The 57,671-nt window shown below is 42.1% G+C and carries 31 protein-coding genes and 1 tRNA gene (1 of these 32 running past the window's edge); 8 read left to right on the top strand and 24 right to left on the bottom strand.

Annotated features, from left to right (window positions below; genetic code table 11):
- Positions 1-645, top strand: partial view of a deoxyguanosinetriphosphate triphosphohydrolase gene (locus ACQ93I_RS12030; protein ID WP_431698773.1) — the end only. Its footprint begins 696 nt before the window's first position; the window shows 645 of its 1,341 coding nt (coding positions 697-1,341); its start codon lies beyond the left edge, outside the window; the stop codon is at positions 643-645.
- 53 nt (positions 646-698) lie between these two features.
- Positions 699-3,536 carry a T9SS type A sorting domain-containing protein gene (locus ACQ93I_RS12025; protein WP_431698757.1) on the top strand — a complete coding sequence of 946 codons (2,838 nt, stop codon included), beginning with the start codon at positions 699-701 and terminating at the stop codon, positions 3,534-3,536.
- Here the strand turns inward: ACQ93I_RS12025 and ACQ93I_RS12020 are convergent.
- Both ACQ93I_RS12020 and ACQ93I_RS12015 read right to left on the bottom strand, forming a co-directional pair.
- A complete protein-coding gene (locus ACQ93I_RS12020) occupies positions 3,533-4,501 on the bottom strand; it encodes a DUF3078 domain-containing protein (RefSeq protein ID WP_431698756.1) in 969 nt (322 codons plus the stop codon). The genes ACQ93I_RS12025 and ACQ93I_RS12020 overlap by 4 nt on opposite strands.
- On the bottom strand, positions 4,501-6,288 hold the full coding sequence (locus ACQ93I_RS12015) for a 1-deoxy-D-xylulose-5-phosphate synthase (protein ID WP_431698755.1): 1,788 nt from the start codon (positions 6,286-6,288) through the stop codon (positions 4,501-4,503). Before ACQ93I_RS12015 ends, ACQ93I_RS12020 begins: the two co-directional genes overlap by 1 nt.
- A 38-nt stretch (positions 6,289-6,326) precedes the next feature.
- Here ACQ93I_RS12015 and ACQ93I_RS12010 point away from each other — a divergent pair, with 38 nt between their 5' ends.
- Complete coding sequence (locus ACQ93I_RS12010) at positions 6,327-6,776, top strand: nucleoside deaminase (protein WP_431698754.1); 450 nt, start codon at positions 6,327-6,329, stop codon at positions 6,774-6,776.
- A gap of 437 nt (positions 6,777-7,213) precedes the next feature.
- On the opposite strand, the gene ACQ93I_RS12005 is transcribed toward ACQ93I_RS12010, so the two are convergent.
- The 7 genes from ACQ93I_RS12005 to ACQ93I_RS11975 form a co-directional block, all read right to left on the bottom strand.
- Complete coding sequence (locus ACQ93I_RS12005) at positions 7,214-8,083, bottom strand: glycoside hydrolase family 16 protein (protein ID WP_431698753.1); 870 nt, start codon at positions 8,081-8,083, stop codon at positions 7,214-7,216.
- Positions 8,084-8,142: 59 nt separating this feature from the next.
- Positions 8,143-10,416 (bottom strand): beta-glucosidase BglX, encoded by a 2,274-nt coding sequence (gene bglX / locus ACQ93I_RS12000; protein ID WP_431698752.1) that lies wholly within the window; start codon positions 10,414-10,416, stop codon positions 8,143-8,145.
- A 67-nt stretch (positions 10,417-10,483) separates the two neighbouring features.
- On the bottom strand, positions 10,484-12,148 hold the full coding sequence (locus ACQ93I_RS11995; protein ID WP_431698751.1) for a glycoside hydrolase family 16 protein: 1,665 nt from the start codon (positions 12,146-12,148) through the stop codon (positions 10,484-10,486).
- A gap of 11 nt (positions 12,149-12,159) precedes the next feature.
- A complete protein-coding gene (locus ACQ93I_RS11990) occupies positions 12,160-14,253 on the bottom strand; it encodes a hypothetical protein (protein ID WP_431698750.1) in 2,094 nt (697 codons plus the stop codon).
- Positions 14,254-14,277: 24 nt separating this feature from the next.
- The gene (locus ACQ93I_RS11985; protein WP_431698749.1) at positions 14,278-15,813 is read right to left on the bottom strand and encodes a RagB/SusD family nutrient uptake outer membrane protein; all 1,536 of its coding nucleotides are present in this window, start codon (positions 15,811-15,813) and stop codon (positions 14,278-14,280) included.
- Between the two features lie 27 nt (positions 15,814-15,840).
- A complete protein-coding gene (locus tag ACQ93I_RS11980; RefSeq protein ID WP_431698748.1) occupies positions 15,841-18,948 on the bottom strand; it encodes a SusC/RagA family TonB-linked outer membrane protein in 3,108 nt (1,035 codons plus the stop codon).
- Between the two features lie 382 nt (positions 18,949-19,330).
- Positions 19,331-22,117: a triple tyrosine motif-containing protein gene (locus ACQ93I_RS11975; protein WP_431698747.1), complete on the bottom strand. Its 2,787-nt coding sequence runs from the start codon at positions 22,115-22,117 to the stop codon at positions 19,331-19,333.
- A gap of 405 nt (positions 22,118-22,522) precedes the next feature.
- Here ACQ93I_RS11975 and ACQ93I_RS11970 point away from each other — a divergent pair, with 405 nt between their 5' ends.
- The gene (locus tag ACQ93I_RS11970) at positions 22,523-26,074 is read left to right on the top strand and encodes a ShlB/FhaC/HecB family hemolysin secretion/activation protein (protein WP_431698746.1); all 3,552 of its coding nucleotides are present in this window, start codon (positions 22,523-22,525) and stop codon (positions 26,072-26,074) included.
- A 98-nt stretch (positions 26,075-26,172) separates the two neighbouring features.
- On the top strand, positions 26,173-26,949 hold the full coding sequence (locus ACQ93I_RS11965; protein WP_431698745.1) for an SDR family NAD(P)-dependent oxidoreductase: 777 nt from the start codon (positions 26,173-26,175) through the stop codon (positions 26,947-26,949).
- A gap of 183 nt (positions 26,950-27,132) precedes the next feature.
- On the opposite strand, the gene ACQ93I_RS11960 is transcribed toward ACQ93I_RS11965, so the two are convergent.
- The 15 genes from ACQ93I_RS11960 to ACQ93I_RS11890 all read right to left on the bottom strand — a co-directional run bounded on the left by ACQ93I_RS11960 (position 27,133) and on the right by ACQ93I_RS11890 (position 55,473).
- Entirely contained in the window at positions 27,133-27,699 is a 567-nt protein-coding gene (locus ACQ93I_RS11960; protein WP_431698744.1) for a YSC84-related protein, read from the bottom strand.
- A gap of 161 nt (positions 27,700-27,860) precedes the next feature.
- Positions 27,861-29,162, bottom strand: a complete 1,302-nt coding sequence (locus tag ACQ93I_RS11955; RefSeq protein WP_431698743.1) for a serine hydrolase domain-containing protein — start codon at positions 29,160-29,162, stop codon at positions 27,861-27,863.
- Between the two features lie 85 nt (positions 29,163-29,247).
- Positions 29,248-30,693 (bottom strand): cellulase family glycosylhydrolase, encoded by a 1,446-nt coding sequence (locus ACQ93I_RS11950; protein WP_431698742.1) that lies wholly within the window; start codon positions 30,691-30,693, stop codon positions 29,248-29,250.
- 18 nt (positions 30,694-30,711) lie between these two features.
- Positions 30,712-32,223, bottom strand: coding sequence for an alpha-L-fucosidase (locus ACQ93I_RS11945; RefSeq protein ID WP_431698741.1), 1,512 nt, complete (start codon positions 32,221-32,223; stop codon positions 30,712-30,714).
- A 92-nt stretch (positions 32,224-32,315) separates the two neighbouring features.
- A complete protein-coding gene (locus ACQ93I_RS11940; RefSeq protein WP_431698740.1) occupies positions 32,316-34,568 on the bottom strand; it encodes a glycoside hydrolase family 3 C-terminal domain-containing protein in 2,253 nt (750 codons plus the stop codon).
- 7 nt (positions 34,569-34,575) lie between these two features.
- Positions 34,576-36,744: a glycoside hydrolase family 3 C-terminal domain-containing protein gene (locus ACQ93I_RS11935; RefSeq protein ID WP_431698739.1), complete on the bottom strand. Its 2,169-nt coding sequence runs from the start codon at positions 36,742-36,744 to the stop codon at positions 34,576-34,578.
- Positions 36,745-36,785: 41 nt separating this feature from the next.
- The gene (locus ACQ93I_RS11930) at positions 36,786-38,789 is read right to left on the bottom strand and encodes a glycoside hydrolase family 97 protein (RefSeq protein ID WP_431698738.1); all 2,004 of its coding nucleotides are present in this window, start codon (positions 38,787-38,789) and stop codon (positions 36,786-36,788) included.
- 223 nt (positions 38,790-39,012) lie between these two features.
- Complete coding sequence (locus tag ACQ93I_RS11925; protein ID WP_431698737.1) at positions 39,013-41,412, bottom strand: alpha-xylosidase; 2,400 nt, start codon at positions 41,410-41,412, stop codon at positions 39,013-39,015.
- A gap of 33 nt (positions 41,413-41,445) precedes the next feature.
- Positions 41,446-43,914: a beta-galactosidase GalB gene (gene galB / locus ACQ93I_RS11920; RefSeq protein WP_431698736.1), complete on the bottom strand. Its 2,469-nt coding sequence runs from the start codon at positions 43,912-43,914 to the stop codon at positions 41,446-41,448.
- A 208-nt stretch (positions 43,915-44,122) separates the two neighbouring features.
- On the bottom strand, positions 44,123-45,556 hold the full coding sequence (locus ACQ93I_RS11915) for a hypothetical protein (RefSeq protein ID WP_431698735.1): 1,434 nt from the start codon (positions 45,554-45,556) through the stop codon (positions 44,123-44,125).
- 17 nt (positions 45,557-45,573) lie between these two features.
- On the bottom strand, positions 45,574-47,160 hold the full coding sequence (locus ACQ93I_RS11910) for a RagB/SusD family nutrient uptake outer membrane protein (RefSeq protein WP_431698734.1): 1,587 nt from the start codon (positions 47,158-47,160) through the stop codon (positions 45,574-45,576).
- 11 nt (positions 47,161-47,171) lie between these two features.
- Positions 47,172-50,288: a SusC/RagA family TonB-linked outer membrane protein gene (locus tag ACQ93I_RS11905; RefSeq protein WP_431698733.1), complete on the bottom strand. Its 3,117-nt coding sequence runs from the start codon at positions 50,286-50,288 to the stop codon at positions 47,172-47,174.
- Positions 50,251-50,490 carry a hypothetical protein gene (locus ACQ93I_RS11900; protein WP_431698732.1) on the bottom strand — a complete coding sequence of 80 codons (240 nt, stop codon included), beginning with the start codon at positions 50,488-50,490 and terminating at the stop codon, positions 50,251-50,253. The genes ACQ93I_RS11905 and ACQ93I_RS11900 overlap by 38 nt, the downstream gene beginning before the upstream one ends.
- A 426-nt stretch (positions 50,491-50,916) precedes the next feature.
- Positions 50,917-54,993, bottom strand: coding sequence for a hybrid sensor histidine kinase/response regulator transcription factor (locus ACQ93I_RS11895; protein ID WP_431698731.1), 4,077 nt, complete (start codon positions 54,991-54,993; stop codon positions 50,917-50,919).
- Between the two features lie 408 nt (positions 54,994-55,401).
- Positions 55,402-55,473: transfer RNA gene (locus ACQ93I_RS11890), tRNA-Arg, on the bottom strand.
- Positions 55,474-55,594: 121 nt separating this feature from the next.
- On the opposite strand from ACQ93I_RS11890, the gene ACQ93I_RS11885 reads away from it, so the two are divergent.
- The 3 genes from ACQ93I_RS11885 to ACQ93I_RS11875 form a co-directional block, all read left to right on the top strand.
- The gene (locus ACQ93I_RS11885) at positions 55,595-56,581 is read left to right on the top strand and encodes a DUF1028 domain-containing protein (protein WP_431698730.1); all 987 of its coding nucleotides are present in this window, start codon (positions 55,595-55,597) and stop codon (positions 56,579-56,581) included.
- A 7-nt stretch (positions 56,582-56,588) separates the two neighbouring features.
- Complete coding sequence (locus ACQ93I_RS11880) at positions 56,589-56,957, top strand: hypothetical protein (RefSeq protein WP_431698729.1); 369 nt, start codon at positions 56,589-56,591, stop codon at positions 56,955-56,957.
- A gap of 195 nt (positions 56,958-57,152) precedes the next feature.
- Positions 57,153-57,671, top strand: a 519-nt coding sequence (locus ACQ93I_RS11875; protein ID WP_431698728.1) for an HD domain-containing protein, incomplete at its 3' end; no start/stop codon positions are given.

Here is a 57,671-nt window from a genome sequence, read left to right as displayed (position 1 = left end):
AGCGGCAAAAACCTGAGCTACTGCAGGCACCCACTCGCTTTTCTTGTTGAAGCTGCCGATGATATTTGCTACACGATCATTGATTTTGAAGACGGCATCAACCTGGGGCTTATTCAGGAGGAATATGCGCTGGAATATCTTATTAATCTGGTGAAAGATTCGATCATCACCAAAAAATACCACAACCTACAAACCCGTGCCGACAGGCTGAGTTATCTCAGGGCTCTGGCCATAAATACGCTACTCACCGAGGCTGTTGAAATCTTTATGGCCAACGAAGATGCCATTCTAAAAGGGGAATTTCACGAAGCTCTTTTTGACAGGAGTAAATACGAAGCCCAGATTAGCGATATTATCAAAATAAGTATTGATAAAATTTACCAGAGTGAAGAAGTTATAAGCAAGGAAATTGCCGGTTACCAAATGCTTTCTCACCTTCTGGACACCTACACCACGGCCTTATTGCCCGAAAACGGGAAGCAGACAAATTATAACAAACTGGTGCTGAAATTAATCCCCGAAGCACATCATTTTGAAGATTTTGAGGTGTATGATAAGCTCATCAAAATTTGCAGTTATATTTCTTCGCTCACAGACAGTAAAATTGTGTCGTTGTTCAAAAAATTCAAAGGTCTTAAAATTTAATTTTTTGTACTTTGCAGAATAGCTTTCTTCGGAAGTCATTTACCTATCCCTTTATGAATAAACGATTACTTTTTGTACTTCCGGTCGTTCTGTTTGCTGCCGTTTTTGGACTTTACCTGAGTTGTGAGAACAATGCACCTTCTGAAATTTCAGAATTAAGACAAAGACATGAGCATTTTCTGAAGCAGAATAAACCCGCTAAAGACAAGGGATTTTCACGCCTCGAAAAAATAAAAAAAGGCCTGCCTCCAAAGAAATATTATGAGGAAATGGAATATCTCACCATGAATCCTGCTTTGGGATACCCTGAGCCTCATAAAGTAAGAGACCTGCACGAGCAACTTCAAAAACAGCGGCAAAGCAAGAGTTACATCAAGGCCCCCGGAGATAGTGAGCAGCACCCATGGGTCTCTCGTGGCCCCAACAATGTTGGAGGCCGTACAAGAGTATTATTATTTGACCCGAATGACGCCTCGGGCAACCGTGTGTTTGCCGGTGCAATAAGTGGCGGCCTGTGGGTCAATGACAATATCACCCGCGAATCTTCTCCCTGGGAACAGGTAGAAGGTTTGCCCGCTAATTTGAATATATCTTGCCTTACGGTCGATCCGCGGAATTCTAATATCTGGTATGCAGGTACAGGAGAACAATATACCGGCGGAGACGTAGTGGGAACGGGCGTTTATAAAACCACAGATGGTGGCCAGACGTGGAATAAAGTACTGGATGTCGAAGATTTTTCAGAATCGGGAACGGGCACAAACATTCGCGCAATTGGTGGCGTGTACTACATCAATGACATAGAAGCCTGGGATAATGGCAGCAGCACCGAGGTCTTTATAGGGGTCTCAACTCACTTATATGCCAACGCTCAAAATCCGCAGAATTTACTCGGCTTTTTTGAAAGAGGCCTGTACCAAAGCAAAGACGATGGCGCTTCCTGGAACAAGGTACTTGAAGAGGAATCTTTTAATGACTTTGAAACAGATGCCGCAGGGAATGCATGGGTTTCCACCACCTATTCGCCGGGAGTGGAGAATTCTTTTGGCGGAAAGATCTTCAGGCGTGAAAAAGGTGCAAATACGAGCTGGTCTCTGGTGACCACCATTCCCAATGTTTATCGCACCGAGATAGAAGCTTCAGCCTTAAACCCTGATAAATTTTATATTCTTGCTGAAGACCAGTTTGAAGAAGCCTCGCTTTGGGTTACGACGAACGCTTTTCAGAATATTACACGGCTGAATGAACCCAATGATGCCGATCTTGATATTCCTCCTGATGATTTTGCTAGGGGCCAGGCTTTTTATAATCTTATGATAGAATCTGATCCTACCAACGATGAAATCATCTATGTTGGCGGAATAGACCTCTTCAGGTCAACTACCGGTGGTAATTCATGGGAACAGATCTCTAAATGGTCAGATAATGATAATCTTGATGAATTACCTGTTTCCGAAGTCCATGCAGACCATCATGTGATGAGGTTTAAGCCCGGTAATACCAATCAGGCGATCTTTGGGCATGACGGTGGGGTTTCGTTTGCCAGCGATCTTTCAGCAGCAAGCATTTCGAAAGTATTCATCACCCCCGAGACCGACTATATCACCACGCAATTCTATTCTGTTGCCGTGGCGCCATCTTCTTTTGCAACGGGCGACTACTTTTTGGGAGGCACCCAGGATAACGGAACCCTGCTGATTGAAAGAGGAAACCCCACTTCTATAGGAATATTGGGTGGCGATGGCGCTCATTCCTTTTTTGACCAGGTAGACACCGAATACCTCATAGCCAATTTGGTGTACAACGACCTTATTATTCTTTACAATTACGACAAAAATGGTTTTGCGCTTATTGCAAATAATGAGAACAGGGACGGATTTTTCATAAACCCGCAAGCCCTTGATTCCAATTTGGATATCCTGTTCTCAAACGGACCTGAAGGCGTACTCTACAGGTATGATAACCTCACTCAACTTCCGCTTTTAGGTGATGATGGCATTCAGCAAAATTCACCCATCGCGCCAAAAGTTTCTCTCAAAAATGCCCTTTTAGACAGTTCTATAAGTGCCCTCACCGTTTCCCCTTTTTCAACCCAAAGCAGCACGGTACTTTTGGGGCTTACCAATTCCAAACTCCTTAAAGTTGAAAATGCGCATGGCACTCCTGAAAATGCTACGTGGAAGGAGATCACCGGTCCAGAATTTTTAGGAAGCATTTCGGATGTGGAATATGGAGAAACCCAGGACGAAATCTATGTTACCTTTTATAATTATGGGGTAAAGAGCATATGGTATACCTCTAACGCCAATGCCACTAATCCTACCTGGACAAGTAAAGAAGGTAATCTCCCTGACCTACCCGTACTCTCTATTCTTCACAACCCACTTAACGAAGACGAGGTAATTGTGGGAACGGAACTCGGAGTTTGGGCTACCGAAAATTTCACCAGCAGCCAGCCTGTATGGGTACAATCTTACAACGGAATGAGTGATGTAAAAGTCACCGACTTAGATCTCAAAAAAGGCAATAATGTAGTGTATGCTGCTTCTTACGGGCGCGGCATCTTCTCTGGTCAATTTAAAACAGCTAAAGAAGAAGCAGAAGAACGCGGGGAAATGGTAGTTGAAGAGAACGTGATTATGGTCTATCCAACTATTTCTGTCGGAAATTATCAGATTGTATCGGGAGAGGATATAGAAGACATACAAATCTTTGTTTACAACATACAGGGAAAACTGATACAGGTTGTGAAGACCCCGCTTGAAGCAAATGAACCCATTGATGTGAATATTGTCACTGAAGCTTCGGGAGTTTATCTATTCAAGATCACGGGTGCCGGGAAAACAAAAGTTCAGAAGGTAATTAAAGTAAAGGATCTGGATCAATCTTAAAAAGAATACACTATTCCCACGCCCAAAAGCTGCTTGAATTGAACTTTAGGTCCGCCGGTTTCCAACGTACCATCTCCATCAAGATCCTGCTTAAACTTTACGTCATCGTCATATTTTAGATGAGAGCCCACATTGGCCTTCACGTAATCATTCACCTGCAGGTCAAGATTGAGTTCCCAGTCAACATCAATATTTCCAAATTGGTTGAGATAATCGGAATATAAGCGCAGACTGTTATTGAGGTCTATATTGTCAAAGATCTTCTTCGAAAATGCACTGCTCACCAGGAACCCCAGCTGCGTTCTCACCTTCTCACCTTCATCAATGATATTTCCCTCTTCGTCCCTAACAGCCGGCGAAACTCCAAACATACCTTCGTTTGCAAGCCGTTGATCTAATACAAAAGTTGACTTTTGGGTCACCGGAGAGATATAAACCGTAAGGTCTTCTTTTGGGGAAGAATATTCACTTCCTACCCCCACAAAGGCATAACCCGGGGCCATAAATTTGGAAATAGGGGCCTCAGTATTGGGATATCTATACCCGAAAGAGAGCTGCGTGTTAAATGTAAATTTAGCCGAATAATACCAGTTAGAAACAGAGTCCCGCCGATACCCGAAGTTAGAGTTGATCTCGAGGTTATCTTCTGTCTTTCGCAGCTCCCTTCCTTCCTGCGCATTAAACCCATACTTTACTGCCAGAGTAGAATTCCAGTTTAAAAGTTCTTTCTGGTATTTTCTTCCGAAGAGACCGTGGAGTAAGGCAGAAAAAGAATTGTTACCCCCCGAATTCCAGTTAATAAAGGCTACTTCATTCAGGTTGACCCCCACTTTGTTGGTCTTTTTCCAGTAATTGATCTTTTCATTTACCACCGTGGTTGTATCAACAGCTGTGGTATCTCTTTCGGTACCATAGCCAAGGGCGGCAAATAATAAAAACGTGAGGCAAATGAGGGACTTCTGCATTATTTTAATTTTCTAAGCATTGAGTTAAGACATGCCTTAATACTTTCAACGTCAATTTTTGATTTTTCTTGTAATTCTTCCACTTTTCCGTGGTCTGTAAATTTATCGGGCAACCCAAGGGTGGTAATTGGGAGGTGATAATTGTGCTGTTGAGCAAACTCCATCACCGCCGATCCTGCTCCGCCGTTTCTCACTCCGTCTTCTATAGTCACCAGCATTTTATAATTCGACAAAACCTCATGCAGCAGCCCTTCATCCAAAGGTTTGATAAACCGCATGTCGTAGTGGCCAATTGCTTCAGGTTGTTTCAGTTCTTCCAGCGCCTTTTCGGCATTCTTCCCGATAGTGCCAAAAGTAAGCACCGCAATAGCACTTCCCCCCTTCAGTTTTCTACCTTTTCCAAAGTTAATCTCCTCAAACGGCAACTTCCAGTCTTCAACAAAACCTCTGCCTCTGGGATAACGTATGGCCAGAGGATGTTTTAGTTTTCCAGTTTGGGCAGTGTACAACATGTTTCGCAGGTCCACTTCATCAAGAGGCGCAAAGATGATCATATTAGGAATGCAGCGCAAATAAGCAATATCAAAACTTCCATGATGAGTAGCACCATCTTCCCCCACGAGTCCGGCCCTGTCGAGACAAAAGATCACCGGCAAATCCTGAAGTGCCACATCATGAATCACCTGATCGTACGCCCGCTGAAGAAAAGTGGAGTAGATAGCACAAAAAACCACAAAGCCCTGTGTTGCCATCCCGGCGGCAAGAGTCACGGCATGTTGCTCGGCAATACCCACGTCAAAAGCGCGCTCCGGGAAAGACTGCATCATGTACTTAAGCGAACTGCCTGTTGGCATGGCAGGTGTGATCCCAATGATCTTCTCGTTCTTTTCGGCCAGTTCAACCAGGCTCAGCCCAAAAACATCCTGAAACTTTAAAGGTAAATTCTCTGTGTCATAGGGAAGCAACTCCCCTGTTTCGGGAAGAAATTTACCCGGGGCGTGATATTTCACCTGGTCTTCCTCGGCTTTTTTAAGCCCTTTTCCTTTGGTGGTGATCACATGAAGAAACTTGGGCCCTTTTATCTTCTTAAGCGCTTCGAGAGTTTCTAAAAGACTCTCAAGATCATGGCCATCTACCGGTCCAAAATATTTAAAGTTCAGCGCCTCTACCATATTATCCTGCTTCGGTTTGTAACCTACCCGCGCTTTTGTAAGATAATTCTTTAAAGCCCCTACACTGGGGTCTATTCCAATTGCGTTATCATTAAGAATGATCAGGAGATTGGCGTTAGTGACCCCGGCATGATTCAATCCTTCAAAAGCCATCCCGCTGGCGATAGAGGCATCTCCTATTACGGCAATATGTTGTTTTTCACTTTCTCCCTTCAAAGCCGAAGCCAGCGCCATGCCCAATGCAGCCGAAATTGAGGTAGATGAATGCCCTACCCCAAAAGTGTCATATTCGCTCTCGTTCCTTTTGGGAAAGCCACTGATTCCGTCTAGCTGCCGGTTTGTATGAAAATTCTCTCTTCGACCAGTAATGATCTTGTGCCCATAAGCCTGGTGCCCCACATCCCATACCAGGAGGTCTTTTGGAGTATCAAAAATGTAATGTAACGCGATAGTAAGCTCTACCACTCCAAGACTGGCACCCAAATGACCTTCTTTGGAAGCAACGATCTCAATAATGAATTTCCGCAATTCTGCGGCCAGCTTCGGAAGTTTTTCAGGAGCAATTTTCCGAAGATCTACAGGAGAATTAACAGTATCGAGAATAGTTTTTGCCATAAAAAACAAAGGTACATTTTGAAATTGTATTTTTGAATATGCAATTAGTTTTTGACGACGTTTATTTTATGCGGAAGGCCCTCGAAGAGGCACAGCAGGCTTACGAAAAAGGGGAGATCCCGGTAGGTGTTGTGATTGTGGCTCAACAAAGGATCATTGCCCGCGGACACAATCTTACCGAACTGCTGAATGATGTCACAGCCCATGCCGAAATGCAGGCCATCACCTCAGCTGCGAACTTCCTTGGCGGAAAGTACCTGCTGGATTGTACCATGTACGTGACTTTGGAGCCATGCCAAATGTGTGCCGGTGCCCTTTACTGGAGCCAGATCTCCAATTTGGTTTTTGCTGCCTCAGATCCTGAAAGGGGCTACAGAAGAATGGGAGGAAGACTTCACCCAAAAACGAAAGTCAAAAATGGCATTTTAGAAGAGGAAGCTTCGCAACTCCTGAAGCGGTTTTTTATCGAAAGAAGGAATTTGAATTAGAGACAAGAAGCAAGAAATAGTTTATTTAAAATTGTGGTGTTCTGGAGCCTTTACCTGTGGCGTACTACCTTTTATATACCGCTCCTCTGGAGCTCATTGCAAAACAAAACTTATTCCTATAAATATTTCACTCCTCCGGAGCTCTAAAAATTAACTCTCTTAGCTCCCTCCAGGAGTTAATTCCATTAAATACTTTTTATAAATAATTATAATTCACCTCTTTTGAGCCTCAGGGAGGCGCAATATTTATAGATAAGCAGTATACAATCCTAATGAGCTCCAGAGGAGCGACATATGAGGAGCCTCAACTGAAGAGGAAAGAACCAGGAGACACGACTGTAGAAGGTAATCCTTTCAGGGTTTGTAACCTGAAAGAACTAAAAAATCCTCTTCAAAAATGACATTTTTGAAGAGGATTTCCGGCTAATTCAACCTGCTTACTTCGTAATCAAAACCCAGTCGACCAGCACTTCTGCTTCTCCGGATTTTATTAGATCTACAGTTGAGGCGGGAAGGCCGTTATACGGCTCTTCCACTCCGTTGGTTTTATAAGGATATGCACCACCCAGAGCTAAATTCAGAATAAGGTATTTTGGGTTGTCGAAAGCCCATTTTCCGTAATGTTCTACCATGGGTTTTGTCACCCTGTAGATCAACCTGCCATCCACCCTAAAATCAAAACCTTCAGGCGTCCAGTCTACAGAATAAACATGCCAATCGGTTACATCTTCTCCTTCAGGAAAAAAATACTTATTCACCAAGGGTGTTTCCCCCGAATAACCGGGACCATGAAGGGCAACTCCAATCCAATCTGTTTCGCCCACATATTCCATAATGTCAATCTCCCCGGTTTCGGGCCAGTTGCCTCCGCCAAGTGCCCAGAAAGCCGGCCAGTAGCCCGCACCTTTGGGTAACTTCATTCTCGCAGCAGCAGTGCCGTACGTAAACATAACCTTATCCTGGGTATTGATCCTTCCCGAGATAAAGTCAAAATCATTACCCTTATAATTGATATAATTGGGACTGTAATGCGCCTTAAGTACCAGTGCATCTTCAACTCCCCCTGCCTTTTCGCCTTTTACGGTGAAAACAGTAGCCGAAGAATCAATATAGATCTGCTGCTCATTGTTCACCCAAAAATCGGTTCCCTGCACATTCCATTTTTGACGATCGAGCGTATTTTCAGAAAAAGTATCAAAGAACAGCGTGTCTTTTTGAACTTTCACCTCTACATGCTGTGCAAAAAGGGTTCCTCCAGCAGAGATCATTATTCCCAGCAGAATATTTCTAAAATTTTTCCTGTACATATCTTGTAGCGTATTTAAAAAAGGGGTCTCAAAAATGTCATTTTAGAGACCCCTTTTTGTTAATTCAATCGGAAGCTTTCGGTTTTAAGATCTATGGAATTACCTCCAATCATTACCTGAAACTCCCCCGGTTCTGATGCCCATTCTTTATTGGCGTTGTAAAACTTCAGAAGTTCATTGGAAATAGTAAAGCTCACCTGCTTTGTTTCTCCCGGTTGCAGTTCAACAAGCTCAAATCCTTTTAATTCTTTAATGGGTCTTGTAGTACTTGCCACCATGTCGCGTAAATAAAGTTGCACTACCTCTTTTCCGGGCTTTTTGCCGGTGTTGGTAACGGGAACAGTAACCGTTAACGATTCCTGCGGAGTCATTTCTTTGGAAGACAAAGCTAAGTCTCCATATTCAAAAGTGGTATAACTAAGGCCGTAACCAAAGGGATATAGCGCAGTCTTCTCTTCATCTGTATAAGCTGAATAGGTGACATCGGAAGGATTACTGGGTCTACCTGTATTCTTCTGGTTGTAATAAAGCGGCTCCTGGCCCACAGCTCTCGGGAATGACACCGGAAGTTTTGCTGAAGGATTGTATTTTCCGAAGAGCACATCGGCAATAGCATTTCCACTTTCAGTTCCAAGCTGCCATGCAACTACAATTGCAGGAATATTCTCTGCAGCCCATGAAATTTCTAAAGGCCTTCCGTTTTGGAGTACCAGAACTACATTTTTATTCACCTTATAAATTTCTTCCATTAATTCCTGCTGAAGGCCTGCTAAACCAATCTCCACCTGGCTTCTTCCTTCCCCGCTTTGAAAAGCATCTTCACCAAGGGCAAGGATCACCAAATCTGCCTTTTTTGCCACATCAACAGCGGCTTTAAATCCGGATTTGTCGGTAGTATTGATCTTTAAAGGCTTCAGGAAGGTGCGTTCTCCCATACCGAGATCGGCTCCCTTAGCGTAGGTGATTTTCACATTATTACCCACAGCACTTTTTAAACCCTCGAGGATAGAAACTGCGGAATTTGCTTCTCCCTGAGCTCTCCAGTTACCAATTGGCGTGTCTTTATCATCTGCCAATGGACCTATAACAGCGATATTCTTTACTGAAGAGGCTATAGGCAACAGGTTTTTGTCATTTTTGAGGAGTACAATTGACTTTTTTGCCACGTCCCTTGCCACAGCTCTATGCTCCTTCAGGTTGAGCTGTTGGGCCAATTCGGGGTTGGAATAGCGGTAAGGATCTTCGAAAAGCCCCAGTTTGAATTTCACCCGAAGAATTCTTTTAACGGCATCATCGATTAGTGCTTCATCAACTTTTCCGGAGTTAACCAGTTGGATAAGTCCGGTTTCATAGGCACCGCCTTCCATGTCCATATCACTTCCGGCTTTTACAGCGATTTCGGCGGCATGAGTAAGATCTTCAGCAAAGCCATGGTTTATCATTTCGGCAATAGAACCCCAGTCTGAAACTATGAATCCGTCCCAATCCCAATCTCCCTTAAGAATGTCTCTTTGAAGCATTTTACTTCCGGTTGCAGGGGTACCATCAAGATCGTTAAAAGAATTCATGAAAGTAGCAACCCCGGCAGCGGCAGCGGCTTTAAAAGGCGGTAAAATGGTGTTATGGAGTTCGTTCTCACCCACGTGAACCGTATTGTAATCCCGGCCTGCTTCAGCAAAACCATACCCGGCAAAGTGCTTGGCAGTGGCCGCGATAGTTGCAGGATTGGAAAGATCTTCACCCTGATAGCCCCTGATTTTTGCTTCGGCCACACGGGAAGTTAGAAAAGGATCTTCTCCTGCTCCTTCCATTATGCGCCCCCAGCGGGCATCTCGGGAAATATCTATCATTGGTGCAAAGGTCCAGTTCACCCCATCTGCAGCTGCTTCGAGGGCAGAGATGCGGGCGGTTTCTTCCATCGCCTCCAGGTCCCAACTTGCAGTTTCTCCAAGCGGAACAGGAAAAATGGTCTTGTACCCGTGAATGACATCATAGCCAAACATTAAAGGGATCTTGATCCTGGAATTCTCCATGACCAGCTTTTGGGCCTCCCGGGTGGCTTCTACAGAAAGTACGTTGAGCATAGAACCTACAAGCCCTTCTTTGAGTTGCTCTTCGCGGTACTGGTTTTGATCTCCATTTGCGGGCCCGGTAAGATCCCAGGTGCCGCTGTATTGTACCATTTGCCCTACTTTTTCTTCAAGGGTCATGATGGAAACAATAGAATCAACTTTCTTTTCAACATTTTCGATAGAACTTTTGATTCGGGTATTTTGGGCAGATGCCAAAGAGACCGAAAAAAGGCTAAAGAAAACAATATATATTTTTTTCATTGTGGTAATTGAATTCCAGGGGGAAGAATATTCCCCCTGGATATTATTAAACTTAAGTGGCTCAAAATTATTCTTCTGCCTGAAAGACTTTTACATAATCTACGACCATGGAAGACTCCGAAAATGCAGGATCTATTTCACCTCCAAAATTTCCTCCCATAGCAACGTTTAAAATGAGAAAGAAGTCTTGATTGAAAGGAGAGTCTGCAGAATTCTCATAGGTATGATAAACTTCGTTATCTACCAGAAATACGATTCGTTCTGGACTCCACTCCATCGAATAAACATGGAATTCACTGTTTACTCCTTCTACCGTTGTTGTGCCGCCATCAGCGTTACCACCCGAACGTCCAGGGTAGTGAAGAGTGCCATGAATGGTATTCTGGTCATTCCCCACATGTTCCATAATATCGATCTCACCACTATCGGGCCAGCCAACTTCATTAAAATTAGATCCTAACATCCAAATTGCAGGCCAGGTACCGGCTCCTTCCGGTAATTTTGCTCTGGCTTCTACCCTTCCGTATTTGAATTCAAAATTATCTTTAGTGGTGATCCTGGAAGAAGTATAATTGAATCCGTTGGATTCTTCAGCTTTGGCAGTAATAACCAGGTTTCCGTCAACCACTTCTACATTATCTGTGGTATAATATTGTTTTTCCAGATTTCCCCAGCCATTTTCACCATTTCCGGTTTCTAAATTCCAAATGTTAGTATCCAGAGGTCCTGATTCAAAATCCTGTTCCCAAACGAGTTTGGTATACTCAGTTTCGAAGTCTTCGGGCTCTGTGGCTCCTTCTTCTTCAGAAGTAAGTACAAACCACCAGTCAAATTCGCCGTTACCATCGGTAGATCTAAGAACTATCTCATTGGTAGCAGAGCGATCAAATATTTCATAGGTATGGTCTCCTCCAATGTAGTAACCAATAAATCCTGTTCCGGTTAGATTAAGAGTTTCTACACCCCCTGGAGCTGAGATAGACCAGTTTTCAGTATAATCTGTAAATGGAATATTCATTACATCTGCTCCATCCACAGTACAACCATCCTCTTCACTACATGTGGCACCTAATTGGTCCACCAGGTTTATTCTTCCGAATACAGTTCCGGTTAGATCTGGTGTTGGATCATCATTTGTTGCATCAACAATGTGAGTAAAAGTCCCATCTTCATTAAAAATATAACGATCATCATACATCCCTGTTCCGGCTTTATCATTTGGTCCTGCACCGTAATGCTCAGCGATAACTTCACCTCCTACAGGCCCTAATCCAAAATGCTTTGGTGCCGATGCTTTAACGCGCCATTCTTTTCCCACTAGTTTTTGAATTAATTCGGCCGGTGGCTCATAGGTTACGAGTACTTCTACTTCCACAGGTGTTGAAGTGGCAGTACCACCAGGACCATAGGCAATAACCGTAACTGTATGAACGTTTGTTCCAATTTGTGAAAATTGATGGGTGTAAACTCCATTTGATGCAGTTCCTGAGCTTCCACTCTCAAAAATGTACTTGTAAGTCATGGCTCCATCTGCAGATGCGTTAAACATTACTTCCCCTGAACCATCTCCATAGGGCATATCTCCGCTTTGCCCCACAACCTCTGTAGAAACACTAAGATTTTTTGGGCTTGTGAGTTCTCCGAATTCGAAATCTTCTTCAGCACAACCCACTGCAAGAACAGAGAGAAGAAGGACGAAGAATATGCTCTTTACTTTTAAATTATTTTTCATGTTTCTCCTTTTTAATTATGAAAGTATACATTGGTCACATACACATTAGCTGTTCCAGTAGGTGTAGCTGAAAAGATAAGCTGTGAAATATGATCGCGTGTGGTGAGATTTGTAAAATCTGACAATGGAATATCCACACTCACCCATTGGTTTTGTACGGGGTTTTCTATAACCACTTCATGTTCGGTATTATCACCTCCCTCTTCATACACCCCATTTGGACCAAAGTCTACCAGCTTAACTTTAAAACTGGTCGCATTTTCTGTATAGAATTCCAGATGCATGTGGGTCATATTGGTAATATCCAATTGGTTTGCCACAGTTTCAATTCCAACAAAGTCTAAATTTGTGAAGTGTTTGGATAATTTACCCTCAAACGTTACCTCCTCGTAATTTGCAGCAGACCAGTCCGTTCTCCAGGTATCGACCACAACATCATCTGCAACATCACTGAAAATGGATATATAGGAGGTTTCTCCGTTTTGCAGCTTTTGTATGTCATCCAGATAGAATGTTCCTGCTGAATTGCCGGGACCATCTATAAAAATAGTCATGGTAGCATATTCCCCTGTTGGAACAAACGGTTCTCCTACTCCCTGTGATCCATCGATATAACTTTTCACTGCATCTGTACTAAAGTTAAAGCTGAGTTCTTCCCAACCGGATCCACCGTGGTTAGCGACCACTTCTGTCTGCCTTTCTCCACTAACACCACCTTCGAACTTTAGAAGAACGGGTAGAGCAACATCTGACCACAGTTTCATCGTGATCGTTTTGTTATCTCCACTAAAATCTACCGGCTCTTCAAGATTAAAGGAAACACCTTCCCAGGCATTCCCGGCATTTGTAAGTGCCCCAACCATGGTAGTAGAAGTATTGGCTCCAGATTTATCTGGATTCGAAACCACCTCAAAAGAAGTACCACCAAAAACTTCCGGTGAGTAATTTATAGCACTCCTGTCAAAGGTAATAGGTAGTTTTAATGGTTCAAGATTCGTCAATTTGATGTCATCAAAGTAGAAGGAAGTACCTTCTCCAATATTTCCGAAGTCATAGAACACGATCACCCTGTCGTAAGTGACTGACGGATCAAATCTCTCGGAGGTAGTTAAGTCAAAAGTAATCTCCTCCCATTCTCCAGTGGTGGTTGTATTTGAGATCACTTCAACAAATATGGTAGGATTTCCATTTGCATCGGGTTCGGACCCAGAATCTTCAATTTTAAATAGGACAGGAACTCCTGCTTTAGGGGACCAGACTTTCATTTTAACTGCGGTACCTTCAGTAAAATTGAGAGGTTCATCCAGAAATAAGGAAATTCCGGCCCAGGTCTCTGCTCCGGCTGATTTTTTAAGCTCAACTACTTTAGAACTCATGTTAATGCCGCTCATATCGGGATTGGTAATCACTTCTCCACTTGCACCTCCAAATCCTGCCCAGGTATAATCCAGTTTTTCAGATTCAAAATCTATTGGAAGGAACAAAGGATCTGTTATTGTTACTTCCTGTGTAGCCTCAATGGTCGCTTCACCGCCACTTAAGGCAACAACCCGAACATTATAGGTACCAACTGTTTCATATGTATGACTTACAGTTTCTCCAACCATAAGAGGAGTGGCCTCTTCATCTACAACATCTCCAAAGTATACCTGATACATTGCAGCATAATCTGCTGTGGCACTAACAGAAATAGTGTAACTATCCTGAGGATCTTTATTTATGTTAACCTCCAGATTCTCGGGTGCCCGGAAAGAAACGGTTAATGGCTGAGTACCTTCAGCCGATTCTCCTGCAATATTTGTCCCTGTGATAATGATGTTGTAATTCCCTTCAGCATAGGTATGGGTTACACTTTCCCCCATACTAATTTCTTCTGAAGGTGTAGAACCGTCACCAAAATCAACTGTGAATAAATTTGCGCCTTCACCGGTTGGAATGATGGTTACCATACCAGTGTTATCCTGTGTGATCTTGAACGTTGCTCCCAAATTTGACGGGGCTGCCAGTCCTTCAAGATCCACTCCCAAACTATCGTCCTCTTTGTCACAGCTTATAACGGCCGCGCTAACAAAAACAGCTAAGATGATTCTAAATATATTTTTCATATTATTCATTTGTTATTGAATGACTTACTGATAAGCAGGATCTTGCTCCAATTGAGTATTTGTTAAGTCCTGTAATGGAATAGGAAGTTTATCATGTTTCCCTTCTACATAACCTTTGAATTCCAAATATTGAGCAGCGAGGCCGGCTCTTTGAAGATCAAACCATCTATGTCCTTCTCCTGCAAGTTCAATCCTTCTTTCCCTAAGAATATTCTCGAAAGTAGCAGGTACAGATTCTTCCCCAACTCTATTCCTTACAGCATCCAGTAAAGCCTGTGCACGATTAGCATCTCCTCCACCTCTTACCAAAGCTTCAGCTTCCAGTAAATAAGTGTCTGCTAATCTTATATCATAAAAGTTCTGAGACCAGTTAAGTTCAAAGTTTCCTCCCCCTGTAGAACGATCTTCCTGTTCCCCGGCGAATTTCTTAAGGAAATATCCGGTGTCCTGGTAACTTTCCTCATAGGAAATAACCCCCGCCTGTTCAAGGCTGTCGAGATTACTAATGGTGTACTTATACCTGTTATCATAGCTGCCATCATTGTAAATAAAGGCATCCACAAGTTTTTCTGTAGGAATATTAAAACCCCATCCCGCAATAAAGTCGGGCGCACCCTTACCTTGTTGCAGAATATTGTATCCCCGGGGTGCCGACATTTGGTTTAGCAGGTTACCTTCTGTACAACCAATACAGTCCCAATCTCCCCAATTTGAAGCTGAAGTATGGATCACTTCAAAAATTGATTCCTCATTGAACTGATTCTCATTTTCAAAAAGATCTCCAAAATTTTCAAGCAACTTATAGCCGTACTGATTATTGCCTCCAGGAGTTCCATTTACTTCACTTAACTGCTGGGCAGCTTCTCCAAATTTTTCCAAGTGCAGATATACCTTTCCTAAAAGGGCTTTCCCGGCACCCTGTGTAGCCCTACCGGCTTCGGTTGCTGCATCAATTTGTGTTGGTAGGTTAGGAATTGCTTCAGTTAGATCCTGTTCTATTTGAGCAAAGACCTCTGCACGATCCACCTGCATTGCACTACCTAACTCACTGGCCGCTACAGGCTCAGTAAACAAAGGAATACGTTCGAACAATCTTATCAAATCAAAGTAATAATAAGCTCTAAGAAATTTCATCTCGGCCTCAAACCGGCTTCTCAACTGCTCATCCATTTCAGTATTTGGTAATTTTGAGAGGAGAACATTCGTCCGGTATATTCCCGAATAACTTCTTCTCCATAATTCTTCCTGTGGCCCTGTAGCAGGATCTAGGGTATAATTGGACCAGGCTTGGATGGCCGGAACATCCTGTGAGTTTCCACCCCCGGCATAAAAGTCATCGGAAGCTGCGTTGAGTGCAAATTCTTTTGCAACATAATTCTGACCAACCCAACCTATGGGATCATAAGCTGCAACTAAACCATTATAAGCTTCCTCTGCATTGCGGTAATAGTTTGATTCCAAGCTTTGCCCTCGTGGCTCTACTTCTAAGAAATCATCGCTACAGGCAGCCAAAGTAACCGTTGAAACAACGACTGCTATATATTTTATTATTTTTTTCATTGTAGTATTTTTTATAAATATTTCAAATTAAAACCCAATTGAAGCTCCAAGCATAAAGGATCTTGCCTGTGGATAAATACCTCTGTCAATACTCAACACACCCCCTCCAATCTCTGGGTCGAAACCTGTATATTTAGTAAAGGTTAACAGGTTCTCACTCATTACATACACCCTAACTTTTTCAAACCCTACAGTAGAAAGAAGAGAATCGGGTAAATTATACCCTATTTGGGCATTTTTGATTCTGAAATAATCTCCGTCTTCAAGATAAAAATCTGATGGATTACTATAGTTGTTATTAGGGTCATCATTTGTCATGCGTGGATGAGAATTGGAAGTACCAGGTCCGGTCCATCTTTCCATAGCTTTCGCAGGATAATTTGCATTTGCGATATCTAAACGGCGAAGACCTTGAAATATCTGGTTTCCAGCAACACCCTGACCAAAAATTGTAAAATCAAAATCTTTATAGTAACCACTAACGGTAATTCCATAGGACCAGTCTGGAGTTGGATCACCAATAAACACACGATCTTCTTCCCCTATAGCTCCACTTCCGTCACTATCCTGCCACTTAAAATCTCCTGGTACAGCATTGGGTTGTATAAGATCTCCATTGGCATTGGTATAATTGTTTATTTCTTCCTGGGTCTGAAAAACCCCAAGAGTTTTAAAACCATAAAATGAATTTACTGCCTGCCCAACCGCAGTCCTGGTTATAGGAAAAGTACTGGACTGGAAAGCAACTCCTCCATCAAGGTATTCCTGACCCTCACCCAAATATGTTACCTCATTATGTAGATAAGATCCGTTGGCATTTAATGAAAAACCATAGTCATCTTTATTCATGGAATAGCCGAAATTTACTTCTACCCCTGTGTTTTCCATATCTCCCACGTTTCTAGCAGGATTACCAATTACCCCTGCGAATGCAGGTATCCTTGGGTACAGCAAAATATCTGTAGTTTCTTTCTTGTACCAATCTACTTCAAGAGAAAATCCATTAAAGAACCGAGATTCAAAACCGATGTTTAGTTGGCTAGTTTCTTCCCACTTTAGATCGGGATTGGCCGGTGCATCGGGGCTGTACCCTACATCATAACTCCCAAGCTGATCGCCAAATGCATAATTTCTACCTGAACTAATAGTTGACAGGTAAGCAAGATCTCCTACATTGTCATTTCCCACAATTCCATAACTTCCTCTCAACTTAAAAAATCCAACAGGATTTTCACCTCCCCAAAAATCTTCTCTGGAAACAACCCATCCTATAGATCCAGATGGGAATATACCGTATTTATTATTTGCTCCAAATCTGGAAGAACCGTCTCTCCGAATTATTCCACTGAAGAGGTACTTCTCAGCATAATTGTAGTTGAGTCTTGCAAAAAGAGAAGAAACTTTATGAGGCACATTTTCATAACCGTTTGAAACAACATCATCCTCAGGTACATCAAAATTTAATGATGCGTCATCAAAATTGTCTACCGGAATGCCAAATTTAGTTACACTTAAACCTTCAGCCTCATTTTCCTTATAGGCTCCCTGACCTAATAGTATTGTGAAATTATGTTGTTCAATTTCATCTGAATATGATACAGTGTTCTCCAGGTTATAATCGAGTTTGTTATTGCTGCCCCTGGAGTAAGAAGTTTTTGCGGTACTAAAAGAGGCATTTAGGTAATTAATTGGGGTGAAAGATTCATCGCCCCAGTATGAAAGTTTGACTCCAAGATTTGAACGAAAAACTAAGCCTTCAATGGGCTCTGCTTCTAAAAAAGCATTTCCTACAAAGTTATCACTATAACCAAAGTTGCCCAAACGAGTTTGAATATATGCGAGTGGATTTATTATCTCCTGAGCTACCTGTTGAGAAATACCATAAGGATTTCCATTTGCATCTCTTAGAAAAGGTAGATCCTGGTTGTAAGGAAATTGTGACAACCTTTCGGGATCGGTCACTACAACAGGTGTAAGAGGATCTAAATTTATAGCAGAACTTAAAGGACCTCCATATTCACTGTTAGTATTTCCTATCCCTACACTTTTGATTCTTGAATATCCAAAATTCTCTCCAAAAGTTAACCAGGGAGTAATATCATGCGTAGAGTTTAATCTAAGATTCGTACGCTCATAACTGGAAATATCGGTGGCTACGATCCCTTCCTCTTCCAAATAACCAAAAGAAAAATAAAAAGTGGATGTTTCATTTCCTCCGCTAATGCTGAGTTCATGATTTTGGCGAAAAGCCGAATCATTAAAAATAACATCCTGCCAGTCCGTTCCCTGTCCCAAGGTACTAAGATCGTTAAAAACAATACCTTCTCCATCATTGACACTGGCTTCGTTCCGCAAAGCTGCATATTGGGTAGCATTAGTCATGTCTATGCGTTCGGCCGGTTCAGAAACACCTAAATAGGTGTTATAATTAACACGAATTTTACCCTCCTTACCAGATTTTGTAGTGATGAGAATAACCCCACTGGCTGCCCTTGCTCCATAAATAGCCTGAGATGCAGCATCTTTTAAAACCTCTATAGACGCAATATCTGATTGATTTAAATATCCTATTCCACCATCATCGACAACTACACCGTCAACTATCCATAGCGGATTGTTGTTATTAAGGGTAGTTATTCCCCGCACTCGAATGGTAGCTCCTGAGCCAGGTTGCCCACTAGCCGCAGCTACTGTTAATCCTGAAGTACGACCCTGCAAAGCCTCACCTACAGTATTTATAGGCATCGATTCAAGATCTGAAGCATTCACGCTAGAAATTGCGCCGGTGACTACACTCCTCTTTTGTGTACCATAACCCACTACCACAACTTCATCCAGCGACGCAGTATCTGGTGCAAGAGTGATTGCTAGATCTTGTTGATCGTCTACTACAGTTTCAATAGTCTCATATCCTATATAGGAGAATACAAGAACGTCACCCGGTGCTGCCTCTATTGCAAACTTGCCGTCAAAATCGGTAAGAGTTCCGGTTGTTGTGCCTTTAATAATGACATTGGCTCCCGGTAAGGGAATACCATCACCATCTACTACGGTACCGGTTATTTGCTTCGTTTGAGCTAAAGCTGTGCTCATGACGAATAAAAATAACATCATTAAATAGTTCTTAATTTTCATTGACTTTTTGATTTAGTTATTAGTCTAAAAATTTTAAGTAACATTCAATTCGTAAAAATGTCATTCATAATCGAAATCGTTTGCGATTTACTATAATACAAATCACTACGGTCGGCAATTATGGAAAAGACAAAATCTCCGATGATTGCTGTTAAAATCATGTTACTAATTTATCAAGTAAAAGAGAAGACAGCGCAAACGTCGCCTTTACAAAAAACCTACAGTGGAAAAAAAGTCTTATGTATAGATAGGAAAACATCCCCTACAATCATGGATTATACCGGGAAAGCCTAAAAATATAGGGGCATGGAAAAAGGCAGAAAATCAAAGCGTTCTTTAAAATGTAGAGGTGTTGTAGAGGTTATTAGAGGTCTTGTTAAGGCTATAAATTCATAATATAGTCTGTTAAATTCGCCTCGCGCGGCAAATTCATCTTCTTCCTCAAACGATATCGCTTAATCTCCACACTCTTTACTGAAATATTAACCAGGGGTGCAATTTCTTTAGAAGAAAGATTTAATCGCAAATAAGCACAAAGGCGAAGGTCATTGGAGGTTAGCTCGGGGTGCTTGTTTTTAATCTTATCAAAAAATTCTTTATCTGCATTTTTAAAGGCTTCCTTGAACATCTTCCAGTTGTCTTCTTCCCTCAACTCCCGATCAATTGTTCTTATCACCTTTTTCACTTGTGGATTGTCGGCTTCCTTAAGATCGGCTTTTAGAGTGGAAAGAAGTTCATTCTTCTTTATAATAGACATGGTAGAAGCTGCCAGCTGACTATTCTTTTCCTGCATGTCCTTTTCTAAATGCTCTTTTTGAAGCCTAATGATCTCCTGTTCTGCTTCAAGGTTCTTTAACTTGAGGTTCCTCTCCCTTTCCTCTATGATCTTTTTATGTCGCCGGTTATAAGTGTAATGAATCACCACCAGCCCAAGAATAAATAGTAACAGGTAAACCACAACGGCTAAATTGCTGTAATACCAGGGTTTCGCAATAGTGAATTTATAACTCAGGGTTTTAGTATCCCGATCATTTATTCTGCCTTTTACCTCAAAGGTGTAGCTCCCTGCCGGGAGATTTTCAAAACTGGCAATACCAGTTTGGTCCCACTGTGACCAGGCAGAGGAATAATTTAGAAGCCGATAACTGTATTCGGCTCTGGATAAGCTCTGGTACGCCGGAATGCTGTAGACAAACTGAATGTTATTTATCTCGCTGTCCAGTTCCAGTTTACTTTCCCCCAACTGCTGGTATGTGAAATTCTCTCTTTTGGAAGACGTGCTAACCGCATTGAGCATGAGCTCTCCCGATGGTATGTTGTCAACAGGCAGGGAAAATTCTATGTAACCTCCGTTAGATCCTACCAGGTAGCGGTTTTCACCTATCAATGAAATATTTTCAAACCCCTTGGTAATAATCCGGTTTTCTAATGGCAGGGGAACTTTTTGGGCAACAAGTTTTTGTTCAAAAGGATCCCTATTTACGTAATACAGGTTGTCTTCTCCAAAAGTCCACCAGCTACCGTCATCGAGTACCCGGGAAGCTCCACTTATTCTGTTGGTTTTACTACTAAGTCTATTAAGATCGTTTTCTGCAGTAAATTCATTCAAATCACTTTTATACTTATAAACCGAATCTTCTGTAGCATAGTAAATTTGGTTTTCAAACCTGAAAATTTGAGGTCCGAGACCTGATTTTCCTGAGATCCCAAAATTTTCCATAGCCTCAACTTCCGAATAAGTTTCACTAAGATTCACGCGGAAAACCCCTCTGTGAAAATGGCTCATCCACAAGATGGAATCGTTCTCTATTATCATGTGCTGCACAGAAAGGTCAAAGTCATCTAAATAATCTGCTTCTTCATTTGGAGCACCATCTTCAAAATAACTTAAGCCATTGTAATGCCCCTGAATAATTCCTGCACCAATTTCTCCCATGGTCCAGGTTCCAAGCCCGTCCCATATGTGTATTGCCTTTGTTCCTTCAATTCTGAAAGTTCCCCGGTCATGGCCTGCATAAAGTTGACCCTCCAGATAATTTAAGCTCCATACCTGCCCTGTTGTACCCGGGATTAACTGATATGCTTCATTAGATTTAGCATCCTTATAATACAACCCCTGATTGGTTCCCAGGTACATGATACCATCAACTTCCACGCTGCAATAGACAGTACCGATCTTTCCAAAAGTATCAACGAAAATCCGGAAAGGACTCTGTTTATTAATTACTGCAATCCCGTTATCCAATCCGCCCCAAACATTACCTTCTTCATCCTCCATAACAGCCAGCATGGTATTATTCAGCAGAGAAGGTTGAGACAAGTGATATTCCAACTTTCCTTCAAGATTGAGAATGTACAGTCCATCGCCAATGCTACCCAGAGCTAAAGAGCCATCCTGGAGGTAGAGCGCTGAAAAGAAACTCTCAGAAATGGGATAACCTTCTACCGGAAAGGATTCCCAGGAATTATCAGAAATAGTAAATAGCCCATCATCACGCGTTACTGCAAGAATTTTGTCGCCAGCGTATGGAAACAGGGCAATAATGGGTTTGTTCTTGATCGTTTCATTGTCTACTAAATTCCTACCAACTCCATCTTCAACAACAAAAAGACCTTTTTCGGCAACCTGGTAATATATTTTATCCTGCACCTTAAAAAGGTTGGAAATATTATCTTCGGTAACTATGCTCATTACCTTTCCAGTTTCCTTGTTGAAGCTGTACAGGCGTTGGTGACTTTGAAAAATCACATGACTCCCAACTTCTTTTATATCCCAAAACTGTTCACCATCTATCAATTCCCCACCAACAGCGTCTTTAAGAGAGTAGTACTTAAGCCTTCCGTTTTCCTGCTGTTGCCAGTATCCAAACTCCATGTAAGCCCCGGTATATATGTTACGAGATGAGGTCAGTACCGAGCGCACAGCTGTCTCTCCGGGAACTTTGTATAAGTTCCAGTGCTCTCCGTCAAACTGAAGTAATCCGACGTTGTTGGCAACATATATCTTTTTATCTGGCCCCTGGGAGATCATCCAGTTTTGGTTCCCGCCACCATATTCCCCTGGCGAATAATTGGTGACAGGTGGTAATTCCTGGCCCTTTACCATCAGGCTCAAAAAAAGGAGGATCAGGAGATGGAAATTAGTTTTCACAAGAAGTCGGGGGTTCATTCAAACAAATATAACCGCATTTTGTGTCTAAGGAAATTTTTAGAGAGCATTTTGAAAAGCTCTACATCGCCCTCTACAGTTTTAATCGGAAAGACGTTGTTATGTCTCTTCCTCACTTTAATTAAGTTCTTACTGTTCCTGTAAATCAACTCTTCCTATAGAAAAAGTGAGTTAAAAAATGTGAGTTGAATTTGTCATTTTTGAGACCTGAAGGTTAAGAATTCTTTTTGTAAAAGCCTCTCCATCTGTTATAAAGGGGTTAAATATCAACAGAATGGGCAGATTTTTTTCGAAATTGAAGCTTTAGGTGAACTACTGCCCTTATTTTAAAACAGAATTCGTAAACCCATAATTTTCATGACCCATAAATTGGCATCTCCTCATCTCTTTTTGAGATTGCTTTGCATGTATACTTTCCTTTTGGTTTTTTGTTCATTTTCTGCTCTTGCACAGGAACAAAAACCCGATACCGCGGCTGTAAGCCGGGTTTTTTATATATTATCTAACACAGGGCCCGGTGCAAAAATGACTGCGCTACCACTATTTGAAAATGTGGTAAAGGCCTCTAAAAATGATGTTTCGGCGTCAATTCTTCTTCCCGGAAATATCACTCCTTCAAATGGATTCCCAAAAGCGGAGCAAAAAAGACAGGAGACCAAAGAATTTCTTCGGAAGAACCTCCTGGAACCGCTCGATAATTTCAACGGAAATATCATTTTTACACCGGGAATAAATGAGTGGGCACCAGGGTCACCACAAAGCCTTGATGACCTGGAAAGTTTCTTGCAGGACAATAGCAACGGGAAGTTTCTGCCCAATGATGGTTGCCCAGTAGAAGACCTAGAAATTAATGATGAAGCAGCCTTAATAACCGTAGATTCACAATGGTACCTGCAAGACTGGGACCGCAGTAGTGATTACAATGTAGAGTGTGACATACGCACTAAAGAACGGTTCTTCACAGAGGTAAAAGATGCCTTAAAAGACAATTTTGGAAAGGTAAAGATCGTCGCAGTCCATCATCCCGTACTCACCGCCTCAACACCCGGTGCTTTCAACAGGATTTTCCCTTTTTCCCGGCAGGATTTTCAAAATCCGCTTTACCGTGAATTCAGGAAAAGGCTGGAAACCCTTGCCAGCCAATTTGACGATGTCATTTTTGTTTCGGGAAACGATGCCAACCTTCAGTATTTGCACAACGGCAGGAATCCGCAAATCATTAGTGCCACTGCTGCCACTACAGCACCTGCAAAAACTACCGGAGATGCTCTTTTTACTTCAGAAGAACCCGGATACGCCAAACTCACAGTATTCAAAAATGGCAGTTCTAGAGTAGATTTTTTCAGCGTGAAACCTTCAGGGGAAGAATTGCTTTTCAGTAAAAAAATTCCGCAGGAAAGAAATACAAAGATAGAATTGGAAGGGGCAGCGTGGAAAAACCTGGGAGACACGCATTCGGCTTCCATTTATACTTCCGAAGAAACCCAAAAAAGCAGCTTTTACAGGTTCCTTTGGGGAGATCGTTACCGCAATGTTTACAACACCAAAATTGAAGTTCCGGTCTTGCTGCTGGACACGGTTTATGGCGGACTCACCCCAATAAAAGAAGGCGGCGGGCAGCAGTCACGCTCTATCAGGTTTATTAATGAAGATGACAATGAATACACCTTACGGGCGCTTAGAAAGAGCGCGTCCCGCTACATACAGGCCGATTTGGCGCCCACTACTTTTATTGGCGACCGGGTAGATAATACCTATCCGTATCGCCTGGTTCTCGATTATTTTACCACTTCGCAGCCTTACGCAAAATTTGCGCTCGATAATTTTGCTGATGCTCTTGACCTGCCGCACATAAAACCACAAATATATTACGTGCCACGCCAACCTGCTCTGGAGATTCACAACGATGAATACGGCAATGAACTTTACGAGCTACAGGCACATGCGGGCAGTGAGAACAAATCTTTTGCGCAATTTGAGAAACCACAGGATATTTTAAGCAGCTTTGACCTTCTGGAAGAACTTCGGGAAGACCCGCAGGCCAGCGTTGATCAACACGAGTACCTCAAGGCCCGGCTCTTTGATATGTTGATTGGCGATTGGGACCGCCACCAGGACAACTGGCGCTGGGCCGAATATGAAGATGAAACCGGAAAAATTTATACGCCTATTCCACGGGACCGCGACCAGGCTTTTTCGAAATACGACGGGCCACTCATCCGGTTGATAAAACTGGCGGAATCAAGGCTTAGAAAAATGCAGACCTATGATGAAGATATTGACAGTATTAAATGGTTCAACTGGTCTGGCTATCCCTTAGATCTCCAGATACTTTACCAAACTAACTGGGAAAAATGGGAAGAGCAGGTTAGGCTGATTCAAAATGCTATAACCGATGAAGAAATTGAAAATGCTTTTGCTGAATTACCTGCGGAAGCACAAGACCAAACCATTGAAGAAATTAAACATAACCTGAAGGGTCGCAGGGAAAACCTGATGCGCATTGCCCGCGATTATTATGAACACATCCAGGAGTTTAAGATCATAACAGGTACAGACGAAGATGAAGCCTTTGAGATTATAAGGAAAAACAACGGCGAGACAGAAATTATCCAGAAGAGCGAAGGTGAAGAGATCTTTAGACACACCTATACTTCAGGCGAAACTAAAGACATCTGGATCTACGGAATGGCGGGTGACGACAGCTTTACCACTTCAGGAACCGGAGATGACCTCATAAACATCAAGGTGCTGGGTGGCCCGGGCAAAGACACTTACAACTTTCAGAATAACAAAAAAATAAAGCTCTACGACTTTAAAAGTTCCAAAAATGACATTTTACAACCCGGCTCCCGAAAGCTCCTGGTCGATTCTTACAAGATCAACAACTTCAACTATAAAAAATTCAAGTACAGCATTTTTAGAGCTTTACCCTATGTAAATTTTGAATCTGATGCAGGATTTACCCTCGGCGCCAAAGCCATCTGGACAAAATATGGACTGGTAAATAATCCTTTTCAGGCCCGGCACGAACTCCTCGCCAACTACTATTTTAACAGCAATGGCTTTGCCGTAAGCTATAATGGTGAGTTTGCGCACCTGCTTTACAACTGGAATTTTGGTCTTACCGCCCGTTATACCAGCCCCAACTACGAAATGAATTATTTTGGCTCCGGGAGTGAGACTTTTTACGATAAAGATGAAGTTGACAGGGACTACAACCGGCTGAAGATCCAAAAATGGCATTTTTCACCTGCACTTATTTGGCGTAATGACACAGGCAGCATATTTGACGTGAGAACCATGCTTGAATCTTACAAAGTGGAATATGAAGCTTCATCATACCTCGGAGAAATATTAGCTCCCAAAAATGACATTTTTGACCAGCAATTTTACGCAGGTGCCGAAGCCAATTACCGGTTCTACAGCAAAAACACCAGGGCCTTTCCAAGTATGGGATCCGATTTACGTCTTACTACTGGCTATAAAAAAAGCATAGATGAGGCGAAAAATGAGTTTGGTTATGTTAAACCTTCGGTTTCCTTTAATTATCCCATAAGTGCAAATGGCTATATGGTATTTGCCACAAAACTGGGAGGCCAGGTAAATTTTGGTGAAGATTACGAGATCTATCACGCTGCCACAATAGGTGGTAATCACAGCCTGCGTGGATATCGCAATCACCGTTTTAATGGAAAAGAGGCCTTTTATCACAGTACCGATGTGCGATCTGCTTTGGGCGTATGGGAAAATAAATTTATCCCCTTTGTTTATGGAGTGACGGCAGGCTTTGATTATGGAAGGGTGTGGATACCAGGAGAAGATTCCCAACAATGGCATAGCAACTACGGAGGCTCTGTGTGGATAAGTGCCGGCCTTGCGGTGACGGGAAATATTGGCCTTTACCACGGTGGCGACGGCAATCGCTTGAGCGTGATGCTCAACTTTAAATATTAGCTCCAAAGCCGGTATCACAATTATCTTTTTGTTAACTGCGGCTTATAAATTTCCTTATTAGCTTGATAAGCTATTAAAAATAAACTAAAACTGAAGATATGGGAAAACTAGAAGGAAGAGTTGCAGTCATTACCGGCTCCGATTCAGGAATTGGTAAGGCTACGGCTATTGAATTTGCAAAAGAGGGAGCAGATGTAGTGATCACCTATCATTCTGATGAAAAGGGAGCTAAAGATACCCTTCAAAAAGTGGAGGAAACAGGGAGGAAAGGTTTGCTACTACAGGTAGATATTTCTGAAGAAAAAAATGTGGAAGAAATGTTGGACCGGGCCATAGAAAAATTCGGAAAGCTGCATATTCTTATGAACAATGCCGCGATTGACGGGCAGGGTTTTAAAGTAGCCGAAATGCCTACCGAAAATTTTGACAAGGCTATTAAAATCAACCTTTACGGGACCTTCTTTTGCACCCGAAGGTTTATAAAAGAACTTCGGAAGCAGGGAACAAAAGGAAAAATTATCAATGTGAGTTCGGTTCACGAGGAAATTCCGGCTCCCGGAACCGCCGAATACTGTGCTTCTAAAGGAGCTGTACGCAACTTTAGCCGCGTGCTGGCACTGGAGCTGGCCGAAGAGGGTATTAATGTTAACAACATAGCTCCCGGAATGATCCTTACTCCAATGAATCAGGAAGCCATAGATGACGAAGAGACGCGCAAGGAACAAGTGGCGCATATTCCCATGAAACGTGCAGGAAAACCTTCAGAAATAGCAAAACTCGCAGTCTTCCTTGCCTCTTCAGATTCAGATTATGTTACCGGCTCTACTTATGTAATGGACGGCGGACTTATGCAAAATGTGGGGCAGGGAGCGTGATTTTAGTAGGCAGTGATCAATGTTCAGTCTTCGGTGGGCAGTCATTCAGTTTTGAACAGACCTATTTTGTGTTTCTGCTTCAGAAGAATAGAATACACTAAAACCAATAAACAGTTTCACAAATCGGCATAAAAAAACCGGATCAAAAAAATCCGGTTTTGTAAATGTCATTTTATGGGCCTCTTATTGGGCGCGATAATCAAATTCCTGACCACCTACAGAGATACCTGCCATGGCTCCGGCTTTAGGCATAATTGCTACTCCGGCACCATTTTCGAAAGTAATGGCTCCACCAGCTCCTTCATCCCAGATCACTGCAGATGCACTACCTCCAAATTCGAAGTCTCCTTCTTTAAATTTATTAAGAGCTTCCTGAGTTTCAAAAACTATAAGCTCTCTAAAGGCTTTTCCTCCAAATTGGAATCCTACGTCAATTTGTCTAAGCTCTGTATATCCGGCAACCTGTCCGTTTTCATAAACAATACCGTTTCCTGCTGCCCCACCAAGAATCCAGGCTCCTTTCCCTACATTGGGAAAAATGGCATATCCGGCTGCATCATTGAGCATAGTCTCAAGTTTTGGATTTGCTCTCATAAATGCCATTTTAGCATCCATGGCATCAGATTTTATTACTTCGCGCTTTTCCATGTCCATGATTCTCTCCTGGTCCTGGGCAGTCACCTGTCCAGAGGCAAGAAGTAACATCAGAACTACTAGTCCGCTGTACAATTTGTAAGAAATTCTTTTCATAACTATATTATTTTTTATGGTTATGATCTTAAATTACTGAATTATACTCCCACAGACTGTTAACTGCACGTTATTTCACGAAATCTTAAGGAAAAAATATCGGTTGAAATCGCACTTAAATATGATTTAAAATACTAAAAACCAACTACATAATCAATATCTTAATCAGCAATACTGGACATGGCCATTTGCCTGAACTTCCAGGCGGTCTCATCTTCGGTAGTGCCCTGGGTTTGCTTCATAATGATACCGATGAGATTTTCTTTGGGATCGGCAAAATACTGGGTATTGAAGTAGCCTCCCCAGTCAAAAGTACCCTCACTTCCTAAACCGCCGGTGCGCACCCCTTCTTTGTTGAGAACAGAAAATGCCAGTCCGTAATCTTTATTTTGATCTTTGTAAAGTTCTTTTGCCTGGTCTTCCAGGATAAGCTCTACAGTGGTTCTGCTTAAGATCCTGTTCCCGTTTAGTTCACCACCATTGATATACATCTGGAGGAAACGGGCATAATCTTCTGCTGTACTGGTAAGCCCTGCCCCTCCCGAAAAAAAGCTTTTTGCCCCCTTTACAGGATATTCGGGATCGTAAAATGTTACAGGAAAATTCTGCCATTCTCCATTTACTTTGTGCTGCACACTAACCAGGCGATCGTTCTTATCAGCATCATTGATATAAAACTGGGTATCCTGCATTCCTAGCGGATCAAAAATCCTTTCCTCTAAAAACTTGTCGAAAGGTTGACCTGAAACCTTTTCTATAAAATACCCCAGGACATCAAGGCTTTCCCCGTAATGCCATTCTTCACCGGGAATCGCATAGAGCGGCAAACCTGCAAGCTTTTTCACATTTTGGGCAATGTTTATATCCTTTGTTGTATATAAATCTACCACTCCGGCCTTTGCATATATCTTTTGTATTCTTTCATCGGAATCTATTCTTCCATATCCCAGGCCTGAGGTATGGGTGAGCAGTTGGCGGATAGTGATTTCCTTACCTGCAGGTTTGGTTGTGTAGGTAGTATCTTCCGCATTAAATGTAGTTATGATCTGAGGGTCTTTGAATTCAGGAATATATTTTGAAATGGGATCGTCCAACCTGAATTTTCCTTCTTCCCATAACATCATTACCGCAGTTGAAGTTATTGCCTTTGTTTGCGATGCAATTCTAAAAATGTCATTTTTCTTCAACATTTTGCCCCCGGCATCGGCTTTTCCGAAGTTTTTATGATAAACGATCTGCCCATCTTTTGCTATCAGAACAACAGCGCCCGGAATTTCTTTATCTGAAATTGCTTCAGTGATCATCTTATCAATCTTTTCCAGCCGTTCTTCACTAATCCCTATTTCTTCTTCGGAAGTTTGCTGAACAAGCGTAGAGTTTGAGTGATTTTGAGCTGATACCAGATTGGCAACCAGCAGAAGCGCCAGAATAATCTTTGCCTGAAGTGTAGTCTTTAATAACATTTGGTCAAAATATTTGATGAGAGTAAAAGATTAAAATTAACAATATTATCTCCTTAAAAGCAGATAAGACAGTTTAAAATTCAGGTTATTTTGTGCCCATTAAGGCCTTTAACAGATCGGGATAAAGCACTGCCCCTGTCTCCCTGTCAAAAATGGCAAAACCGAGGTCCTCTTCCTGTCCATTATCCCAATAGATGGGTACCATTCCATGCTCCAGAGCTGCCTGGGTAACGTATTCAATGTAATACTCGCGATATGCCTCATGCCCTTCAACTCCTTCTCTTTTCATAGCCCCGTATTCGCCCATTATGACGCCTACGCCCTTATCTATAAAGTTGTTCTTCATTTTCTGAAACTGGGCATCTACATAAGATTCATTGCCCCAGTCTTCAGATTTGGGTGCGTCTTCTCCCCACTGGTAAACGGTAGTTTCTTCATTTATCGTAAAGTTGTATGGATCGTAGTAATGTACTTCCATAAACAAGCGGTTTTCTACAACGTCTTCAGGGATTACTGCAAAATTTACTGTATGGTCAATATTTGTATTGAAACCCTGCACCACCAGGTGACGGTAGTGATTTCGCCCACCGGTTTCTCTAACCGCATCAACGAAAGTCTGATTAAAGCTGTTTTGAACGGTGTAATATTCCTGGGTAGGAGTGCCGTAATCGTTTCCAAACATCACTTCATTAGTCCCGGCAAAAAGCAGTTTATCATCGTAATCTCTAAATCTTATTGCTATTTGCTGCCACATCTTTTCCAGACGATGGTTAACATAATCCTGCTCTTCATAAGTGGGTTGCATCCAACCGCCATCCCAGTGTATGTTGATAATGGCATACATATCATTGCTTAAAACATAATTTACCACTTCTTCAACGCGATTCATCCAGTTTTCCTGAATTATGAAATTTTCTGCATCCGAAAATTTACTCCAGGCAACGGGAATTCGAACGGCATTAAAGCCGGCAGCTTTGACGGAATCAATCAGCTTTTGGGTTACTATAGGATTTTGCCATGCAGTCTCCCCACCAATGGCTTCAAGCGAGTTCCCAAGGTTCCAGCCAATCCCCATTTCATCTGAAAGCTGCACGCTTCCAATATCTCTCATTCCGGCATTATCAGGTGGAATACTGGCTTCCGCCTCTTCTTCAGGCGCTTCGGCTGCTTCCTGTGTTACCTGCACCTCATCAACAAGGTCTGAATCATTAGCGGTAATGGTCAAAGTTGCAGTCCTGGTTTCGGTTTGCTCATTTGCTTCTGCAGTAACCTGTATATTCATATTTCCTTCAGCAGCAGTTTCAGACAGACTCAACCAATCTGGAATACCTGTTACCGTCCAGCCGATGTTGCTGGTAATTTGCATGCCTTTTGTACCTCCTTCAGCATCAAATTCCATCAAAGCCGGAGTAACCTTCAAAGACGGCTCAACAATAACGGGATCGTTATCATCATCCTGTGAACAGGAAGCAAAACCTGCCATGACAATAAACAGCAGGAATGCCCAGGTTGTAAATTTTGTTCTAAACATGGTTGAAATATTTGGTTGTTATTTTCCCTTTGAAATCTTCACTACAAATGCTTTTTCATTAATCATATTTGCAGGAGTTGTAAGGTGTAAACCTTTCTCATCAAGGTCATACCCGATCTCCCCGCCACCTAAAATTGAAACAGCCTTAATTTGCGGTACATTTTCTCCCAGCACTTCTTCTGAAAAGGATTGTAGGGTCACCTTTTTATTGTTCCCGGGCCAGCCAAGAAAAATTGCATAGATATTATCTCCTTTTTGCGTGTAGCGCACATCCTGGGCAGTGTAATGCAATTTATCAAGGAACATCCCCGATTTTTCCTGCTTTGTAGGGCCTTCTCCATATACGTTCCAGGTGCGTGTACCGTAAATTGCTTCACCATTGGTTTCCAGCCACTGTCCTATTTCCAACAAGATTTCCTGCTGATTCTGCGGAATAATTCCGTTAGCTTTAGGAGAAACGTTCAACATCAAGGCTCCGTTCTTGCTCACGATATCTGCCAACAGATCGATGATCTCATCTGAAGTTTTTAAACCCAGGTCATTCGTATAGCTCCAACTGCCAACAGATACGGTTTCATCTGTAAGCCAGAATTCTTCAGTCTTGTCCTTCATTCTTCCTTTTTCCAGGTCCTCAAGACTCACAGATTTTGGCAGCTCTCCTTCTTTATGTGTGATCACTACCTGCTTGCCCTCTGCTTCGGAATGATTAAAATAATAGGCAACAAACTGCCTTTTTAAAGAGTCTGGTAATTTATTTAGCTTACTGTCAAAGTAAATAAGGTCGGGGCTGTAGTTGTCTATGACTTCCTTAAGTTCCCCGAGCCAGTTCTTATAAAACTGTTCCTTCGGAATGTTACCATACATAATAGACAGCAAAGGATCTTCGGAAGCAGTTGGCAATTCCGGATTGTAGGGGAAGTATGAAGTGTCATCCAGCCATTTTGTTGAATCCTGCTGAAAGATCTGAAGGCTCCTTGCTTTATGAAAGGTGGTAACAAATTTCATGTCACGTTTCTTCAGTGCATTTTCAAGGGCTCCTAAAATGTCCTTTTTGGGACCCATGTCTACTGAGTTCCACGGATTGATCTCACTGTCCCAGTTAGACCAGCCGTCGTGATGAATGGCGACAATTCCGCCGAATTTAGCACCGGCTTTTTTCCATAGGTCAGCCCAGGCATCGGCATCAAATTCTTCAGCTTTAAACATGGGCACGTAATCGTGATACCCAAATTCCGAATGAGGCCCGTAGGTTTCCACATGATGTTTATATTCATTAGTGCCTTCTATGTGCATGTTCCGCGGATACCAGTCGTTGGCATAAGCCGGAACTGAAAGTACGCCCCAGTGCGCATAGATCCCGAACTTAGCATCTTTGAACCATTCTGCAGTCTCGTCGTACTTTGCCAGGGAATCCCAATCGGCAACGTATTGCTCCTCCTGAATTTTCTCCTGGTTTTCCTGCTGCGTATTTCTTCCACATGCCATTAATAACAGCAGAGAGATCACACTTGTAATTCTAATGTATTGCATAGCTTAGTATTTCTTCCGGATAAATCCGGTTGAAGCTTTTAAAGATAAGGTCTCAAAAATGCCATTTTTGAGACCTTATCATAACATTGCTTTTATTGTATTTCAATGACTACTTCCTGCTTCAGGTTTCTTGAAGAATTACCTAACTTAAGAGTATAGGCCCCTGGTTCTACAGTCCATTGTCCGGAGTTCATGTTGTAGTACGCCAAATCCCTGACCGGAACATCAATAGTCACCGTTTTTGTTTCGCCCTTAGCGATCATTTCCTTTTTAAAGCCTTTAAGCTCCTGCGCGGCACGCTCTACTTTAGAATCTGATTTAGAAACATAAAGCTGTACTACTTCCTTTCCATCAAATTCTCCGGTGTTCTTAACATCTACAGAAACCTGGATAGTTTCATCTGCCTTATAGGCTTCTTTTTTGTCAGCCTTTACGTTAGCAAATTCGAAGTCTGTATAGGAAAGTCCGTAGCCAAAAGGATATAGAGGCTCAATGTTTTTAGTATCAAACCAGCGATACCCCACTAAAATTCCTTCATCGTAGGTGGCAACCTCGTCTCCGGGGAAGCTGTTATTGGCATGAGCAGGAGAATCCTTAAGATCTTTAGGCATTGTCCAGGGAAGTTTTCCGGAAGGATTTACTTTTCCAAGAAGCACATCTGCAAGAGCATTACCACCTTCAGAACCATTGAACCAGCTCCACACGAGCGTAGAAGTTTGTTGTTCGATATTTTCAATATCAAAAGGAGCACCGGCGATCATCACTACAATGGTGTTAGGATTTGCCTGCATTACCTTTTCGATCAACTCTTCCTGTCCAAAAGGCAGATCCAAACTTGCACGGTCTGAAGCTTCAGTCTCGTAATCACGGTTAGAACCCGCAAAGATGATGGCAACATCAGAATTTTTAGCAGCATTTACAGCCTCTTCCAACAGTTTTGGGTCAAGTTCATTTATGGTCACAGGACCATCTAAGGTAATATCCCCGAATTTTGCTTTATCTGTTTTAGAATAGCGCTCCAGGTAACCCGGCGCATGAGTGATTTTTATAGATTCTGGCAGCCTGTTCTTAAGCCCTTCCAGCGGAGTTACCTCTAGTTTTGTTTTTACACCGGCTCCAAAACCTCCCAAAGCATTCTTTTTTGTTGCATTGTCTCCAATTACCGTAATGCTCTTTACGCCTTCAAGATTTAAAGGCAGCATATTTTTGTCATTTTTGAGAAGTACTACAGATTCTGAAGCAATGTTGTAAGCATCTTTTAAATGCTGCTCGGTATTTCTACTTCCCTTTGCACGACCTGTTGTGTCAATGCTTTTGATGTTATACATTAATCGTAAAACTCTTCTCACGTGTTTATCTACCTCTTCTTCTGAAAGTTCCCCCGATTTTACTGCTGCAATAAGCGGATCGGCAAAATAGAACTCGTTAAAAGGACCAGGAGTTCCCATCTCTACATCGGCTCCGGCTTTTAAAGCTTTTACTGTGCTGTGAATTGCGGCCCAGTCTGAGATCACAATTCCCTTAAAGCCCCATTCATCCCGTAAGACATCCTGAAGCATATATTCATTTTCATTTAAATAATCTCCACGGAATTTATTATAAGCTCCCATTACAGTATAGGCGTGGGCATCTTTAATTGCGGCTTCAAATGCGGGAAGATAGATCTCTCTAAGAGTACGTTCATCCATTTGAACATCTACAGTCCCACGATTGGTTTCCTGGTTGTTGGCTGCATAGTGTTTCACACTTACTGCCACATCATTCTCCTGTACCCCCACAATGTAAGGCACAGTGATTTGGATATTCAAAAATGGATCTTCAGAAAAATATTCATAAGTACGTCCACCTAGCGGAGTCCTGATGATGTTAAATGCAGGAGCTAATAGCACATCCTTATTCCTGTCTCGCGCCTCTGCGCCAATAACATCCCCAAAAGTGTACGCCAACTGTGGATTCCAGGTAGCCGAAAGACCTGCACCTGCCGGTAAGTAGGTTGCAAAATCGTTATCCCATCCTGCAGGAGCCCATGAATCTCGAGAGATCTCCTCGCGGATACCCAGCGGCCCATCGGCCATGGTTAGCTCGGGGATTCCCAGCCTTGGTACGCCCGAAGTAGCAAACATACTGGTACCGTGAAGCATTCCGGCTTTTTCTTCCAATGTCATTTGAGAGATGAGATTCGTGATCTCCTCTTCGTATTCCATGCTTAGTGGTTTCCCCTCAAAAATGGCATTTTCCTGAGAAGTTTCTGCAAGAGCCAAATCTCCTGCCTCCTTGCTATCATTACATGCCGTGAAGCTTAAAATGCTAAAAATGCTCACTAATGGTATAAATCTGTTTTTCATATGTTTCTTATTTTTGTACAGGTAATTTTTTAGTTTGATAAATTTTATCTGAAGCGCTGCCCACTTCAATTTCTATATTTCCGTTTTCCAGTTGAAATTGTTGTGTTTCAACATTCCAGTACTTTAGATCTTCCGCCTTCAGCAAAATCTCTACTGTTTTTGATTCTCCGGCTTTCAATTTCACTCTTTTAAAACCCTTCAGTTCCTTAATAGGTCTTTCTACTGAAGAATTCAAGTGCTTTACATAAAGCTGCACCACTTCCTCTCCATCCATCTTTCCGGTATTACTGATCTTCACTTTTACGCTTGCAGTTTCACCTTCCCGAAGGATAGTTTTATCTACCGCAAGATTGTCATATGCGAAGCTGGTATAACTTAATCCATGGCCAAAGGCATAGAGTGGTTCACCCTTAAAGTACATATACGTCCTCCCATTCCTGATGTTGTAATCCATCAAATCGGGGAGATCGGTAATGATTTTCACCCAGGTTTGCGTAAGTCTTCCTGCCGGATTATAATCTCCGAAAAGTACATCTGCCAAACCATTTCCCAGCTCCTGACTATTCTGCGCCATATGCACAATTGCCGGAACATTTTTCTGGGTCCAGTTAATAGCATAAGGAAAACTGCTGATCAACACAGCTACAGTGTTAGGATTCGCCTGATGTACGACCTTAATAAGATCTTCGTACTCCAGGTTAAGGGATTGACGATCTACAGATTCCTTGCCCTCACTGGGAACAGGACAATCTGCCCAACCGGCATCACAAACGGGATGATTACCAACGAGGACAATAGCTACATCGGCCTCTTTGGCAATTCTTGCTGCTTTTCCATCGGCATTATTTTCGGCCACAAGAATTTTTACATTTTCTCCCACCTTATTCCTGATTCCTTCCAGCGGAGTAACCCGATAAGGCGGAGTACCGCTGTACCAATCCAGAAGCACCTCATTGGCACGAGGACCAATTATGGCGATTGTCTTTATTTTATTCTTGTTGAGGGGCAAAAGTCCTTTTTCAGGATCATTTTTCAGAAGCACAATGGATTTTTGAGTAGCTTCAAGAGCAAGCTGTTTGTGTGCTTCAGAATTCCACGGCTCTTCGGAATTCTCCTCTGAACCAATTTTTGCGTATGGATTATCTTCGGAAGGATCTAACATTCCAAGTTTGATCATCACCCGGTAATTTCCGCGGAGAACTTCATCCACATCAGATTCTGCGAGATAGTCGTTAGCGATTGCGCCGTAAACAGCTTCGGAATATTCATCTAAAAACTGATTTATTCCGGCTTTTATAGTCGCGGCCGCCCCCAGGTACTTGTCGGGATAATATTTATGATCTGAAAGCAACAATTTAAAAGCGCCACCATCTGTACAAATGATGCCGTTTTGCCCCCATTCTTCAACAGTGATCTCCTTTAGCATTGGGTGAACCATTGCCGGGATACCATTGACTTTGTTATAAGCTGCCATATAAGCTTTGGAACCTCCTTCTAAAATGCCCTTTTTGAAAGGTAAGGCATAATACTCCCTCCACAACCGCTCATCAAAATCTGATGAAGTATAGGTGCGGCCGTCTTCATTGGAATTAGCCAGGAAATGCTTCATAAGGGAAGCTGTTTGCCAGTATTTGGGATGCTCTCCCTGTAAGCCTTTTACAAAGGCCACAGTTAACTCACCTGCCAAAAATGCGTCTTCGCCATAGCTTTCTTCTGTACGGCCCCAGCGGGGATCCCTTGCCAAATCGGCATTGGGAGCGCGCACCACGAGTCCGCCATGGTTGTATTTCTGAAAAGTATATCGGGCTTCCAGGCCTTCAGCGGCAGCCACTTTTTGGATCAATTCCCTGTCCCAGGTCTCTCCCAGCCCATAGGCCTGCGGAAAAGTTGTAGTGACCTGAACTTCCCGGTTTTTTCCTTCCCAGGCGCCGGGACCTCCAAGTGCAAGTCCGTGAAGGCCTTCGACATGACCGGTACCTTTTACTCCCAGTCGCGGCACTGCCGGATTCGTACTTAGAGCACTTACCTTTTCATCAAGCGTCATGAGAGACAGGAGGTTGTCTATTCGCTCCTCTACACCCAACTCCGGATTTTGGAACGGATATTCAAACACCTGTTGTGCCCACAGCGGAAGGGCTGTGAGCACAAGTAGCATAATGAAACAAATCTTTTTCATTCTTTCAATATTTGGCACCGGAATTTCTCCAGCCAGTCTTTCTAGAGCTTTCTAAACCTAATTGCAGCTCCCCCACTCTCTCCTAATTCGAGAGTAAGTTTGTCTTTAGAAGTCACTTTCTTAGTAGAAATCTCAACTTTTGTAGGATTATTTTTCATGCCGGTTCCTTCAGCATCTGCATAGATCTCTGCTTCGTAGGTTGCATCAGCATCAAGAAAGTCGAGAGCTATTTCAAGATCCCGTGCTTCTTCATTGCTAAGACTTCCGAGGTACCAGTCGTCACTATCAATATCTTTACGAACAATGGTAATATATTCACCTATTGAACCATTGAGAACTTCAGTATCCTGCCAGTTCACAGGAACATCCTTTAGAAACTTAAATTCAGGTTTACCCACGTAATTTTCAGGCAGGTCGGCCAACATTTGCACAGGTGAAAAAACCACTACCAATAGTGCCAGTTGTTTTGCGGAAGTTGAATGTACTCTTCTTCCGGGGTAACCCTGTTTATTCTCTACATCAAGAATTCCGGCAGTAAAATCCATTGGTCCTGCAAGGAAGCGGGTAAATGGCAAAATTGCAGTATGACTTGGCGGATTTCCTTCACTCCAGGCATTATACTCGATACCACGGCCACCTTCACGGGCCATCATGTTTGGGTAGGTACGGCGTTCCCCTGTATCTTTAATTGGCTCGTGGAAATAAACTGTAAGATTATATTCCGCTGCTTTTTTAAGGATGTACCTGAAATAATTCACCCCATACTGCCCATGATGCCATTCTTTCATATTAAGCATAGAGCCTACATGTCCAATCTTTACGCTGCGCACTCCCACTTTATTGTAAAGGGCAAAAGCACTGTCCACCTGCTTTAGGTAATTATCGATATTTGAACCGGTCTCATGATAACCTACGAGACGTACTCCGTTCTTTGCACCATATTCTGTCACTGACTCAAGATCGAAATCATCTGTGGATTTTGTGAAATTAAACTGGTGCATATGATTTTCATACCACTGCGGAGTCCAGCCTTTATTCCAGCCTTCAATAAGCAGGTTGTCAATTCCCAGCTGCCTGGCATAATCAATATGCTCTTTGGCATTTTTAGTAGATGCGCCATGGTCTGGACCTTCCCAAAAAGTGTATTTTCCAATATGCATTCCCCACCAGATCCCGATATATTTATATGGTTCAATCCAGCTTGAATCCTCAATTTTATTAGGTTCATTTAGGTTTAGAATCAGATAAGAAGTAATAAGATCTTTAGGCTCTTTAGCTATTTGCAATGTTCTCCATGGTGTGGTGAATGAACCTGTGGTACGTACTTTTACGCCGTCTGACCATGGAACAAGGTCGGCCTTTAGTTCTGTACCCGATGTTGGGAAAAGGGTCATGCTGGCAAAATCCGTAAGGTTTGCTTCATGGAAACTTAAGGCAAGCCCGCTGTCACTCTCAATAGTAAGCGGAGTATGTACTGTATCAAGAGTACTTACCGGGGAAGCTTCATAAAGGTTTTCATAACGTTGCTCATGGTAAGCAGGAATCCACCAGGTTTTACCATCGTCCTTTAGATTAAAGGTGGTAAGCTCATCCATAATAAAGATGCTGTCCTTAATTCCCTGCTCCGGAAAAATATATCTGAAGGCGATCCCATCATCAAAAGCGCGGAATTGCACCTGAAGTTTTCTTTGCTTTCCGGATTTCTCTTGAAGGTTTACCAACAACTCATTATAGTGGTTCCTGATCTCTGCCTTTTCTCCCCAAACCTGTTCCCAGGTTTCATCTTTTGAAGTCTCTTCCACTCCGGTTATCTCAAAATTGTTTCCAAGAGTGTCGTTATCTTTAAGGACAAAACCCATTTCTGAAGGAGTGATTATTTCGGTCTCACCCCGGCTCACTGAGTATCTTGGGCTGTTATTGGTAAGCTCAAACTTTATTTTGTTCTGCCCGTCGGGCGAACTTAGCTCGTGTACCTGCGCAGTTTCCTGATCACAGGAAAAAATCGAAAGGAACAATGCGGGGACTAATATTAATCTACTGATCATTTTATGTTGCTTAAATGTTTTTCAATTGACTGAATAGCTTCTTTAACTTGTAATAGTCGGCCTAGCTGTCAGTTCTTTATTATTTTTTTATCTTAAATTTCTGTTTCTATTTTCTGCTATAGTTGCGGCTATTAGTCTTTGGTTCGGAATTATAAAACTCAGCCGCCTCCAATTAACTGATTAACCAATCACTAATAACCATTAACATTTAACCTTTAATTCTTTATTTCTTCCATTCAGTTTTAAAAGAGGTCTGGCCTTTTAGCGGATCCTCCGAAACTTCAAAGGAATTTCCCTTTTTTGAAACCCTGATAGTTTCAGCTTTCTCTCCTTCCGGCAGATATACTTTTCCGGATGCAGAACTGACATTGTCGCTTGCAAAAACCTTCAGCTGTATATTCTTCCAGTCCATATCCTGGGTTGACTGTGCCAGTTTTACGTGCGGGATCACTGCACCGTCCTTTATCAGAGCGATGATTGGAATATCACCAGCCTTTATTGTATGCCAGCCGCTGTCGTAAACTTTTCCTGATTGGTAGTCAATCCATTTTCCGGGAGGTAGGTATACTTCCCGCTGAGTAGTTGCTTCAAAAAGCGGCGCCACCAGCATATCAGATCCAAACAGATATTGATCATCAATTAACCAGGATCCGGGATCATTGGGGAATTCCACAAAAAGCGCACGCATCATTGGCAGCCCTTGTTCTGAACTCTCTTTTGCCTGAGCATAGATGTAAGGCATTAATTCATACCTCATATTGTCTGCTTTTCTGAAGGCCTTTAAAAAGCTTTCGTTGTAAAGCCAGGGCTCTGTAGGTGGTTCCCCGTGGCTTCTCACGTGCGAAGACAGCATTCCGAAAGGAGTCCATCTTCTATAGAGATCTTCGGGGGCGGCAGTCACAAAGCCGCCGACATCATGACTCCAGAAGCTGAATCCGCTGAGGCCTAAGGAAAGTCCGCCGCGAAGGGTGGCCGACATTGCGGTATTGGTTGTAGCGGCATCACCACCCCAATGAAGCGGGTAACGCTGGCTACCGGCCCAGGTACTTCTGGCCCAGATAAGAGAATATCCTTTTTCTTTTTTAGTGAGTTCGGCAACGGCTTTATTGTATCGCAACGGGTACAGGTTGTGTTCGTAGAAGCCAGTGCGACCAGAATGATACAATCCTGTTGCGGGTACAGCTTCTCCAAAATCTACTTTAAACACACCCACTCCCTGATCGAATAAATGCTTCAGTTTACCCTGGTACCAATCAACTGTTTCAGGATTTGAGAAATCGAGCACTGCATCTTCATAAGGAATATTGCCTTTCCTGTCTTTTACCGCAAGCTCCTTTTCTACAATCTCGTCAAAAAGGGTATTTTGAGGTGTAAAATATGGAAGTTGCCAAAGTGAAACATGGAAGCCATCTTCTTTCATGTCTTTCATCATGTCTACAGGATCTTCAAAACGATCGGCTGCAAACTCATAGTTGTTTCTCCAGTCTACATCAAACCAGCCGGTATCAAAATGGATCACGTCACTTGGAATTTTATACTTCCGAAGATTTGAAGCAATCTCGCGGCCTTCCTTTTCAGAAAAATAGGTGATACGGCTCATCCAGAAACCAAAGGACCACAGCGGTGGCATTTCTGCTTTACCGGTGAGGTTGGTATATTCATCAAGAATATTTTTAGGTTCGCCAAGGAAGAAGAAAAGATCGGCAACATCATCGCCCAGCATCATGTTATTGGCTGCATTGAAATATTTTCCGAAGTCAACCGTAATGGGAGAAGAGGTGTGCATGAAAACACCGTACCCCCGACTGCTCATGTAGAACGGAATGGGCTTGTACATAGTTTCATTCTGAACCCCGTTGGCATCATCAACCCACAGCACCACTTTTTGGCCCCGCTTGTTAAACTGGGTAAAAGACTCGCCAAGACCGAAGATCTTTTCTCCCGGCTCAAGACTGAAGGCAGCCGCCATACTTCTTGAATAGTCGCTGTTTCTACGTACATAAGAGAAAGGCAGCACAGGTGTGTAAGTGTTTTCTACATCTGTGAGATGTAAAGTACTGGTGAGCAATTTCCCGGTTTCATCATACAATTTTACGTGCCACGGCTTAGTGAGAATCTCTACTCTCCCGTACTGGTTGGAATAGCTATGACCTCCTTCGATCTTAGAATACTTCCAAAGTTCGGGATGGTTTGGTGCAACCCCATCAATAAGCATAAGGGACTCTTTTTGCTTATGGAATTGTGGTCCCGAAGCCATTTTTATACGCACAGTCCTGTCCGACACAAATTGAACTTCAAAAGGTAATTCGGGAGAAATTTCATATTCGGTTGCAGGGAACTCATTAGCTTCAACAGGAACAGGCTTCATAAGCATGTTGTTAAAAGCCTGCCGGGTCTGGTAATCGTGCCGCAGATATTTTACGGTGCCTTTTCCGGTTTTGGGATCAAAATCTACCAGCTCATCTGCAAAATAAAAGGTGTTATTATAGTCGACGAAGTCTTTACTAACGTCTACCGGAGCGTTGAGAATGTCAACTTCCTGAATTTGTGCTTTAGCACCAAAACTTCCAAAAAGTACCAGAAGTAAGGAAAGTCCCAACTTATTTAACCAGCCGTTCTTCATTTTTATAGTTTTATGGTTTAGGGGATTCATTTTCTATTCTAAATTTATGGTGGTGGTAGCTTTTTGAAGACCATTTGCAGTGGCAGTCACTTCTACCGGCCCGGCTTCTTTTCCGGCCCGGATGATCACCAGAACTTTTCCGCTTAAAGCTGAATGGGAGCTACCCTTAAAAGATTCGTGACTCGTAGGGTCGCCGCTGGCAACTCCGGCTATCTCTGCATTGCCTGTCACTTCAAAATGAATAACATTATTAGCCCGGGGTGCTATAGTTCCGTCTTCATCTGTGATATTTACAGTAATAAATGACAGGTCCTGTCCATCTGCTTTAATTGTTTGCCTGTCGGGCTGCATTTTTAACATTGCAGGTTCTCCGGCGGTTTTTACTTCTCTCTCAAGAACTACCTGTCCGTCCTTTCTGGAAACAGCCTTCAAAATGCCCTTTTTGAAAGGAAAGCGCCACATCACGTGCAGGTCATCTCCCTGCTTTTTCTTAGTGCCCATAGATTCTCCGTTCAGGAATAGCTCAACCTCGTCGGCATTATTATAATAGGCCCAAACATCTACAGTCTGTCCTTCCTCCCAGTTCCAATGCGGCAAAAGATGCAGGACAGGTTCATTGGTCCATTCACTTTTGTACATGTAATAAGAATCCTTCGGAAATCCTGCGAGATCAACTATTCCGAAGTAAGAACTTCTTGAGGGCCAGCCGTATGGTGTTGGCTCCCCAAGATAATCAAAACCTGTCCAGATGTAAAATCCTGAAAGGAAATCGTGTTTTTTGATGATCTTCCAGGTAGTTTCATGAGTAGAGCCCCATGGCGTTCTCACCTGGTCAAATGCTGAAACAGTATTGTCTGCATTACCACCGTCAAAAGGCAGGTCCCAGCGCACCGGCCAGATCTTTGTAGTATCTGAAGGAAATTCATAATATCCTCTTGTAGCCAGCGCCGAAGTAGTTTCGGTGGCTATAAAAGGCGTATTGGGGAAGTTCACCTGATGTTTTGGGTAAGTTTGATGGGCATAATTGTACCCGATAAGATCTAAAGCTCCCGATCCTGCAAGAGCATTGGGCTGCTGCGGCTCATCAAACTGTAAGGTCACGTCGTCTTCATTGGTGTGCACTGGCGGATTCATTCCGGCGGTGACAGGGCGGGTAGGATCAACTTCTTTGGTGATTCTCGCCAGCTCCCTTCCTATTTCGGCACCTCGCTCACTCCACTGCTCTGGGACCTCATTGCCAATACTCCATATAAAAATACTTGGGTGATTGCGGTCGCGAAGGAGCATATCTTTCATATCCCGCTCGTGCCATTCATCCCAAAAATTGCTGTAATCGTTTTCTGTTTTGGCTCTTTCCCACATGTCAAAAGATTCGGCCATCACAATAAAACCCATTTTATCTGTTAGTTCCAGAAGTTCGGGAGCCGGTGGGTTATGAGCAGTTCTAATTCCGTTGACGCCCATTTCCTTCATGATCTCCAGTTGTCGTTCAATGGCTCTTTTGTTTACGGCGGCACCTAATGGTCCAAGATCATGATGATTGTTTACACCTTTGATCTTCACCTGTTCACCATTCAGAATAAAACCTTTTTCAAGATCGAATTTAAAATCCCTGATCCCAAATTGCGTGGTGTATTGATCAATGACCTCTCCTTCAACCTTAATTCTTGTTACTGCGGAATAGAGCTGCGGATCTTCTGTGGACCATAACTGAGGTTGTGAAACCGTAATTTGCTGAGTTACTTCTGAAGTATCCTGCGCCTGAATCTCAAATTCTGCAGTAACTGAAGCAACCTCCTGATCTTTGTAATACAAAGAGGTCTCTAAAATGCCATTTTTGACACCGCTGTATTTGTTGGCAAGCCTTACCTCAACCTGAACCAAAGCACTGTCTCTGGATACTTTTGGAGTAGTAACAAATGTTCCCCATTGAGGTACATGTAACTTATCTGTTTGTTCCAGCCATACATTTCTATAAATCCCAGAACCTGAATACCAGCGGGAATTTGGTTGATCTGCATTGTTGACCTTTACCAGAATTTCATTTTGCTCATCCCCGTAATTGAGGTACGGAGTAAGATCATATTGAAACCCGATGTAACCGTTGGGCCTGTTGCCCAAATAACTTCCGTTGATCCAGATTTCACTGTCCTGGTAAACGCCATCAAAAGTTACTGCAGTTAGTTTGGTACTGTCTTTTGCTGCAAGGGTAAAACTTTTTTTGTACCAGCCAAGGCCGCCGGGAAGTGCCCCGCCGCCAACTCCTGCAGGGTGTTCAGGGCTAAAATCTCCTTCAATACTCCAGTCGTGCGGCACATTGAGGGTTCTCCATTGAGCTTCAGAAGAAGCCATTTTTGAAGAGTCGCCAAGAAAGAACTGCCAGTCTTCATTGAAGGAAATTTTTCTTTCTACCTGCCGGGCTTCAGAAGAAGAGTTTTCACAGGAATAAAGAAAGCTGAAAAATAAAATTAGTGCAGGAAAAATATACCTTTTTTGAAGCATGAGAATTCAGTTAAAAAAGCCTTTTTAATTACCAGGCCAGGGGTTAATAAGTTGAAACAAAAGGAAAGAAGCTTCAAATAGTTAAACCTCTTTCCTTTTAATTTCAGCAACTCAAACAACAAATTTGTTGTACCTAATTGTTAGTACATTAGGATTTCATCAATGGTAGCGGCAGGTTTGGTTGTTAGGTTTTCCTCCCGTTACCCTTTTAATCGTTATTACCTAAAACGTAATGGAATGACAACCACTCATCCTTACCTTCGTCATAGCTTGTTCCAAACCAGATTCCCTTTGTGGCGAAATCATCGTAGGCTTTGACCACTTTTAAGGTACTGGTAGTAGGACTCAAGGAATTTCCAATACCAAGGAGACTCATTCCATCTTTAAGAATGACTTCATTGGTTTCTTCATTTATGGTGAAGGTTCCGGAAGTTTCTACTCCATTCTGGTATTTGGTGTACGTTTGCCCGCCCCATTGATCAAACCTGATCCAGGAGTTTTTGGCCATTGCATCCCAATCTGCATTCCATCCCCAATCCCTGGTGCTGTCGGCATTTTCTGTCCAGCCAATTCCTCCAGCTATCCAGTCAATTGGATTTCCGGTAGCATCAAGTTCCCAAATCCTTCCGGAGGAAGGTCCACCGGTTAGCATTTGTAGTAATTCTCCCGGCGCGAATTCAGGATCAAATCCTTCATCTATTGTGGGTTCTTCTACAACAGGTACGTAGTTGTCTTTGTATTCTTTAGAAACGAAGTTATACACCAACATTGCAGCACCTTCATTGTTACAACCGTCGGGCCTCAAAACCCCAAGTTGCATGGCATTTTCTGTGAGGGAGAAAATCCTTATATCTCCAAAATCAATAGCACAGGCATCCACTCCTTCATTATGAAGAATTCCCGCATCGTTAAGAGACAACGTATGTGCATCTTTATCAAGATAAAAAGTTCCGGATTGTGCTCCCAGCGCAGCCAACATTTTATGGTCTACGGTGACGTAAGGTCCACCTTTAAGGCTGAAGGTCATAGAACCGTAGTCTCCTGCGGGCATTAGCCACTGGTTGCCAGGCCAGTCTGGTTGCCAGGTCCAGCAATCACCTCCTTTTTCATAACAACCTGTAGCTCCGCCATCCCACTCGTCGCCGCCTTCAAGCCAGCCATTATTTGTCCCATAGAAATACAGAGGTCCATTAAAGAAAGTAGATTCTCCGTTTTCATCAAGGTCAAGGTACCAGGTTTTAGATTCTCCATTTCCACCGGTAAGTTTTGTCCACAACGGATCATTCACATAACTTAAATTATCCTCGGTGACCGATATTGTCACCGGCTCCATATCCACAACTCCGCCGGGAGTGATTACATTGAGATCAATAACATATTCCCCCTTGAAGGCATAGCGAATAGTATCCACAACCCGTGAAGATCTTCCCGTACCGTAATTCCATACCGGGGTTGCCCCGGGAGTATCAAACCTAAGGATGACGGTATTTCCTCCCGGATCTATGTCATATTCCTGAATTACTTCAAAATTGATCTGTGAGGGGGCTAATTTATTTCCAAGGCTGTAATCCTCCGGCTGGCATGCTGTAAAGATCAGCATAGACACCAACAGGAAACCTAGCATTGCTTTATATTTTTTCATAATTTTTTCTTTTAATTTTACCATCCTGGGTTCTGAACAAGTACACCATCTGATAGTGTAATTTGATTATTCGGGATTTGCTGAAGACCTTCGGTAGTTTGAATATTAGAAGCTGATATAGTTTTTTGTGCTTCAACTCCGCCATTGAGCAGGGTAGTACTCACCGCTATTTCCTGAGCTGCTTCACTTACACCTCGTCTAAGCAGATCCCAATACCTTAAACCTTCCAGAGCAAATTCCAGTCTTCTTTCTTCCTGAAGACGTTCTGTTGTGAGCGCTAAAGGAGTGAAATCATCCTGATAGGCCCGCTGGCGTACCTCATCAAAATAAGCCTGAGCATTAGGGCTGCCTAATTCGGCCGCCATTAGTAATACATCGGCATATCGAATTGCAAAATAGTCCTGGAACTGCCCAATCATAAAGTTAGTTCCTCCCAACTCTACGGCAAGGCTACTACCATCTTCTGTCGCCATAGGCGCATATTTTTTACTGTAGTATCCTGTGTATTCCCGTTGACCCTTAACATTATCAAAAGGTATCTCTTCTTCCTCAATGGCTATTATAGATGCGTTTTGTCTTGTATCAGTTTCATCATAGGCATCATATAAGTCTTCTGTTACTGTTACTCCCCAGCCATTAGCATAAGGATAACTTGTAAACTCCCGCATTCCAAGCATTACCATCCAGTGGTTTCCATCTGTATTCCCATCATAGTCACTGGTGAATGTAAACTTCACGCCAAATACAATCTCCTGGTTATTTTCACCTGCGAAATCTTCAAGGGAGGCTGCCGGCCATAGGTTTGCATAATTAGGAACGAGGGCATGGCCACTATTAGCAATCACATCTTCGAGGTGCGCAAGGGCATCTGACTGACTTACCAGGCCTACAAGATCTGATTCACCATAATACCCTGTGTAATACAAATAAACCCGGGCCAGCATAGATTTGGCAGCCCATTTGGTAATTCTACCTGCCTGTACAGTATTATAAGCAACTGCAGGAAGGTTCTCTGCCGCAAAAAGTAAATCTTCTGCAACTACAGCATATACTTCTTCTGGAGTCGCCGGGGGAATATTATCTGAGCTAGGCTCGGTTAATAATGGAATATTGCCCCATAGTTGAACCATTTGAAAATAGAGATAACCTCTTATAAATCTGGTTTCAGATTCGATTTGATTCCTCCTGGACATGTCTTCACTCCAGTCAATCTGATCTAACTTGATTAGAAGGGTATTTGCTCTAAATATGGCTCTGTAGTAAGCAATCCATTGTGGTTCATAAAGGTTGGCATCTGTTGGAGAACGATTGACATCAAACTCGTCTACAGCCTGGTATGTAAAGCTATCGGCATTTCCGGTACCTCCATAGGCATTATCAGAGAGAATCATACTTGCCAGTGGATAGCTTAAACCATCTACACCAACCACCGCCTGCATACCATCATATACTCCTACTAATGCAGCTTCGGCATCTTTGGGAGTTTTATAGAAGTTTTCATCTGTTATTTCTGTGATGAGTTCGGCATCAAGAAAATCTTTTGTGCAGGAGGTTGTCGCCAACATTCCTAACATCAATAAGAAAGTGATTTTAAATCTTTTCATGCTGTTTTTTATTAAAATGTTACGTTTAATCCTACCAATAATGTTCGAGGTCTTGGGTAGTACCCAAGGTCAACTCCCGATGAAAAGTTAAAGGTGCCATTAGAGATACCGTATCCAACTTCGGGATCCATTCCGTTATATTCGGTAAAAGTATACAGGTTCAAAGCCGAGAAATAAACACGTAGTTTATCTACTTTAAATGCATCTGTAATATTAGTAAGGTCATATCCCAGCGTTACATTGCTGATCCTTAAGAAGTCTCCATCCTGTACATAAAGGTCAGAAAATCTTGAATAGTTCCTATTGTCAAGTGTAACTCTTGGAGTGCTGTTGGTTGAACCCGGACCTGTCCAGCGCTCAAAAACAGCGGTTGTATAATTGGCAAACTGACTGGCCTGATTACGGTAAGATTGCACGATTTGATTTCCTGCAACTCCATTTGCAAGAAGTGTGAAGTCTAAGCCTTTGTACTCAAAGTTTACATTGAAGCCATACGTAAGATCGGGATTGGGATCTCCAATGTTTGTCTTATCACTGTCATTGATTAAACCATCACCGTTCTGATCTACAAAAATGACGTCTCCAGGACTTGCAGCGGGTTGAATAAGTTTACCATTGGCTCTGTAATTGTTCACTTCTTCTTCTGTCTGGAAAATTCCTGCAGTCTCAAGTCCCCAAAAATATCCAAGAGGATACCCACTTTGGGCACGATAGAACTCGGGAGCGTTATCAAATAATTGATTTGTTTCACCGTGAATTATGCCATCATTTGAAGGGATATTCCCAACTTCATTCTGGTTATAGGATCCATTAACCCCAACATTAAAATTGAAGTCTCCAATGTGATTGTTATAAGAAAGGGCGAGTTCAACACCTGAGTTGGTTACGTCACCTCCATTGATAAAAGGCGCACCCGCACCCGAAGTGGCACTATTGGGAGCCAAAATAAGCCAGTCTTTACTTGTCTTCTCATATATATCCAGAGTAACGCTAAGAGTGCTCTGGAATAATCTGGCATCAATACCAAAGTTTACCTCTTCTGATGTTTCCCACTGTAGATTTGGGTTTGGTAATCTACTGGGATAAGCTCCAGGGGTAAGTACTCCTTCTTCATTTCCGAAATTGTAATTTGTATTGGCAAAGGTTATAGGAGCCAGATACTGAAAGGCCGATGAATTTTGGTTACCTACCTGCCCCCAGCTTGCACGAAGTTTTAGGTAGTTGACCACATTGGAGTCAATAAGAAAATCTTCGGCTGAAGCGACCCATCCTACGGAAACTGAAGGGAAATATCCCCACCTGTTTCCTTCAGCAAAATTTGAGGAACCATCGGCTCTAAAAGTAGTATTTAAGAGATACTTATCCTGATAGTTATAATTAAATCTTCCGAAGTAAGACATTCTCATATTCTCAGGGTTTGGCCCACCATTTTGTTCTATTTGGCTACCATCTGTATTGAGTGCATTGTCCAGCCACGCATGTTCAAGATCATTAAAATTTAAATCTACATTACTGGCATTAATGTACGTTCCCTGAAACTTATATGCCGAGGTTCCCCCCATCACTTCAAAAAGGTGATCATCATTTATGTCAAAATTGTACGTGATAAGATTGTCCCACAATAGAGAATATCCCTTACTTTGGTTTTGGTAAACCCTGTCTCTGTCTCTAAAGGCATAACTGGAGAGTTGATAGATGGGCAAATAAGAATGCCCTTCAGAAGCGTAATAATCCAATCCTAAACTGGTCCTGAATTTGAGGTTGTCAAGTAGCTGCATTTCGGCATAAACATTACCTAACAGCTTCTGAGTATTGTTCTCATTTTGGTTATTGTACACCATAGAGGCGTAAGGGTTATTGTAGCCCGTTAACCATTCCTCATCATCATTGGAAGTATCATAAAAGTTTCCAGCTTCATCAAACATAGGAAGTAAGGGAGGAGTACCAAAGGCACCACGTAAGGTGTTATTGAATTGATTTCCTACCCCAACACCATTACTGTTGATGTATGCAAAAGTGAAATTCTCACCAAAAGTGAGGAATCCATCGTATAACTCATGTTCAGAATTGAACCTGAAGTTCACTCGCTCATAATTTGAAAAATCTTCACCTCCAACAATTCCCTCTTCCTGAGTATAGGCAAGAGAAGAAGAGAAAGTAGAAGTCTCACTACCTCCAGTAAAACCAAGGATATAATTTTGAGTGACGGCATCATCGACAAACATTTCATCAATCCAGTCTACACCTTCGCCAAGTTCAGCGATTTGTTCGGGACTGAATATTGCTGATCTCCCTGAATTTAAAGCTGCTTCATTGGTGATGATCGCATATTCATGTGAGTTTAGCATGTCTATTTTATTGGACACATTCTGAACCCCGTAGTAAGAGTCAAAAGTGATCCTTGAAGTATTCTTTCTACCCCCACGAGTAGTAACCAGTACTACCCCATTTGAAGCTTGTGAACCATATATAGCCGCCGATGCTGCATCTTTAAGAATAGAGATGGATTCAATATCGGCATTATTAAGATATGAAATATCGCCTGTTAAAACTCCGTCTACTACATAAAGAGGGTTATTACCACCTGTAGATCCTAATCCTCTAATATTCACGTTCAAACCAGATCCCGGCTGGCCTGAAGTTGAAGTAATCTGGACCCCGGGAGTTTGCCCCTGCATTGCCTGTAAGGCACTGGTCGTGCTCCTTTTTTGAAGGTCATCTCCATCTACCTGTACACTGGCGCCGGTTACCAAAGCTTTTCTCTGAGTACCGTAACCAATGAGCACGATCTCATCAAGCTCTGAAGTAGCTATCTCCAATACCACATCGATTTGATTAAGATTATTTACAGGAATTTCCTGAGTAATAAACCCCACATAGCTAAAGACCAGAGCTGCATTTGGATCAATATCGATTTCATAATTACCATCAAAATCGGTCGTAGTTCCCGTTGTAGTTCCCTGTACCATGACATTGACCCCTGGTATTGGCAAACCGTCTGAACCAGATACTACCGTACCAGTAACGGTGTTCTGTTGTGCCCAAACCGGAGAAACTGAAAGGATCCCGATGAGGAAGGCCAGGCAGCTTCTAAATAATCCCAATTTGGTGAAAGTATTTTTCTTCATTGTGCATAAGATTTAATAAAGCAGTTAATAGTTTTAAAATTTTTGATTTGGTTGGTTTGGTTGATTTTTCATTCAACGTAAACGATTTCGCTTTATCTATTAAAGTAGCTGCAATGTCCTCAATAAGCTCGTTGAACAATAGTATAAAATCATCATATGATAGGACTTTTTGTTCACGACGCACCACCTCAGCCCCTGTCACCACTGCAGTTTTAAAAATGTCTTATTTTACTTACAGTTAGCGATAAGGGAAAAAGTAAAATCTATTAGACTGGAAAATTCAGCTTTAAATAAATTTTCAGAAACAGAATTAATTCTCTGGAAAACACTGAAAAAATTCATCTGGACGTAAACATACTCTTCCCGGTGGAGACAAAAATTCTGAAGAATTAAGCAAATAAATTTACCAGGAACATCTGATGGAAGGATTTGATCTTTCTAAAAAGGTATTTTGATAGCCTATCTTCTAGAATTTTGAGATAAATCTTGAAATAAGGAGAGCTGTAGGATCAAGAAAGGAGACAACTCATTTAGGTGTAGAATTAGAACCCTTTGCCTGAAGAATTATAGCTTCATAACAAAACAAGCATAGAAAGGAGGCAATCACTAGTATTATAAGTATTATCAGCTAGTCACATGATAATTTTGTCCTCACTTCAGACGGTAACATGTTATACTTTTTCTTGTAATTCTTTGTAAAGTATTTTGGGTTGTTGTATCCTACTTCAAAAGCTATCTCCGAAATTGTCAATTCACTTTTAATAAGAAGCTCCCTTCCCCTGTCGAGCCTAATGTCTCGTATTAATTCTTTGGGAGATTTCTCCAGCCTTGTTACCATCTTATTGTAAAGGAAGGTTCTGCTCACCCCCATGTCAGCCGCCAATTTTTCTACCGAGTAATTTGTATTGCTCAAATTTTTATCAATAACCTTAAGAGCTTTGCGCATAAACGCATCATCTTCGGGTTCAATATCAACTTTTTTTGTTTCAACCTCTATTTTTTTACGGTAAGTCTGCTGCAGTGACTTTCTTTGAGAAATGAGGTTCTGAATACGGGAATAAAGGACTTCAAAATTAAAAGGCTTAACTATGTAGTCGCTCACACCCGTTTTTAGCCCACTCAGAATACTTTCTTCATCACCGTGGGCGGTTAATAGGACAAAAGGAATATGTCGGGTTCTGGCATCATTACGGATTTTTGCACATAATTCAGCACCATCCATTAAAGGCATAGACCAGTCAGAAATGATGACATCTGGCTGAACTGAAAGTGCTTTCTTCCATCCATCCTGCCCATTAGTAGCCGTAAACACTTTAAATGATCTATTAAAACTCTTGGTTAAATATGTTAGAAGGCTTTGATCATCTTCTATAATTAATAAGGTGGGAATATCGTTAGTCTCCCCGCCTAACACCTCTTTCCCTGATGTTTTATCGAGAAAATTTTCAGAAGAAGTTCCACCCACTTCTGCAATTTCAGGAATCTCGATCTTTTGAAGAGGAATACTAAGAGAGAATACAGAACCTTTTCCCGGTTCACTTTCTACCTCAATAGTTCCTTTGTGCAATTCAATAAGCTCTTTTACCAACGAAAGACCAATTCCACTACCTGACCTGTTGTTATTTTCGGGCTGAATAACTTTGTAAAACCTATCAAAGATCTTTGCCTGGTCCTCACTCGAAATTCCTATTCCCGTATCGGCAATACTAATTTGCAGAAGCTTTTTATGAGTGGCAGAAGAAGTGTCTACAATTCTAGAATTTACGGTAATCGTTCCATTTTCAGGTGTAAATTTAAAGGCATTTGATAACAAATTGAAAAGGATCTTATCGAGTTTGTCAATATCAAAGGAAGTAACAAATTCCTTTGTTTCTGTATGGAAAATTAGGTTGATATTCTTGTTTTCAGAAAGTATTTTAAAAGAATCCACTGTTTGTTCAACAAATTCAATTATGTTCCCTTTGGAGGTGGATAGCAATGGCGTTTCCTGTATTTTGGGCAAGTCGAGGATCTCGTTGATAAGACCATACAGGCGTCTTGCATTACGGTTGATGGTTTCCAGTTGCTCCTTAGCTTCCAGATTAATTTCACGTGCTTTAAGTCTTTCAATGGGAGCAAGAATTAGCGAGAGTGGAGTTTTGAACTCATGGCTTATATTCGTAAAGAACCTGATTTTCATTAGATCCATTTCGTGAAGATGAGCTGCTTCTCTCTTTTCCTGTTCAAACAGGAAGTTTCGACGCTGTCGCTTTATAATATTTCTCCTGGAAAAATATAAAAGGAAGATCACCAGTAAAAGATAAAGAACATAAGCATACGGAGTTTTGTAAAAAGGAGGTAAAACACTCAACATAAGTGTAGCACCCTCAGAGTTCCAAACATGATCGTTATTGGAAGCCTGCACCTGAAATTCATAAGTTCCCGGATCCAGGTTTGTATATGTGACGCGACGATCATTGCTACCTACTTCCTGCCAGTCCTGATCAAAACCTACAAGCCTGTACCTGTATCTGTTTTTAGAAGGTTGCATAAAATCCAAGGCTGCAAATTCCATGGAAAATAAATTTTCATCGTGGTGAAGCCTTATCTCTGAAGTTTGGTGAATTGGCTTCGACAGGAGTACTCTATCATTGACCTTCTGTAATGGGCTAATTTTTTTACTAAAGAGCGCGAAAGAAGTAAAAACTACATGAGGCGGCTTCTCGTTAAAGTTAAAGGTCTTAGGATTAAACGTATTAAATCCATTGAGACCACCTGCAAAGAGAGTCCCGTTTCGGGACTTGAAAAGAGAATTTTCATTAAACAATTTTCCCTGAAGCCCATCTTCATCATCATATTTCTGAAAATCGGGAACTATTCTTCCGGTGGATTCTTCAATCTTACTTTTTCTAAATTGTACCAGCCCATAAGCAGTGGCTAACCAAAGGTCTTTTTGATCATCTTCATTTATAGCTACCACTTTTTTTCCCGGGAGACCATCCAGGGTTGTGTAATGATAGAATGTTTCGGCATTAGGATTAAAAAGATCGAGCCCTTCCTGAGTTCCTATCCAGATATTATCATCACTGTCCTTAAATATAGCAAGGATCTGGTCGCTGCTCAAGGTGCCGCTATCCTTTGGGTTATTCTGAAAGTGCTTCGATTCTCCAGTTAATGGGTTTATTACATCAATACCATTAACACCTCCCAGCCAAATATTCCCTTCTGCATCTTCTGTAATTGCAGAAATATAATTACAATGAACTTCATATTCTCCCCCTTCCTCACTTGAGTTTATAAATTCTTCTGTATCAGGATTAAATACATCAACCCCACCTTCGAGTGTCCCCACCCATATATTCCCCTTAGAGTCTTCAAATAATTCCCAGATACTATTTCCGCCAACTCCTCCTGTTTCATTCTCTTTTCGATTATAATGTTTAAACTCTCTGCCGTTAAATTTATTAAGTCCACCAAGAAAGGTTCCCGCCCATAGATCACCACGGGAGTCGACAAGAAGACTTACTATAACATTGCTGGAGATACTTGAAGGTACTTTGGGATTGTGAAGGTACTGTGTATATTTCCAGGTTTTTAGATCTAAAGAGATAAGACCACCACCATTTGTTCCCATCCAGATATTTCCCTGTTCATCTTCTGCAAATACGTTAACATCATTAAAGGGAAGGCTGCCAGCATCTGAAATTAAATTTTGATGATGATCAAACCTCATAATATTCTTGTTGTAGTAATCAACACCATTTTTATAAGTACCCGCCCATATAATTCCGGCCGGGTCAGCATAAAGAGAAGTAAGGCTATTATGGGATAAACTATTCTCAATTTCAGGATTTGAAAGAATATAATCAAAGCTGAAATCTTCTTTGTTTACAACGGTAATACCACCATGATCTGTACCTATCCAAATATTCCCATCCTGGTCTTTTACCACATCTGTGATTAAGTTACTATTGAGGCTGATTGGAGTTGTATTTTTACTAAAATTCCTGATAAGGTCCTTCTCTGCATTGTAATAAAAGATTCCAAAATCTTTATAAAGATGAATCCATAGGTCATCTTCATTATCAACAACTATGCGGTAATCATGAATATCCCCACCAAAGGTGTTATACAACTCGTTATTGGTATAGGTGATTTTATTTATTTTTCCATCTAACCTCTCAAAAATGCCATTTGTGTGAATAACCCAGTAATTACCACTTGAATCTTCAGAGAACCAGGATATGTTGTTTGTACTTAAGGAACCTTTTTCTCCGGAAGAAGTTAGCCTTAACACTTTTCCGGTTTTAGGCGAATACTTACTTATACCTTCCCCCTCCTGGATGATCCAGAAATTTCCATGAGAATCCCGACTAATTTCTTTTACCTCTTTCTGCGGAAGTCCCATCTTTTTAAGAAGATAAAACTGACTTGCTGAAAATTTTTCGGTCCTGGGATCAAAAATACTCATCCCAAGTGCGTTTTGGATCCAGAGATTACCAAACGGACCTTCAAAAATTTTGCGGTAATCTTTAGATTGGAGCAATAATGGATCTGCCGGATCGGGATTAAAGATCTCTATACTGTAACCGTCAAACCTGTTTAAGCCTGAAGAAGTTCCAATCCAAAGAAATCCTATACTATCCCTGTAAAAGCAATTAATGGAGCCGGTAGATAAACCATCTGCGATACCCAGGTGAGAAAACCTGTATTGATCTTGAGGCATCTTCTTTTCCTCAAACGATTGAGCATAAAGGTTTGAAGAGAGAATAAAAAAAATCAAGCCAATAAATCTCATAATCAAAGGATACAGGAGTCGGAATTAATACGAATAGTCACAAACCCAATGCACACCAGATTTCTCATGTATTACCAGGCAAACATACTTTTCTGATCATCAACCCCTTATTCATCAACATACTCTATAAATAAAGAGCATGAAATATAAGGCTATAAGTTCTATTATGAAAACTTTAACACGCAATTCCAGAGTGGCCAAAATCGTAGGAGGCAATGTTCACCATTTAAGAGAAATTCTCGACCCTTCTCTTATATTTACATCGATACTCAAACAAAAAAAATCCCATTAATCATAAGATTAACAGGATTTTGATTTCCTTTAAAATGTTAAAAGTAGCCTCGCCAAGAATCGAACTTGGATCTAAAGTTTAGGAAACTTCTATTCTATCCATTGAACTACGAGGCCATGCGGGCGCAAATTTAAAAACTTCCTTTCAGTTTTAAGCCCGAAATAGAGATTTTTTGAGGCTGAAGCTCATAAAACCTCCTAAAGGAATATTTATTACTTTTAAAAAAATATTTTGACCATGAAGAGCCTTTCTTTTCTTGCCATTTTTTGCTGCACCACACTCTTTTCCCAATCGGGAAATCCCGGGATCATGAAAGATGCCTTTGCACATACCTATTCTATTGTGGCAAGAGATGCAGTGACAGGCGAGATGGCCGTGGGAGTTCAAAGCCATTGGTTTTCTGTGGGTTCTATCATTTCCTGGGGAAAATCGGGAGTGGGCGTTGTAGCCACACAGTCATTCGTAAACCCTGCTTATGGCCCACAGGGGTTAGAACTTATGCAACAGGGAAAAAATCCTTCCGAAGCATTGGGGATTTTGCTGGCGCAAGATGAAGGAAAAGAATACCGACAGGTGGCCTTTTTGGATACTTCAGGAAATACTGCCGCCCACACCGGCGAAAATTGTGTAGAAGCTGCAGATCATATTAGCGGTGAGAATTATTCGGTACAGGCTAACATGATGCTCAATGCCACTATAGTACCCGCTATGCAAAAGGCTTTTCTTGAAAATGCCAAATTACCACTGGCCGAAAGGGTGCTAAAAGTACTACAGGCTGCCGAAGCTGCCGGCGGTGACCTTCGCGGAAGCCAATCGGCCGCAATCATTGTTGTTGGTCCCGAAGAAGTGGAAAATCCATGGGAAGAAAAAAAGATCGACCTGCGTGTAGACGATCATCAGCAGCCACTGGTAGAGCTGGAACGCCTGCTCAAAGTTGCCCGGGCTTATGAATTTATGAACCGCGGAGACCTGGCTATGGAAGAAAATAATGTTAACAAAGCACTTGAAGAATACGGCAATGCCATGAAGCTTTTCCCAGACAACCTCGAAATGCAATACTGGACGGCTGTAGCCCTTGCCAACAGCGGAAGAATGGACGAAGCAAAGCCCATTTTTGAAGCTATTTTTAAAGAAGATGAAAACTGGAAGGAAATGACCCGCAGGTTACCCTCGGCCGGCCTTCTAAACATACCACAACAACAACTGCTAAACCTGATAAAATAAGATGAAAATGAAAAATTTAAAACTCAGCTACCTTACGATGGTACTCGGACTGGTTTTAATGTCTTCCTGTAAAGATGAAAAGACTGCGACCGAATCTACTCCACAACAAACTGCCGAAACCAGTACGCAGGCAGCTAATAGTGAAGAAGTAAAGGTGAATCCGGCACATGGACTTCCAGGCCACAGGTGCGATCTTCCGGTGGGAGCGCCATTAACGGCGAATTCCGCAGGCACTACCAGCCCTGCTGCTTCAACCCCGGCACCTTCTACATCAGTTTCGCCGATAAGGGTAGACCAGACGCCACAGGTAAATCCGGCGCACGGGGAACCGGGCCATGACTGTACCATTCCGGTTGGAGCACCGCTGCAAAAATAGTTTCCTAAAATGCCATTTTTGACACCCGTAAAAAGTTTGTCAAAAATGGCATTTCTGAATCTGCTTCAGTATTAAGTCACTTCATTTTCAGAAAAAAGAAAATATGAATTTTTCTGTTTGATGAACTTGAAATATGACTGAAGCTGAATTGTTCCCAGTTTACTTCGGAAAAATTCTTATTTTCAGAAGAAAAAAATGGAAGAGGAAGCTTTGGCATTCGCAACTAAAGCTCACGGAGAGCAGCAACGGAAATATTCAGAAGAAGCTTATATAGAACACCCGAAGCGGGTGGCAAAAATCGTAAGAAGCGTACCCCATTCCGCAGAAATGATTTGCGCGGCATATCTTCATGATGTCGTGGAAGATACTCCTGTAAAAATCGAAGAAATAAGAGAGAAATTCGGTCAAAAAGTAGCCAATCTGGTTGCAGAACTAACCGATGAATACCTGAAGGTAAATTACCCTCACCTCAACCGCAGGACCCGTAAAGACAGGGAAGTGCAACGCCAGGCCAACATAAGCAAAGAGGCAAAAACCATTAAATTAGCCGATGTTATTGACAATACTCCCGATATTGTGAAAAATGACCCGGGTTTTGGCCGCAAATACCTTTGGGAAATGGAAAAACTAACGCAGGTACTCATTGGCGGTAATCCTATTCTTTTTGAAAAGGCCAGAAAAGAGGTGGCTGAAGGGAAAAAGGCTTTAGGCCTT

The organism is Salinimicrobium sp. WS361 (assembly GCF_050750585.1).
GTDB lineage: Bacteria > Bacteroidota > Bacteroidia > Flavobacteriales > Flavobacteriaceae > Salinimicrobium.
Note: the sequence above shows the minus strand (reverse complement) of the source record. Positions and strands in the feature narration are given on the sequence as shown.

Bases quoted from the DNA above. Each gene is read 5' to 3' on its own strand.
- ACQ93I_RS12025 (WP_431698757.1), top strand. From the start codon at position 699: ATGAATAAACGATTACTTTTTGTACTTCCGGTCGTTCTGTTTGCTGCC.
- ACQ93I_RS12020 (WP_431698756.1), bottom strand. From the start codon at position 4,501: ATGCAGAAGTCCCTCATTTGCCTCACGTTTTTATTATTTGCCGCCCTT.
- ACQ93I_RS12015 (WP_431698755.1), bottom strand. From the start codon at position 6,288: ATGGCAAAAACTATTCTCGATACTGTTAATTCTCCTGTAGATCTTCGG.
- ACQ93I_RS12010 (WP_431698754.1), top strand. From the start codon at position 6,327: ATGCAATTAGTTTTTGACGACGTTTATTTTATGCGGAAGGCCCTCGAA.
- ACQ93I_RS12005 (WP_431698753.1), bottom strand. From the start codon at position 8,083: ATGTACAGGAAAAATTTTAGAAATATTCTGCTGGGAATAATGATCTCT.
- bglX (WP_431698752.1), bottom strand. From the start codon at position 10,416: ATGAAAAAAATATATATTGTTTTCTTTAGCCTTTTTTCGGTCTCTTTG.
- ACQ93I_RS11995 (WP_431698751.1), bottom strand. From the start codon at position 12,148: ATGAAAAATAATTTAAAAGTAAAGAGCATATTCTTCGTCCTTCTTCTC.
- ACQ93I_RS11990 (WP_431698750.1), bottom strand. From the start codon at position 14,253: ATGAAAAATATATTTAGAATCATCTTAGCTGTTTTTGTTAGCGCGGCC.
- ACQ93I_RS11985 (WP_431698749.1), bottom strand. From the start codon at position 15,813: ATGAAAAAAATAATAAAATATATAGCAGTCGTTGTTTCAACGGTTACT.
- ACQ93I_RS11980 (WP_431698748.1), bottom strand. From the start codon at position 18,948: ATGAAAATTAAGAACTATTTAATGATGTTATTTTTATTCGTCATGAGC.
- ACQ93I_RS11975 (WP_431698747.1), bottom strand. From the start codon at position 22,117: ATGAACCCCCGACTTCTTGTGAAAACTAATTTCCATCTCCTGATCCTC.
- ACQ93I_RS11970 (WP_431698746.1), top strand. From the start codon at position 22,523: ATGTATACTTTCCTTTTGGTTTTTTGTTCATTTTCTGCTCTTGCACAG.
- ACQ93I_RS11965 (WP_431698745.1), top strand. From the start codon at position 26,173: ATGGGAAAACTAGAAGGAAGAGTTGCAGTCATTACCGGCTCCGATTCA.
- ACQ93I_RS11960 (WP_431698744.1), bottom strand. From the start codon at position 27,699: ATGAAAAGAATTTCTTACAAATTGTACAGCGGACTAGTAGTTCTGATG.
- ACQ93I_RS11955 (WP_431698743.1), bottom strand. From the start codon at position 29,162: ATGTTATTAAAGACTACACTTCAGGCAAAGATTATTCTGGCGCTTCTG.
- ACQ93I_RS11950 (WP_431698742.1), bottom strand. From the start codon at position 30,693: ATGTTTAGAACAAAATTTACAACCTGGGCATTCCTGCTGTTTATTGTC.
- ACQ93I_RS11945 (WP_431698741.1), bottom strand. From the start codon at position 32,223: ATGCAATACATTAGAATTACAAGTGTGATCTCTCTGCTGTTATTAATG.
- ACQ93I_RS11940 (WP_431698740.1), bottom strand. From the start codon at position 34,568: ATGAAAAACAGATTTATACCATTAGTGAGCATTTTTAGCATTTTAAGC.
- ACQ93I_RS11935 (WP_431698739.1), bottom strand. From the start codon at position 36,744: ATGAAAAAGATTTGTTTCATTATGCTACTTGTGCTCACAGCCCTTCCG.
- ACQ93I_RS11930 (WP_431698738.1), bottom strand. From the start codon at position 38,789: ATGATCAGTAGATTAATATTAGTCCCCGCATTGTTCCTTTCGATTTTT.
- ACQ93I_RS11925 (WP_431698737.1), bottom strand. From the start codon at position 41,412: ATGAAGAACGGCTGGTTAAATAAGTTGGGACTTTCCTTACTTCTGGTA.
- galB (WP_431698736.1), bottom strand. From the start codon at position 43,914: ATGCTTCAAAAAAGGTATATTTTTCCTGCACTAATTTTATTTTTCAGC.
- ACQ93I_RS11915 (WP_431698735.1), bottom strand. From the start codon at position 45,556: ATGAAAAAATATAAAGCAATGCTAGGTTTCCTGTTGGTGTCTATGCTG.
- ACQ93I_RS11910 (WP_431698734.1), bottom strand. From the start codon at position 47,160: ATGAAAAGATTTAAAATCACTTTCTTATTGATGTTAGGAATGTTGGCG.
- ACQ93I_RS11905 (WP_431698733.1), bottom strand. From the start codon at position 50,288: ATGAAGAAAAATACTTTCACCAAATTGGGATTATTTAGAAGCTGCCTG.
- ACQ93I_RS11895 (WP_431698731.1), bottom strand. From the start codon at position 54,993: ATGCCTCAAGATCAATACAGGTTTTCTCACCTGGGTATCGCAGATGGT.
- ACQ93I_RS11885 (WP_431698730.1), top strand. From the start codon at position 55,595: ATGAAGAGCCTTTCTTTTCTTGCCATTTTTTGCTGCACCACACTCTTT.
- ACQ93I_RS11880 (WP_431698729.1), top strand. From the start codon at position 56,589: ATGAAAAATTTAAAACTCAGCTACCTTACGATGGTACTCGGACTGGTT.